This window comes from Lactobacillus sp. W8172, from assembly GCF_016102055.1.
Classification (GTDB): Bacteria; Bacillota; Bacilli; order Lactobacillales; family Lactobacillaceae; genus Lactobacillus; species Lactobacillus apis_A.
The window spans coordinates 115,344-173,014 of the sequence record NZ_JACFPG010000002.1 but is presented as its reverse complement, the minus strand read 5'-3'; the positions used below and the strand labels follow the sequence as shown (position 1 = coordinate 173,014).

Below are 57,671 nucleotides of genomic sequence, written 5' to 3'. Positions count from 1 at the left end.
ATTTTTGACGATTTTCTTACTAGTTTTTTTATGTTTAGACACTCTATCATATTCAGTTTTAGTATTAATAAAACCATATCAAGTGATTAAAGGAATAGGAAATTCACGCCCATTTTTATTAATTGGTTATGCGTTAAAGATACTATTGCTTGGGATAGTAGCACTTAATACTATATCTCTACATAATAGTCATCAGGCTTATGTAAGAGACACAAAAATAATTCAAGAAATCCATTCCAAGAATAATCGTTATTCACTTGGGCTTGTGTGGCAACTGTCAGACAAACAAGTAGATAGACGAGTAGCAAGACTGGTACATAAGCTGGTCGTGCAAACACCGAACGTAATAGTTGCGCAAAATTCACAGGAATATCTTCCACCTAGGCGCTCTATTCATCCTGACAATGGCAATGTAATTATTGCAAACGATAGTTTCATTAAGAACAGTGAACTTAAGTCTCAACGATTCAAGTTTGACAATAAGAAAGTTCTTTTACTAGTTCCGCGCAATCGCTTAGATCAGACCAAACACGCTAAAAAGCAGATGATAAGCTATCTTAAATTCAGGAACTCTCTCCCTAATTATTATCAAAAAAAATCAAATCATTTACCGTCCATTCAAGTTGTACCCATTGACAGCGGACAAAAAATATTTAATTACACAGTTGGATACGATGATATTACGACGGCAATCTCGATAGACCCAATAATCGTAGTTGCAAACAATAAGCTACTATCAGATGATTTTTATTTGGCTTCCGTTAGTCAATCAAAAACGGTATTTTCTGATCTCAAGTTACTTAAAAAAATGATCAAGAAGTTGGGATTAAGGCCGTATTTTTGGGGCATTACCAGTCAAAGGGCATTAACAGATAATTATCAGCGAAATGCTAATCGCCATTTACTGATGCTAACAATTACAATGATTTTATCTATTCTCCAGCTTAGCTTTGTTATTATGTTTGTTAGCTCAACTTTTCTACAAAGCCAGAGGCATAAGATGGCAATTTATCGAGCATTTGGTAAATCAAGTGCTAAATTATTGGTAGAATTTTTGGTTTTCAATCTGGGCTTTGACTTATTGACAATTAGCTTTATTTTAATAAAGCATAGTTACTTGAGCTTGATACCATTTGGTTTCGGCTACATTTTACTGGAAGCAGTTATTATTTTATTAACATACTATAGAGCCCAGCAAAATATATTAATCACACTTAATCATGGAAATTAGGAGCTGTAATTTGATTAAAATAAGGAATCTTACAAAAAAATTTAAAGAAAAACCCATTTTTGAAGATGTTAGCTGTACCTTAGAAACGGGGAAAAGCTATGCTATTGTGGGCAAAAGTGGGGCTGGGAAAACCACTTTTCTAAATATTTTGAGTGGCTTAGAAAAAGCTACCTCAGGTAAAGTGGAATTTAATGACTTGAATATTAACTCAAAAAATAGGAAAAAACTATATCGTGATTACTTTGGATTCGTTTTTCAAAATTTTGCTTTAATTGATACTGAGACAGTTAAACAAAATTTGCGCCTGGGACTAACTAATTCAAGGCTGTCTAAAACGGAAAAAGATAATAAAATGCGGGCAGCTTTGGCCCAAGTTGGACTTGGAAAAATGCAATTACAGCAAAAAATATACACTTTAAGTGGTGGTGAACAGCAAAGAGTGGCACTGGCGCGAATAATATTAAAAGAGCCTAAGGTGATCTTTGCTGATGAGCCAACTGGTTCGTTAGATGCTGAAAATAGTCAACTAGTACTAAGAACTTTGTTAACTAGCTTTGATTCAGATGCAACAGTCGTGATAGCAACACATGATCCAACGGTTTGGCAACAGTGTGACTATGTAATTGAAGTTGAGAATCAAAAAATAAAAATAACTAAACGTAAAACTAATTGAATATATCCCTAAAGATAAAATGCCAAAAATAACTAACTGAAAAAATGTCCAAACAAAAAGGTCTCATTATGATTATGAGATCTTTTTAATATCAGTTTTTAAAAACTGCTTCTTGTTAGACTACTTTTCAGCTTTTTGTTCATCTTCCGTTTCATCTGTTACTTTGGCAATTTTTTCCACCTTAATATTACTTGTAGCCTTAGCCTGAATTTCTTTGATTTTGCGTTTAGGTGCCTCTTTAAGGTTTTTAAAATTAACTACGATTTTTTGGTTAAGGTCGCTAACTGCAGTATCATCAACCTCATCATAGTCGATAATTGTCAACAGGGCAGAATTCTCGTAAATTTTTTCCACCTTACCTATAAATGGTTTGGTAAGTTCTTCTTCGGATTTTGCGCTAAGAATGTCATCTATTTTTACATCTGATTTTTTCATGATGAGTTTTACTTCCTCTCTTACCCATGTTTATTTATAATAGAAAGATATTATTATAAAAAGCAATTGTTTTCAAGTAAAGGAAGCCTGGATTTTGCGAAAATTAATTTTGATTGCCGGTCCGAGTGGAGCAGGTAAAACGACAATTTCGGATTATTTAACCAAGGAATTTGCTATTCCACGTGTTGTAACACATACTACAAGACCAATGCGTAAGGGAGAAAGTCCAGATAAATCTTATTATTTTGAAAGTGAAAGTAGCTTCAAAAAGCTTCACTTTTTTGAGCATGTTAAATATGGATCATATCAGTATGGCTCAAGTAAGGAAGCACTTGATGCTGCTTGGAAAAACCATCAAGTGGTTTCACTGATAGTTGATATCAAAGGAGCTGCTTCCTATATTAATGAGCTAAAAGAGCAAGTCTATTTTTTGTATATTACGACAAGCACTAAGGAAGAGTTACGTAAGCGTCTATTGGAACGTGGTGATACTCCAGAAAAAATCAATGAGCGTCTCAGTGGTAGTGAACTAAATGCCTTGCCAGAAGAACTAATGGCAGATGCGCACATCTTGATAAATGATGATTGGGCACAAACGCAGCAAAAATTGCGTGAAATTGTTACAAATTGTCAAGTTTTATAGTGAAAATTACATAAATACCGTCTTTCCTATAAATTTCTAAATGTTTTGTAGTTCGTTTGCAATGATCGTGTAACATTCAATAAGTATTATATAGACTGTTGAGAAAGAGATTAGATATTAGGAAAGAGATTAGTTTTGGAACACGGACATAGACAAAGTTTAGTTAAGTTAGTTGCTTTAGTAGCTATATTTTTTATAGGAATCATGACCGTCGGCAAGGTATCTGCAGCCACAGCAACCGAAGTTGAAGCAAGTACTGTTACGCAAAAGCGTAATTCAGTTGCCAAACTTGCTAAAAAACAAGTTGGTAAGGGCTATGTGTTTGGTGCAACAGGTCCTTATGCCTTTGATTGTTCAGGATTAGTTCAATATGTCTATAAGAGTTCAGGCGCAGCTATTTTACCAAGAACAACTTACTCACAAGTTACTTTGGGTAAAGCTGTTTCAATGAAAAAACTTAAAAAAGGCGACTTGCTTTTTTGGGGGTCTGCCGCTTCACCGTATCATGTTGGAATTTATGTTGGTGCAAATCAGTATGTCCACGCTGCTACACCTGCTCAAGGTGTGATAAAGCAGCCAATTAGCACTTACTTTTATCCGTCAGCTGCAAAGCGTGTCATTGAATAATTAGTTTCTGCCCATTTTGGCCTTTCTCATAAAATGATAACAACTCAAACCTCACAAATTTAGCTTTGTGAGGTTTTTTACGTCTTGGTATCATTTTTGTAATGGGTTTGTAACATAGCTGAAGTAAAATTGACTCCGTGAGACTAAATAAAGTAATTAGCATATTAAAATATTGAAAACAATACGGGGGCAATTTGATTGAAAGTTAAGAGCAATTTGGTAAAATTTACTACGGCTGCAGCTCTAACCATTACTGGTTTAGGAGCAGTAAATGCTGGTAATTCAAATTCCGCCACTAGGCATGTTCAAGCTGCAACTAATAAGGTGAAAATCAACTATGTTCCAGGCTATGGTGTTAATATTTGGGACGATTATAATAACCCAAGTTTCACTGGTGAACGAGTTCAGCACGGTGAAACAGTAGACATCTTAAGTACCGCAGTTGATGCTAAAAGAAAGACATGGTATCAAATTGGTGAAGGAAAATGGATTCAAGCCCGGTATGTTGTCGATGCTAATAAAAAGATTAAGCAACAGAGTGCTTCTAACACCGCAAACAGTGTGATTTCATCTTCGAAGCAAGTAAATAAGGTTGTTAATGCTGCAAACGCAGTAATTGGTAAGCCTTATACGTGGGGCGGGAACGGTCCTAACGGTTTTGATTGCTCTGGCCTGGCACAATATGTATATAGTAAAGCTGGACTTGACATTAGCCGTACAACTTATTCTCAAGTAAAAAAGGGTAAAACTGTTTCAATGAAGAACTTAAAACCAGGTGATTTGTTATTCTGGGGTTCAGCTTCCTCACCTTATCACGTTGGTATTTATGTTGGTGATAACCAATATGTTCATGCCGCAACCCCCGCTCAAGGTGTTGTAAAAGAAAGCATTAGCTCATACTTTTACCCTTCAGTTGCTAAACGTGTACTTAATTAGATTAACAGGCTAAACACTTAGATTTTAGGTCTAAGTGTTTTTTATTTTGTTCTTTTGATCGGTGCCGCTTGATAAATAAATTTAACCAGTTAAAATAAAAAGTGAGATACTAATTTATGACCACATAGAGCTACCAGAAGGAGATTGAATTTAATGAGACGTAATTTTTTAAAAATAGGTCTTGCGGCGGCGATGACACTGACTGGAGTCGCCACAATTGCACCACAGAAAATAGTGAATGCAGCTACTTTAAAAGCGCCAATTAAACGCGTCCAAATAGATTACTTACCAGGTAAGGATGTTAAAATATGGACAAATTATCAAAAAGGCCAGTTGATTAGCTTCCGCGCTAAAAACAATAGCAAATGGAATGTTGCTGAAACTGCCGTCGATAAAAAAGGTAAACTATGGTATAAAATTGGTGACAATGAATGGATTGAAGCCCGCTATACTAAAGATTTAGATGGTGAGGCCGTTGATTCTGACGGTCAGCCAGCTAAAAATCAGCCAAAAGATGTGGCTACTAATAAAAAGGATAAACTGAGCAAAAAGACTAAGAAACAAAAGCAACCTAAGCAAACAAATAAAGAGGTTACGCCAAAACCAACTAGTGTGACAAAGAAGCCTAAAAAACCTAGTCAAGCCCCAAAAAATCCTAGTTCATTGCCTGCGGCCACGGCACCAGCAGCCACTGGCAGTGCAGCACAGCGGCAACAAGCAGTTGTTAAATTGGCTAAGAGTCAGGTCGGCAAGGGTTATGTTTGGGGCGGAAATGGTCCGGATGCTTATGACTGTTCTGGATTGGTGCAATCAATCTATAGCAAAGTAGGTGGGGTACAATTGCCCCGCGTAACTACTGATCAAGTAAAAATGGGTACAACAGTTTCAATGGATCAGTTACAGCCTGGTGATTTGTTATATTGGGGCTCAGTTGATGCTCCATATCATATTGGGATTTACATTGGAAATAATCAGTATGTTCATGCTTCTACTCCTGATAAGGGTGTGGTTCTTGATACAATTAGTTCATACTTTTATCCTTGTGTTGCTAAACGTGTCATTCAATAAAAATAAAATAATAAAAGGTCACGCATTTGCGTGACCTTTTTGTGTTTTCTAAACAATATATTGATGGAACTGAGCCCGTTTTTCAGGAGCTAATCTGGCTGTTACATGGACTCCATCAGTTTTATATTCTTCCAAAATAATTTGTGCGTATTCATGTAGGTTAGCCAATGCTTTTCCATCAGCCAGTGGCACAACTAAATTAACTTTTCGGTAACTTGCAAAAACACGTTTAGTAATTAATTGGGCGAGCAGCTTAATCGATTCAGAATCAGTTGCTGAATATAAAATGCCGCTGCCCTCAATTTGCGGATAATTTCGATCGGTTTTATCGGCCTTGTTATATGCGGTAATCATTGGCACATCCTTAACGCCAATTTCGCTCAAAACATTCTGTGTGGTTCGAATCATTTGAATCATGTTTGAATCTGACGAATCAACAATGTTAATCAATAAATCAGCATCCTTAACTTCCTGTAAGGTTGCCTTAAAGGATTCAATTAGATTGTGTGGCAATTTAGAAATGAAGCCAACTGTATCAGAAAGAATAAAGCTGAAGTTATTACTTAGCTCAATTCGCCGTACGCTAGTATCCAGTGTTGCAAATAGCATGTCTTTAACAAAAACTTGCTTTTCGTCATTTTCTTTAGAAAATTCTTCCAGTAAGCCGTTCATCGTAGTTGATTTACCAGCATTTGTATAACCGACTAAAGCAACTTTGGGAATATGAGTCTGGTTGCGGCGTTTTGCTTTGATTTCTTCTTGCCCAGAAATAGCGCTAAGTTCTTTTTTAATTATCGTAATTTGCTTGCCGATTGTTCTTCGATTTAATTCCAATTTTGATTCACCAGCACCACGGTTGGCAAAACCACCGCCACGTTGCTGATCTAAATTATTTTCTGACGGGTGCAATCGCGGCAATTCATACTCTAACTGAGCTAACTGGACCTGCAGTTTAGCCTGTTTTGTACGAGCACGACTTGAAAAAATTTCTAGAATAAGTTCAGTGCGGTCAATAACACGTAATTTTGTCATTTTTTCTAAATTGCGAATCTGCACTGGGGATAACTCATCATTTAAAACAAGCACTTCAGCTTTTAAACCATGTGCCATATCTTTTATTTCATTGATTTTTCCCAGACCAAAATAAGTTCCTGCAACCACGTGCTCTAAGTTTTGTCTTGATTGTCCGACAACTTCCATATTGGCAGCTTGAGCCAAGTTAGCAAGCTCGGTCATATAGTAATCAAAATTCGAATCATCTAAATTAATGCCGGCGAGATAAGCTTTAACTTTACGAGGGGTATTATCAATCATTTGTTCCTCTTTCTACGTAAATCTTTAGTTTGTTTATTTAATATTCGCTGTTTTAATTTTAATAATCCACATGATTGCTATCTTCTTTCTTTAATTAGGTTAGTTTAATTGTAATACAAATGTTTGGGTTTACAAAGATGATAAATCTCGGTAATGAAAACCTAGATGCTTTAAGCTTACATCCAGGTTTTGGTATATATAAGTTAAGTTGTTTCGCCAACAGCCTTAGTTTTTAACTCTGGTTGCTTCATCAGGCACATAGGCAAGTAAGAACCAGTAGCGCTATTTTAAACGTTCACACAAAAAGTGAAGTTGACTTATTTTTCTACTTGGCACAAAAGAAAATAAGAGTATAATTTAACTCATTAAGGTACCTAACTAAATTTTGAAAATTGAGAGGATCTGTAAAAATGACACAAGCTTTGAGTTATCAGACTGACGAAAAAGTGCAAAAAAATAGATGGTGGATCTTAGTGGCAGTCGGGTTATTTACCTTTATGTCAACTTTAGATGGAACGATTGTTAATATCGCTTTACCAGTTATTAGTAAAAATTTGAACATTTCGATGAGTCAGTCCGAATGGGTTGTTTCATTATATTTAATTGTTGTTTGTAGTTTTATTCTATTCTTCGGTAAATTGAGTGATCTTCACGGAAAAATTAAAATCTTCCGTCTAGGTGCCATCTTCTTTATTGCTGGTTCACTTTTATCGGGATTTAGAGTTAATCTGGTATTTTTGTTAGTTTCACGTGCAATTCAGGCGTTTGGTGCCGCAATGACAATGGCAACTAATAATGGAATTATTACTGAAATTTTCCCATCAACTGAACGTGGGAAAGCGCTAGGAACAATTGGTTCATTTGTTGCCTTAGGTTCAATTGCTGGTCCTGGCTTGGGTGGCCTAATTTTGAGTCACTTGTCATGGTCATACATTTTCTGGTTGAATGTTCCTGTTGGCATTATTGCTGCAATTATTGGCGCAATCTTCCTACCAAAAGATATTACTTTTACCAATGCAGTATTGGATAAGAAGGGTTCATTTGGTTTTGCACTAGGGATGATTACTTTATTTGGTGGAATCTTCTTAGGCCAACAATTAGGTTTTACTTCTGTACCAGTTTTAACAATGTTAATAATTGGACTAATTAGTTTCATTTGGTTTGTCTATACTGAAAATCATACAACCAATCCATTATTACAATTCAATTTGTTCAAGAATCCAGACTTTTCAGTTAGTTTGTTGTGTGCATTGTTAATTTTTATTACAAACTTTTTCTTTAATGTGGTAACGCCATTCTATTTAGAAAATGCGTTACACTTGGCACCAAGTCAAGCTGGTATTATCTTAATGATTTTACCTGTAGTTCAATTATTTGCTGCTCCAGTTGCGGGTACACTTTCAGATAAAATTGGACCAAAATTGATTACTTTTATTGGTTTAGTATTATTACTAGTTAGTCAAATTGGATACTCGCTATGCAATTTGCACTCATCAATCTGGCTATTTATTATTAGTATCGCAATTATGGGACTTGGTAGTGGTATTTTCAGTTCACCAAACAACTCGTTAGTAATGAGTTCAGTAGAACAAAAGAATCTTGGGGTTGCTGGAAGTATTAACTCGCTTTCACGTAACCTCGGGATGGTAATTGGTATTTCAAGTGCAACAACAATCTTGTTTGCGGCAATGAGTCATGCAAAAGGAGCACGTGTGACTGAATACCTACCTAAGCAACCGGAAATTTTTATTTACGGTATGCATGTTGTATTTATTATTTCAATGATTATTTGTTTAATAACTGTTGTTTTAAGTGGCTGGCGTCTATTTAAAAAAGACGAAAAAGCAGCTAAGTGATCTATTATTAAAATAAAACTAAAAAACGTTATTGCATTGTTAGCAATAACGTTTTTCTTTGTACATTAAGCAAAAGAACATTGTGAAGGCCTTATTTAACAATGTTCTAATTGAGAAAAGCGGCCAATATAAAACAAAAGAATAAATAAAAATTTCATAATTTTTTCTTATTTCGCCGTTTTTGGGTATATGATGGTATTAAAGGAAAAGCTATGAACTACAACTAAACAATAGGGAGGTTGGGTAAATGGATCATCGAATTGTTACGTATCCAGCAATTTTTAAGCCACTAGAAAATGATGTATATGTGATTCACTTTCCAGATATCAAAGGTGGTATCACAGAAGGTGAAGGTCTTCGAGAAGCGATGAAGATGGCTGCTGATACTTTGGCAAGCAGACTGTACAATAAAGCAGATTTGCCGAAGTGCAGTAAAGCAAGTGAAATAGAGCTTCCTGATGATGGATCCTTTGTTGCACCAGTTTCCGCAGATTTGACAGAAGCATCTCACGATCGGATGAATTACGAGATATAACAAAAAAGCACCCCAGTTGCTTGAGGTGCTCTTTCTTATTAACTTGTTCCAAAAACTAATTATATTCTCGGGAACAATAGTATTATAGTATATTATAACGAAATTTGCTAATAATTTAGGCTGATTTTTTTAAAAAATCAGTTGATAAAGGTGATTGAGCGCTTGCAGTAAAAGCTTAACCGATCTTTTTAATATAACTGATATTAGTTTTGTAGTATAATCCTTGAACAATGAATTTCTCAGTTAAACTTAGCTAAAAGCGGGATTCTAAGCTCGAATTGACATTAGTGTCAGTTACATGCTATTTTCTATAAGGGAGAAAGTTTGGAGTAAGCTATGCAAACAATAGAAAGTTCTATTTTGCGTGCTGCTGTCGATGAAAAGGATGCAAAGTTAGTTAATTTTGTATCTCAACATGATCAAATTGATTATTTCAAAGATGGCGACATGCAAAAGAAATTAGGAGTTACCTTTTTAGGTGACGGCCAGGGTGAAAATTGGGCGAAGCTCTTACCTTGGACAGTTGTAGATAAAGGAGACTCGCGGGTCAGTTTGGCCTTAATTGATGATGGTGAAAGCTATAAAAAGTTTCCGTATCATTTTGAAGTGATTTTAACCTATATTCTTGAAGGCAACCGAATCGATATTAAGTATTATCTCAAAAATAATTCACATAAAGAAATGCCTTTCACAGTGATGTTCACATTGCCGATTATTGAGGGCTGGGTTAAAAATAGAAATGTGAATGAGATTGAGTTAAGTAATGATGAAGTTAAATTAAAACTTGCCTCATCAAGTTTTGACTTAGATGTTAAAGACCAGCAAGTTGTTGCTTTACTTGATAAAGCAACACTTGAAGGTGATAGTGATGAAGAATTCACGCTAACTTTGACGTTAAGCTAGATAATTAATGATTTTAATAAGATAATATAGACAAACCACAGATGGTTTGTTTTTTTGTTATAATGTGTTCATTGTATTTAAATTAGGTAAGTAAAAGAATATGGATCACAATCATAATCATCCGGACAAGAGCCGGGTAGAAATACATGTAAAAGATTACAACAAAAAGAAGAAATTGATAGCATGGCTATGTGGACTTATCTTTCTCATAGCTGCTGGTGTTGCTGCATACTCGTCTTACGTTTATTTTAAAACTAAGAATGCGGTAGACAATACCTATGATAATAATACGCATGTTCAAGTAAAAAACGGCGAATTTAATGGCAAGAAAAAGTTTGCTGTCTTACTAATGGGAACTGATACTGGAGCACTTGACCGTAAGGAAAAGATTGGCAATACTGATACGCTTATCATTGCAGTTGTTAATCCACAAAAAAAGCGCTACTCACTAGTGTCTGTTCCCCGCGATACAATGGCCCAAATGGTTGGTGCTGAGCAGTTCCAAGTCGAAAAAATCAATGCTGCCTATCCAATAGGTGGTGCTAAGATGGCAATGGACAGTGTCTCTGAACTTGTTAACGTACCGATTAAATATTATGCTCTAGTTAATATGAAAGGTATCATGCGTCTTATTCGCTATGTAGGTGGAATAAATGTCAGACCTACGCTTAGCTTTGAATATGGTGGTTATGTTTTCAAGAAAGGACAGCTGACTCATATGGGTGGCGGCGGTGCCCTTGCATATTCACGGATGCGCTACGACGATCCTGAGGGTGACTATGGCCGTCAGGAACGGCAAAGACAGGTCATTACGACGCTTATTAAAAAGGCCGTTTCATTAAACACATTGACACAGCTTGATTCGGTTCTAACTTCAATTTCTGGCAATGTTAAAACTAATTTACCATTTGATTCATTGAAGGAGATTGCCTTTAATTACCGCAGCTCGACTAAGAATGTTAAAAATGACTATCTTCATGGGCATAACGCAATGGTTGATGGTGCATCTTATCAAGTTCAGTCAACTGAAGAGCTTCAACGAATTTCTGACTATCTTCGGGCTGAATTAGGCTTAAGTCCCAAAAAGGTTGATAATAATGAAACTTACCAAAACAAGCGAAATAAGGAACTCGGCTTTGATTTCACTAATCTTGCAACGCAGGACTATAATATCTTTAGTGATTATGAAGGACAATAATAAAAGAAGGTGACGATTAATGACGAGACTGCTTGCCGTTTTAATCGGCTATGCATTCGGATGTATTTTATTTGCCATGCTAGTGGGTCGTTTCTGGCTACATCAAGACCCGACTAAAGTTGGATCTGGGAACCCGGGAACTGCTAACGTTGGTGCCGTTTTTGGTAAAAAATGGGGTATAATTACTTGCATTGGTGATATTTTAAAAACACTAATTTGCTTACTACTTGTACACTATTTTTTAGGAAAAAAGGTAATGTTGACCTATGCAGGTTTAGGGCTAATTTTAGGACACTGTTTTCCTTTTTGGGATTATTTTCGAGGTGGCAAAGGAGTAACAGTTGCTGTCATTTTAGCGGCTATTTATGATGTTAAAGCTGCGGCAGTAACGCTTTTAATTGCACTTATTTTGACTATTATTCTTAAAAACTTAACGGTTCCGCCGTTAGTTTTTATTTTATTATTTAGTCTATACGAATTGACTAAACTCAGAGAAGCTGGCATTGTATTATTAATTATTACCTTGATCATGACTTTTAAATTTAGATATGATTTACGGGACTTTTTTACTGGAAAAGGAAAAAAAGTAGATATTTTATACTCAATTAAGAAAAAGTTGGGTATAAAAATGCAGTGATTGATAGCATCATTTTTTAGTGAGGACAGATACTAGCAACATGAATAAAAATAAAAAATCGTTAAAAGTCGTGCAGGCGATTTGCATATTAGTAGCAACTCTCTTTATGTTAATTCAAATGTATAGTTTGAAGGGCGTTGCTGCGAGAGCGCATTACTCATTCGTGCGTTTTATGCCTAACATGATGCATAACGCAACAATGATGATTGTACCAATGGTTTTTGGTGCAGTTTATAGCAGGAAAAAGCAGAGTGTGAGTGAAAGCTTTAAGTACTGGCTGATGGCTTTTGTTACGCTAGTTGTTTATTACATCCTATTTTTCATTAAGGTACCTGCACGCTTTAATATGTGGCGTGTTTGGGGGGTGTTGTTCCCAATTATTACCAGTACCTCGGTTTTGTTTTCTGGCTTGTTTTTCAGTTTACTGGCACAACCACAGATTTATGACTTACAACATAAGCTGACTAAAAAGCAAAACTTACTAGTACTTAGCTTATTAAGTCTTCTTGGCTTTGCCTTGAGTGCCGGAAACTTATCCTTCCAATATTCACTCTATGGTTTATACCTTGTTTTGTTCTTTGCGTGGGGGATGTTTTTAGCTGGCGTTAAGGTAAAAGGTAAGCTCTTTGGTCTAGCTTTATTTAGCGGAATTGTTTCATTCTTTGTTGTTGTAATCGGTGTTTCTGGTTTTGATGCTGTCTATTGGTCACAAATCATTTCCGGCAACGGTGGTGGTGACTGGAACAGAGAATTTTTGAACAATCCATCTTCACCATTTATGCTCCTGATGGTCTTAGCAGCATTCTTATTGTTCAAAAAGGTTATTATGACCTTCAATGAGAAGCAAATGCGTTACTTTATCCCAGTAATCATGTTCATGGATGCGCCAATTTCGACTAGATTCATGAACGATTTCCGTTTCACTGGCTCATCTGTTGCTAACAAGCTAATCATGATTGTTGTCATGCTGCTTGCTGCTGCAATTTGGGATATGGTGCTTGAGCGGTATTTATTCAAATTTAAGCCAGTTACTAAGACTATTAAGTACTTAGATCATGAAACTAATTTAGCGAAAATTTGTGAGAAGGTCTGGGCAAAAGTTGTTAAATTCATTGTCACCAACAGGGTTAACCTTCTCACATGGGCTTGGTTCTATATTTTGAGTTTCGGTTCATTTTTAATTGAATCTGATAACTTAAGAATCCAAATCAGTACGGCAGCGACAATCAATGCAATTGTTTACTTACTTGGCACCAAGTTCTTTGCCATGATTTTAACAACAATCTTTCTTGATGCACTGTTTTCAATTTTCTACTTTGTGACTACACGTTATTGGACATCCAATGTGCTAGTCAGCCTAATTGGAATCGGTTGGGCCATTGCCAACAAGATTAAACTGCTTCTTCGTGGTGAACCAATTTACCCAACAGAAATCAGTGAGATTGTTAACTGGAAGACGCTTTTGCCAATGATTGGTAAAACAACAGTTATTGCTATTCTAGTTGCAATTGTAATCGTGATTGCGCTGGATATCTTTTTGGAAATCAAGTTTCCAATTAAGAAACGCGGCTCATGGAAAAAACGTGGTATTTGGGCACTATTGAGTTTAGCGCTATTCATGACACCATTTCGCTTTAACCATGATGGTGGAGTTATTTACCACATTAATCGTGGATTTGATAATAGACAACGGTTTAGAAACCCAGAACGTGATATCCAGGTTAACGGACCAGTTCTGAATTTCTTAAACTATATTGACTTGCAAATTATGGATCAGCCAGCGACAGGCTACTCTGCTTCGACTATCAAACAGTTGAATGATAAGTACGCTAAAGTTGCTAACAAGATCAATGAGAACAGAAAGAATAAACTTAGTGATCAAACGATTGTCTTTAACTTAAGTGAAAGTTTTGCTGATCCGAATACTTTTCCAACTATTAAGATAGAGCAGTCCGCACCAAATCCAGTTAAGTTTATTGAATCAATGAAGTCACGTTCTTCATACGGTACAATGCTTAGTGCCGGCTACGGTGGTGGTACGGCTAACATGGAATGGGAAACCTTGACTGGTTTGAACATGGGATTGTTTAAGTCTACTTTAACGCCATACGTTCAGGTTGTTCCTAACTATAACTTCTATCCAACAATCGGGATGAACTTTGATTATAAGTCAGCTATTCACCCATTTATTGGGACATACTACTCTAGACGTGAAGACTATCGTCGCTTTAAGTTTGATAAGTTTGTCTACACTGGTTCGAAGTATAAAGTTATTGATCAAAAGAAACTTGGCAAGAGTGGCTATAACTCCGACTTTACTACTTATGCTAATGGACTGCAGCAAATCAATTCGCGTAAAGACGGTCAGTTTATTAATCTAATTTCGATTCAGAACCACATGCCATACAACAATTGGTATCCACATAACGAATATATGGGTAAAATCTCGGGTGATTTATTCAATACGCCAGCAATTCGTGAGCAAATGGCGACATATGTTAAGGGAACGCAATACACTGATAAGGCAGTTAAACAATTTATTGGACAAATTGATAAGATCAAGAAGCCAATCACGCTAGTCTTCTACGGTGACCACTATCCAAGTATTATTTCACAGAGTTACACTGCCAAGTATCCAGTTGAGATGCACTCAACTCGTTACTTCATTTACTCGAATAAGTATGCTCGTGAACATGGTGCCAAAACGCATTTACCACGTAAAGCTAACAATTTCGTAAGTTCAAGTGACTTTATTGCGATGATGCTTGAGCAGACTGATTCAAAGGTTACACCATACCAAGCACTCCTTACTGAAGTTCATAAGAAATTGCCTGCAATTACAATTAACTTTAAGGGTGATAAGGGTTATGAATTAATTGGACGTAAGGGACAAGTAATTGAACCTCAGTACTTAACCAAGGAACAACAAGATCTCTTGGCTGATTACGAAACTATCCAATATGATATGACTGCTGGTAAAGCTTATGGTTTACAAATTAAGGGCTTCTATAAGTAGTATCTGGTATTGACTTATTAGAAAAAAATGAGTATTATTCATTTAGATATTTTAAGTAGCGCTTCAGTTCAGTGCTCAGAGAACTAGCGGTTGGTGTAAGCTAGGCAGGCTGAAGTTTCGCGAAATACACATCGGGTGGTTCCGCTAAAAACCGAACCTGAGGCGCTAACAAGCGCAAACGTGGGTGGTACCACGGCTAAAAAAGTAATTTAGTCGTCCCTGGATTTCTTAGGAAATCCGGGGACTTTTTTATTGGAGGAAAAAGATGGCAAACTTTGATATTTTAGAAGATTTAAAATGGCGTGGAGCAATTAACCAGCAGACAGATGCAGAAGGATTAGCTAAGTACTTAGAAGAACATGATGACTTAGCACTCTATTGTGGCACTGATCCAACTGGTGATTCACTTCACATTGGCCACCTAATCCCCTTTATGATTTTAAAGAGATTCCAATTAGCTGGTTACCATCCAGTAATTGTTATTGGTGGTGGTACTGGTACAATTGGGGACCCATCAGGTCGTAGTACCGAAAGAGTTTTACTTGATGCTGAAAAGCTTCATCAAAATGAAATTGCTTTGACTAAACAAATGGAGAAGCTGTTTGGTACTGATAACTTTGAAATTGTTAACAACGCAGAATGGCTAGACAAGCTAAGCTTAATCGACTTCTTACGTGATTACGGTAAACATTTCCAAGTAAACAACATGATTAACAAGGATGTTGTTGCCAGCCGCTTGGAAAATGGGATTTCATTTACTGAATTTTCATACCAGATTTTGCAAGCAATTGATTTTTACCAATTAAACAAAAACCACGGTGTACAGATGCAAATCGGTGGTAGTGATCAGTGGGGCAACATTACAGCAGGAATTGACCTTATTCATAAGTTGATGGGATCTGATCGTGAAGCATTTGGTTTAACTATTCCATTAATGCTTAAAGCTGATGGAACTAAATTTGGTAAATCAGCTGGTGGAGCAATTTGGCTTGATCCAGAAAAAACCAGTCCTTACGAGTTCTACCAATTCTGGATTAACCAAGACGATCGTGATGTAGTTAAGTACCTGAAGTACTTTACTTTCCTAAGTCATGAAGAAATTGATGAGTTAGCAGAACAAGTTAAGACTGAGCCATGGAAGAGAACAGCGCAAAAGACTTTAGCTAAGGAAGTAACCAAGTTTGTTCACGGTGAAGAGGGATTGGCTGAAGCAGAAATGATCACAGGCTCTCTATTCTCTGGTAATGTCAAAGACTTAACTGTTACGCAAATTGAGCAGGGATTAAAGAGCGCACCAACCGCAGAGTCAGGATCGGCTGCTAAGAATATTGTTGACTTTTTAGTTGATACCAAAATCGAATCGTCTAAGCGTCAAGCACGTGAAGATGTTGAAAACGGTGCAATTTACATTAATGGTGACCGTGAACAATCAGTTGATTTTGAAGTTGATCCAGCAAAAGCATTTGACGGTAAGTATGTAATTGTCCGTAAAGGAAAGAGAAAATATACTTTGGTTAATATCAAAGACTAGTTATATGAATAAAAGTCTGGTACATTATGTATCAGACTTTTTTTATAAAGTGAAAAAATCAGATGTTAAATAGTGGAAATTAAAAATAAGGTGGCTAAAAATGAGAGCACGAGTTGTCTTGTATAATCCGGAATTAAAAGCTATTTTATTAATTCACAGGCTGAAAAACGAGCGCGACTATTGGGTCATTCCTGGTGGCGGTGCAGAAAACCAGGAAACGCCAATTGAAACCGCAATTAGAGAAATCAATGAAGAACTGAAAATTAAGTTGTTACCCGAAAAACTTAAGCGATTGTTTGAAATTGACAATGAGGTTATCTTTTTAGCCCAAGCTGGGCAAATTAAAGTACCTCGAATTAGTGGGGAAGAAAAAGAACGCTCAAGCACTAAAAATATTTACGAGCCGGCTTGGGTTGGCTTAAAAGATCTCACTACAATTAATTTAATGCCACCAGAAATTGCTAAACAGCTTTTAGAATCTATCAAATAATATGATACTTTTAAGCAATATTTGACAAAATATCAGGCTATAATTCATAATCTATTTAAGGCAATAATTATTTATTGCTATAAATTACCCCGTTTTAGGAGGAAAAGAAATGTCTGAAATATTAGTTACTACTACGGAAAATATTCCTGGTAAAGAGTATGAGATTATTGGTGAAGTTTTTGGCTTAACCACTCAATCTAAAAATGCTTTTAAAGATTTTGGCGCTGGCTTAAAATCAATGGTGGGTGGAGAAATCCGTAGCTACACTAAGATGTTACAAACATCTCGTGAGCAAGCTCTTGAACGCTTACGTCAAGAAGCTGAAGAAAAAGGTGCCGATGCAATCGTGATGATGCGTTTTGACTCAGGTACAATTGGCGGTGACATGCAGTCAGTAGTTGCATACGGTACAGCAGTTAAGTTCGTACAGTAAATAATTAAATTTAGCATCCACTAACTAAGGTGGGTGCTTTTTTGTTAAAATTAATTTGCCGCTTTAGCTCAGGAGGTAGAGCACCGCCGTGGTAAGGAGGAGGTCCTCAGTTCAAATCTGGGAAGCGGCTTAAGACTAAAAAAGGAGTGATTAAAATGGAAATAACAAAGGTAATCGATTTTGTTCAAAAGCAATTAGAAGGTGAAAAGACAGGCCACGATTTTTATCATGGTCAGCGTGTGGCCCACTTAGCTAGCCAATTATATTTACAGGATAATCCTGATGCGCCTGCAGACAGCCGCATGGTGGCGATTATTCAGACAGCAGGGTATTTACACGATACGATTGATGAAAAGATCTGTGCGGATCCTGAGCAAGTTGTTGAGCAAATTAAGTACTTGCTACCACAGGCTGGCTTTAGTGAGCTTGAAGTAAAGGATATTCTGTTTACCATTCAGCATATGTCGTTTTCACAAAATATTGAACACCATTATCAATTACCAGTTTCTGGTGAATATGTTCAAGATGCTGATCGCATTGAGAGCTTGGGTGCAATGGGAATTGCGCGCGCGTTTACCTATGGCGGTGCTCACGGTAATGTGATTTATGATCCAAAGATTAAGCCTGAAAAACTGGTTAGCCACGATCAGTATCGTGAACACACTGAAACCACCATTAATCACTTCTATGAAAAACTGTTCCAACTAGAAGATTTAATGAATACTGATGGTGGCAAAAAAGAAGCACACAAGCGGACTGATTTCATGCGTGCTTTTGTTCAAGAATTTATGGACGAGTGGAATGTTTAACTAATTCTGGCGTTCGAATTGCAGTAACGCCTTCTTACGTTCAATTCCACCAGCGTATCCAGTCAATGAGCCGTCACTGCCAATTACGCGATGACATGGAACGATTAGTGTGATTGGGTTATGTCCAACTGCACCACCAACTGCGCGTGCTTTATTTGTTTTGACTGCTTGTTTTGCTTGTAGTTTGTCAGAGAGTTCACCGTAAGTGGTTGTTTCGCCATAAGGGATTTTTTGCAATTCATAATAAACTGCTTTTCTAAATGCTGTGACTTCTGGTCTAATTGGAATGGCAAAAGGGTCTGGCTTCAAACCAGCAAAGTAGTCATTGAGCCAGCGAAGAGTTAGCTTAAGTGGATTATTTTGAACATCATCTGCTTGATCCAACTGATAGTTTGCGCCGAAAAAATTCTGATCTGCAAACCATAAACCTAGTAAGGCTTCCTCATCACTAAGTAAGATCATGTCACCTAATTTAGATTGAAAACTGGCACGATGTAACACTTTAATCACTCCATACTAATAAATTATGAAAACCATGCGGTTTCACCGGATGGTTTTTATTTGCGCATTATATTATTCATTTTAGCGTGCACTAATTTATTTTAATAGCGAACAACTTAAAAGCTCATTTTTTCAAAAGCTACTTTTAATAAACATAACACAAGTAAAAAAGTTGAAAAAATTTTCCTTGTCATATACAAAGCTCGATGGTTTAAGAGCCAAGCGCTAATTTGACAAAATCAAAAAGGTTGTTACATCAACACTCTATGTTGTATTATGACTTTGACGTGAATACTAAATATTGATATTCTAATACTAGAAATTATATGGGGGTCATACATAACTATGAAGACTAAAATCAAGAAAATCCTATCCTTTGCTACCGTAACATTTGCGGCTGGTGTTGCACTTACTGCATGTTCCGGTAAAAAGCAGGGTGGAAGTGGTAACTCAACTGATAGCGCAAAGCACTCAATCGCGTTGATTACTGATACTGCGGGTGTTAATGATAATTCATTTAACCAATCCGCTTGGCGTGGCTTTAAGGCATACGGTAAAGACCATAACTTAAAGCGTGGTAAGAACGGCTATCAGTACTTCCAATCGAGTAGTGCAGCTGACTTTGAACCAAACTTTGACCAAGCTAGCAAAGCAGGATACCAAACAATTTTTGGTATTGGTTATAGTCTGAAAGATGCTGTTAGTGCAGCAGCTAAAAAGGACCCTAAGAAGAACTTTGTTATCGTTGATGAAGTAATCAAAGGTCAAAAGAACGTTGCTTCAGCTAACTTCAAGAGTGAGCAAGCTTCATACTTAGCCGGTGTTGCAGCAGCAACTCAAACTAAGACAGGTGTCATTGGTTTCATCGGTGGAGCTCACGGTAACATTATTGATTTGTTTGACGCAGGTTTTACTAAAGGTGTTAACGATCAAGCTAAGAAGTTAAATAAGAAGGTTACACTTCTAAATCAATATGTTGGTAACTTTACAAGTGCTGACAAGGAAAAAGCTATCGCACAATCAATGTACGCTAAAAAAGCTGACATTATCTTCCACGCTTCTGGTTTAGCTGGTAATGGTCTTTTCCAAGAAGCCAAAGCAATCAACCAAAACCGTCCTGCTGATAAGAAGGTTTGGGTTATCGGTGTTGATGTTGACCAATCATATTTAGGTAATTACAAGAGTAAGGATGGCAAGAAAGACAACTTTGTATTAACTTCAGTAATCACTGGTGTTAATGTTGCTACTCACGATATTGCAAACCGTGCATATAACGGTAAGTTCCCTGGCGGTAAAGAATTAGTTTACGGTTTGAAGACAAACGGTGTTTCCATTACACGCGGCCATATCGAAGACAAGGCTTGGAAATACTCACGTGACGCACGTCAACAAATTATTGACGGTGAAATCAAAGTTCCAATTCACCCTTCAAAATAGTTCGATTTTAGAATAACAAAAGTTTTTATATGCAAAGTCGAATAGATTCATCTTGTCTTTTTACGTATTTTATAATAAAGTAATAGATGAAAAGTTCGTATTTTTGTGGAGGATAAAAACTAACAATGGGTAAAAAACTTGCGAGACTTTTGTCATTAGGAACTGTGGCTGCTTCAATTACTTTATTAATGAGTGGTTGTTCTGGAAAGAAACAGAATTCAACCGGTGAAAGTAAAAAGAATAGCATCGCCTTAATTACTGATAGCAACGGCGTAAACGACCAATCTTTCAATCAAGCTGCCTGGGAAGGCTTTAAAGCTTATGGTAAAGAACAAGGTCTTAAAAAGGGAAGTGGCTATCAATACTTCCAGTCAAACAGCGCAACAGACTATACGCCTAACTTTAACCAAGCGGCTAAATCAGGCTACAAAACTATTTTTGGTATTGGCTACTTATTAAAAGATTCGGTTAGTGAAGCTGCTAAGAAAAATCCAAAGAAGAATTTTGTAATTGTCGATGATGTAATCACCGGACAAAAGAATGTTGCTTCGGTAACTTTTAAGAGTAACCAAGCGTCATACCTTGGTGGTGTAGCTGCTGCTTACTCAACTAAAACTAACAAGGTCGGTTTTGTTGGTGGGGCTAAGTCAACCATTATTGAAAGCTTTGAAAATGGCTTTAAACAAGGTGTTGCAGATGCCGCTAAGGCAATGCACAAGAAGATAACAGTTGATGCACAATATGTTGGTAACTTTACTTCGACAGATAAAGCGAAATCAATGGCACAATCGATGTACGCAAACAAGTGCGATATTATCTTCCAAGCTGCTGGTTCAGCTGGTAACGGTGTTTTCCAAGAAGCCAAAGCTCACAACCAAGCACATGCTGCTAGTCAAAAAGTTTGGGTAGTTGGTGTCGACGTTGACCAAGAAAACATGGGACAGTATAAAGACAAAGATGGCAAGAAAGACAACTTTACCTTAACTTCTGTTTTAAAGGGCTTGGATGTTGCCACTAAATCTTTAGCAGATGATGCAGTTAAGGGCAAGTTCCCTGGTGGCAAGCACCTTGTTTATTCTTTAAAGGGTAACGGCGTTTCAGTTACAAAGGGTAATTTATCACCAAAAGCTTGGAGTGCAGTTCAGAAATCTAGGGCTGATATCTTAGCTGGTAAAATTACTGTAGCCGGAGATTAATCGCAAATAATCAAGTAATAGGAAACTCTTTGTGTTTTAATATACAAAGAGTTTTTTATAGAAAGAAATATAAGCAAAATGGAAAATACGACGAATGTAATCGAGATGAAGCATATTGTCAAAGATTTTAATGGCTTTAAAGCAAACAATGACATTAATCTAACTTTGCGCAAAGGAGAAATCCTAGCTCTTCTTGGTGAAAATGGTGCTGGCAAGTCAACCTTGATGAGTATTTTGTCTGGTTTGCTAATGCCAACTTCTGGTGAAATTGATGTTCGTGGTCAAGAAGTTGAAATTAAAAATCCGACTGTTGCCAAGAACTTGGGAATTGGAATGGTTCACCAACACTTTATGTTGATGGAATCATTCACGGTTTTAGAAAATATTATTTTAGGTCATGAAACTACTAAGGGACCAAAGCTAGATTTTAAAAAGGCGCAACAACAGATTGAGGAGTTGTCGCAACGCTATAATTTGAACATTGATTCCAAAAAGAAGGTTAGTGAAATTACAGTTGCGCAGCAACAACGAGTAGAAATCCTTAAGGTGCTCTACCGTGGTGCTGATATCATGATTTTTGATGAACCAACTGCTGTTTTGACCCCGCAAGAAATTACGGAATTTATTCAAATTATTAAAGAGCTAGCTAAAGAAGGTAAGTCAATCATTCTGATTACGCATAAGCTTGAAGAAATCAAGCGTGCTGCAGATCGGGTTACGGTTATCCGTGCAGGTAAGAGTGTTGGTACTTTTGATGTTAGCGATGTAACTAATAACCGCTTGGCTGAATTAATGGTCGGCCGTCACGTTAACATGAAGCTGGACAAGCCTAGTGCTGAAGTAGGGAAAACTACACTTAAAGTTAGTGACCTTAAGGTTAAGAACAAGCAAGGTATTCTAGCATTAAAGGGCTTGTCATTTAACCTGCGTGCTGGTGAAATTTTGGGTGTTGCCGGGATTGACGGCAACGGACAAGACGAATTAGTACGAGCTTTGACGGGAATGCAACATGTTGATTCTGGCAAGATAAGCATTAATGATGAAGATATGACCAATCAAAAGGTACGAAAAATCACCGAAAAGGGTGTTTCGTACATTCCTTCTGATCGGCAAAAATATGGTTTAATTTTGCCATTTTCAATCTCGGATAATCTGGCGTTACAGAATTATTATCATCAACCGTATTCAAGCCACCATGTAATGCACTACGATTTAATTCATCAACATGCCGATGAGTTGATTAAAAAGTTCGATATTAGAACGACTGGTAGCAGTTTGCCAGTAAGTGACTTATCCGGTGGTAATCAACAAAAGGTAATTATTGCACGTGAATTAGATCTCGACGGTGATTTGATTATTGCCTTTCAGCCTACTCGTGGCCTTGATGTTGGTGCAATCGAATATATCCACCAGCAACTCTTGCTTGAACGTGCAAAAGGAAAAGCAATTTTGCTAATTTCTTATGAATTAGATGAAATTATGCAATTGTCTGATCGAATTATTGTTCTTCATGATGGCGACATTTCTGGTGAAGTTAAGCCGGAAGAAACAAGCGATGAAGAATTAGGCTTGTTAATGACTGGCATTAAGAAAGAAGGCAACGCTCTTGCTTAAAGTAACACCAAAAACGAAAAAAATCTTAGTACCACTAATTTCTATTTTTGCTGGTTTTCTAGTTGGTGCATTGATTATGTTGATCTGGAGCTATAATCCGTTTGAAGCATATTCATCAATGTTCTCTAGTGCTTTAGGCAACATGAATGGAATTGGTGAAACAATCCGTGAAGCGACGCCGCTTATTTTTACTGCAATTGGTTTTGCCATTGCTTCAAGTGCCGGCTTCTTTAATATTGGTTTGCCTGGTCAGGCACAAGCCGGTTGGTTAACCTCAATCTGGATCGTACTTGCTAATCCAAACATGCCAAAAGTTATCTTACTGCCATTAGCAGTTATTGCCGGTGCCCTTGCTGGTGCTGCTGTAGCTGGTGTTGCCGGTTGGCTGCGTGCACAATTTGGAACAAATGAAGTTATTACTACTATCATGCTGAACTACATTGTGCTCTATTCCTGCCAGTACTTGATGCAACAAGTTATGTCTAGCAAATTGAGAATTGATACCGACACAACTAAGACAATTACTGCTAACGGTAGTTTGAAAATTGATTGGTTAAGTTCAATGTTTGGCGATTCTAGAATTAACGCAGGTATTTTCTTAGCCTTAATTGGTGTTTTCATTTACTGGTACTTAATGAAAAAGACAACGACTGGTTTTGAGATTCGCTCAGTTGGTGCTAATCCATATGCGAGTCGCTATGCCGGAATGTCAACGAAAAAGAATATTATCTACTCAATGCTTCTTTCAGGTGGTTTTGCTGGCTTAGGTGGTGTTGTTCAGGGACTTGGAACCTACCAAAACTACTTTACCCAGACTACTAGTTTGGACATTGGTTGGGATGGTTTGTCTGTTGCGCTACTTGGTGGCGGAACTGCAATTGGTATCTTGCTGGCAGCCATTTTGTTCTCAATTTTGAAAATCGGTGGCCTAGGAATGCAAACAATAGCTGGTATTCCTTATGAAATAGTTTCGATTGTAATTGCGGCAATTATTTTCTTTGTGGCAATTCAATATGTCATTGGACTTTTATTTAAGGCTCGTAAAGTATCAGTTGAAGAGTCTGAACAAAAGACGGACGGCACTAGCCCTGCAAATACAACATCAACTGAAGGAGGACAAAGGTAATGAATTTAGTTGGAATATTATCTTTATTGGTTTCGTCAACTTTTGTTTACTCTACGCCACTAGTTTTTACAGCCCTAGGCGGAGTTTATAGTGAAAACTCTGGTATTACTAACGTCGGTCTTGAAGGTATCATGACGATGGGTGCTTTTTCTTCAGTTGTTTTCAATCTGACCTTTGCTTCAACTTTTGGTAAATTGACACCATGGTTAGGTTTATTAGTTGGCGGCGTTGTTGGCTTGCTATTTTCATTATTGCATGCCGTAGCAACGATTAATTTCCACGCTGATCACGTAATCAGTGGTACTGTGCTTAACTTAATGGCACCCCCATTAGGCGTCTTTTTAGTAAAAGCAATTTATGATAAAGGACAAACTGAAAATATCACTCAAAGCTTTGGTTACTTTAGTTTTCCTGGTCTTGCTGATATTCCAGTCATTGGACCAATTTTATTTAAAAACACTTCTGCTCCTGCTTGGGTAGCAATTATCGTTTCAATTATCCTTTGGTGGGTATTGTATAAAACGCGCTTTGGTTTGCGTTTACGTGCTTGTGGTGAAAACCCACAAGCAGCCGACACCATGGGTGTTAATGTCTATGGGATGCGCTATGCTGGTGTTCTGATTTCTGGCTTTTTAGGCGGAATTGGTGGTGCTGTTTTTGCTCAAGCAATTTCCGGTAACTTTTCAATTTCGACCATTGTAGGTCAAGGATTCATGGCTTTAGCAGCAATGATTTTTGGTAAATGGAACCCAATTGGTGCGATGCTTGCATCACTGTTCTTTGGTTTTGCTCAGAGTATCAGTATTATTGGTAATCAATTACCATTTTTCAACCATATTCCATCCGTTTACATGCAGATTGCACCATATGTAATCACGATTGTGATCCTAGTTCTGTTCTTTGGTAAGTCAGTTGCACCAGCTGCTGATGGTCAAAATTATATTAAGTCGAAATAAGGAGAAAAATGAAAGAATTCTATTTCAATCACGATGGTAATATCGATGATTTAGTATCATACCTATTGTTTTTACAAGCACCAGAAATTAAGTTGCTTGGTGTTGGTGCAATCGATGCCGACGGTTATGTTGACCCATCAGTTGAGGTCTGCCGTAAGTTAACCGATCGTTTTAATACACGCGGTGATAAACTAGAAGTTGCTAAGTCAAATTCACGTGCTGTTAACCAGTTTCCTGAAGCTTGGCGGACAGCATCGTACTCTTTCAATTCATTACCAATTTTAAATGAATCAGGAAAAATGGTTACCAAGGAAGCAGACCAACCTGCTCACTTAGACATGGTCACTAAGCTCGAAAATGCTACTGCGCCTGTAACTGTTGTTATGACAGGTCCATTGACTGACTTGGCTCGTGCCCTAGATGCTGCGCCTGAAATTGAATCAAAAATTGAAAAACTTTATTGGATGGGTGGCTCTCTTGATGGTCACGGAAATGTTGTTCAAGTTAATGCAGATGGCACACAAGAATGGAATGCATTCTGGGATCCATACGCTGTTGAGCGTGTACTAGCTTCAAATATTCCAATGGAAGTCATTGGCCTAGAAAGTAGTGAAGAACTACCGCTAACAAATGAATTGAAGATGCACTGGGCAGGTTTACGCAAGTATCCAGCTGTTGATTTAGCTGGTCAAGCTTATAGTCTTCTGGTTAATCCACCAATTCAAACAGCTCAACTATACTTTTGGGATATTTTAACTGTTATCAGTGCACTTTATCCTGAAGTTGTTTTAACAGCAGAAAAACGTAAGGTAAAAGTTATTACTAAGGGAACTGCTGCTGGCCGAATGGAAGAAGATCCAAATGGCCGTGAAATAACTTTAGTAACTAAAGCAGACAAAGATTTATTCTTCAAGAAGTTTGACGAATTACTTATGCGTGCAAAATAATAAACAAAAAGAGTGAAGTTCATAATTTTGAACTTCACTCTTTTATTTTGCCTATTTTTAGTTTAAGCGATTGAATCCCAAGCAGGAAGATCTGTAATTGGGCCTTCTGTCAAGGCAAGCTGTTCAGAAGTTAAGTACTTCTTGTGTACGACAACTTCGTAGACGTAGTCCTTGAACCAGTCATTATTCATAACGAAGAAGCCCTTGTCCCCGTTTTGTTCGCCCCATGAGTTTTCAACTTTCCATTGACGAATATGACCGTTATCTTCATCAACACCAACTAGCGTCATAGCGTGAGTAGCTGAACCAGCACCAGTACGCAATCTGTCAGCCTTAGACATTGTTAAATTAACGCCAAACAACTCGTTGAATTTGTATAGATTGTTATCAAGGTAACCTGCCTTACGGTCACTTTGTATACCAACATCATTACCAAACCAAACAGCTTCACCGTCTTTTAATTGGTTAACTGCGTAAGTTTCCAAAAACTCCATCGGCAAGTTTAGGAACTTGATTCGGCAGACACCTTCAACGTTGTCAGCGAATGGTAAGCCGTAGAGCTTGTTGTATTCATGATCAGGTGCATTTGTTAATACAACGTAGTCATCAAAGTCAACATCGCCCATGTACTTGTGCAAAAATTCGAGTGGAGTTAAGTCTTTATCTAAGTGATATTTCTTATCGTCATCACGATATTCCAAATCGAATTTCTTTGGTGGTTCACCAACGGCAATTGCTGTCATTTGGTAAACTTCGCCTAAAAATTGTTCACGTGCTTTTTCGACTTCTTCGTCTTTTCCTTCTTGCTTTAATTTACGCAAAACCAAAGCGTCTTTCTTCAACTTGTCACCCAAAGCCTTACCCAAGGCACTGGTATTATTAGCGTTGAAACTTTCCGGCATTGCATAGGAAGGTACAACACCATATTTTTCAATCAAAGCAGCCCCCATGTGGAAATGACCGCCATCTTGACCGGCCCCTTCTAAAATAGCTCTAACTGTCCGTGAGTTGAGGGGCTTGTCTGCTGTATCCAAGATGTTGTCATAAAAAATGTTTGCACGCTCGATTTTGTCCCAGAAGAAGTTATAACTTTGTGAGAAAGTAAAATTCTTACAGTTATGCTTTTTACCAAAGTTGTGGCGCAAAATATTTAATGTGGCGAATTCCCAGCAACGACCAGATTGACGCTGATTAGTAACATTTTCTGTGTCTAATTCTGTAGAGAAAACACGAGTTAGTTCACCTTGTACACGTTCATTGTAAGCAGCAGCTAACACACCACTTTTTTGGGTTGCACGTGCAACTACTTGATTTTTAGGGTTTTGATTAAAATTGTCCGTAAACTTTTCTAGTTCTTGGACAGTAACTTGATGTCCCATAGATAATTCTCCTTTTTTAATCTAATTTTAAATTACTTTCTATTCTAATCTAAAAGAAAAGTGGGTTCAATAGCTGAACCCACTTTAGAGAATTATTTGTATTGGCAACTTATCTAGAACTTCTTGCAATTAAAATATAAATAAGCTAATCAATTTGAATTGAATTATCACTTTGATCAGAACTTTGTTTTGGTAAAGTAATAGTCAATACACCATTATCATACTTTGCACTGATCTCACTTGCAACTACATTTGGTAATCTAAAGCTACGAGAAATGTGACCATCGATTCTTTCACGATGAATAAGGCTGTTGTCCTTGGACATATCTTTAAATGATTTTCTTGAGCCTGAAACGCTTAAAATACCATTATTGTAGCTTAGATTAATATTGCTCTTATCCATTCCTGGCATATCAACTTTAATCACATATTCTTTATCGTTTTCAATTACATCTGATTGCATTAATTTGGCAACATTAGTATCGTCAAAAAACTTTCTAGGAAGATCAAACCAATCATTCATTGCATCAAATAAGTCATTACGACGATTCATCATATCATTTGCCATAATTTAAAACTTCCTTTCAATTTTTTGTTTTCAATTTAGTTAAATATGTAAGTGAAGACTTTCATTTCTTCCTTACAATTAATATTATAGTACCATTATTCGAAAAGTGAACAATTTTTAGCACTTTTCTTCGTCGAGTGCTAAAAATCGAAGGAAAATGCTGATATATCAAGGAAAAAACTTGTGGAAAATTTTTATAAAAAAGTAAAAAAGGAGATAAAACTTTGGTTTATTATCAGAAAATGACGCCAACAGGCTACCAAAAAATTGAAGAGGAAATTGCTCGTTTAAAAAAGGACCGACCAAGACGAATCAAAATTTTGCAGGAGGCCCGATCACTTGGTGATTTATCGGAAAATACCGAGTATACAGAGGCTAAGAGAGACTTGGGGCACCTGCAAAGTCGTTTGCGCTACCTTGAAAAGCAATTGAAGTATGCTGAAGTAATTGAAAAGAACGATGATGGCAAAGTTGATTTAGGTAAAACAGTAACGCTTCGTTTTGATGATGATGAAGAAACAGAAAAGTATCAGATCGTTGGACGAATGGAAGCTGATATTGCCGAAGGCAAAATTTCCTTTGACTCACCTTTGGGCCAGGCGATAAATAAAAAAGAAGCTGGCGCAGTAGTAAATGTGGCAGCCCCTGCGGGTGAATACCAAGTGACAATTCTTGCAGTCGAATAAAAAATTCTTGCTTAACCAAACTCTTGTTTGTATAATTTATAATACAAACAAGAGTTCGGAGTGGAAGTGGTGAAAAATGTATGATTATCGTTATGAACCTCATAATGTAGTGTTTATGATTGATAATAAATCGTTTTTTGCTAGCTGCGAAGCAATTGAATTAGGTCTTAATCCAATGAAGGCGGTATTGGCAGTTGCGTCTCATCAGCAAGATGAGGAAAGTTACGGTTCTGGCTTAATCATGGCTGCTTCGCCCTTAGCTAAGGCAAAATATGGTCTAAATAATGTAATGCGGGTTCGTGATGTTCCTAACAAAAAAGAGGCACCTGACTTAATTTTGGTGCCTCCGCATATGAACTTATATATTAAGCGCAGTACGCAGATACTTGAAATCTTTCGTCAATTTGCGGCTGATGAAGATATTCATCCCTATTCCATTGATGAAAGCATGATTGACATGACAAAATCGTGGCATCTATTTGGCGATGATCCATATTTAGTTGCACGTAAGATACAGCTTGAGATAAAAAATAAACTTGGTTTCTATACCACATGTGGAATAGGGGAAAATCCCTTATTGGCTAAATTATCAATGGATATCTCAGCTAAGCATCGTCACTCAATGATTGACTATTGGCACTACATTGATGTTCCAGATACTATCTGGCAGATTAAAGACATGGAAGAAGTCTGTGGCATTGGCAAACGCACAGCAAAGCATTTGCGCCGGCTTAACATTAATAATATGTATGAACTAGCACATTCAGATCCTGCAATTCTAAAAAAAGAGTTTGGCGTAATGGGCGAGCAGTTATTTGCAATGAGTTGGGGTGTTGACCGAAGCATTATTAGAGAACGTTATTTTCCCAAAATGAAAAACTATGGCAATTCGCAAATTTTGACCAGAGATTATACTGATCAGCGTGAAATAGAGATTGTCTTGCGTGAAATTAGTGAACAAGTGGCAGCTCGGATTAGATCACATAGAGTGCAGACGGGATGCATTAGCTTAATGGTGAACTTTTCAAAATATCGGCTTAAGGGCAAACGGAAAGGCTTTAACGTTCAGCAAAAAGTTTGTCCAACTAATGATAATGATGCAATTGCAGCAGAAGTGCTTGCCCTTTTTCGCAAAAACTGGCATGGAGAAAGGGTTCGTGCCTTAGGCGTGAGTTGTGGCGACTTGCATCCCGATAATTACCAACAATTAACCTTTTTTGTGCAACCAAGTCAACAGATTAAAAAGAAAAAAATTGATCAAACAGTTGATCAAATAAGACAAAAATATGGTTTTACAAGCTTAGTCAAGGCGTCAAGCCTGCTTCATGGTGCAACCGCAATTAAGCGTAGTAGCTTAGTTGGTGGCCATAATGGCGGTAATGCTTACGACTAGTGCTTAGTCTTTCTTAATTGAAAAATGGTGCTGGTGTTTCATAAAGTAGTCTTTTTTTGCTATAATATGGAATTTGTAGGGTACACAAAGAGATAGGGGTAATTGATAGTGAATACACCAGCATCAAGACAGGGTAACCTAATACGCTATATTTTCTATTTAATTGGTTATTTGATGGTTGCCGGCGCGTTCAAACTGGTTACGATGAATTCACCAATTCACATCTGGGATTTGATTTTGTTTATAACCATTTCTTTGATGGTGTTGCTATTTTTCATTTACCGGTTTAATCGTGAGCAACGCTTTTTCGATAGAAGCTATTCTGGTTCCTGGCTTAATAACTTTGGCTTAATTATTGCTTCAACAATTGTTATAACAGTTTTACGCATTTTTGTTTCGTGGTTGCAATCAACTGGAAAATTAAAAATGTATCATTTTCAGATTGCTTATTTGCATCATGAATCGACTTTAGCCTATTGGTTTCTCTTATTGGCGTTGGGTGTGGTTATACCAGTTTTACAGGAATTCTTGATTACTGGGTTCTTGTTCAATTACGCTTTTCGCAAAAACACAGTAATGACAGCAGTTTTGGGTATTATTGTTTCAGGCGTTTTGTTTAGTTTGCTAAACTGGCAAGATTCAATTGCGCTTTTGCTAGTTAATGCGCTTTTTGGCGCAATATTTGCATGGTCGTATCTGCATACCCAGACAATTTGGATGCCAATCTACTTGGCGGTCCTAAATAGCGTAATTCTAATTATTATGACTTAAGCAAAATAGCATAAAACAAAAAGGCAACGATGATTAATCGTTGCCTTTTTCTTGTTAAGCGGATAGCGTGAATCGAACCCGCATCTTCAGCTTGGGAAGCTAACGTTCTACCATTAAACTATACCCGCATTACTCAAATAGTTTACCATGTTTCTTTTTTGAAACCAAGCACAGATTTGGTAATTAGCTTATGAAGAAGTTGAGGTTATTTTAAAAAGATACTTACTGCCGTTGAGGAAGCTTGGCACTTGTAAACTGAAAGTGACTACGATCAACTAGGGATGAAAAGTCCTGAAAGAGCCACTGACGCAATTCGCTAGGTTTGATCACTAGCGGCATCCGATCGTGCACTTTGGCATATTCTGCTGACGGTTGTGTGGTAACCATTGAAAAATGGTCTTTTTGATAGATGCCTGCAATCAACGTTAATGGTTCATTGGCAGTTTGGAAATAATAGCGCTCATGATATTCATGGTTGTTAGAAGCAACATAAGTTTCACGACTGGATTCAAAAAACTGGCTGGCAATAATGATGCACCGATATTTAGCAAAGGAAGAATCCCACATTGACTTCTTTTGCTCAAAAAACCGTTCAACGCGCGCGTTAAAAAGCACCTTTTGGTGGTCAAATGGACTAGGGTAACCCCAAATTTTTGCCTGGAGTTGAAGCTGATCATTTTGGTATAGCAACACTGAAGCGGCCCCTTTTGGAAAAACTGCCTGATTTTGTGGTAAGTTCTTATCGGGTTCAATTAATGGTAGGTTTAAGTCATTTGCTAAGTATTTTTTAATATCTGCTAAGGTAGGCAGCTGAAATTGATTGCACATTTTATCCTCCATGTTTAATCATTGCTTGATTTTTGGTAGAATTAACTATAATTATTACATTAAAACAAATTTTAAGTTTTCAGAAAGGTAAAAACCATGGCTAAAAAAGTTATTTTGACGGGTGACCGTCCAACCGGAAAGCTCCACGTTGGACATTACATCGGTTCCTTAAAAAATCGGGTAATGCTACAAAATTCAGGGGAGTATCAGCCTTATATCATGATTGCTGATACACAAGCATTAACTGATAATGCCCGCGATCCCGAAAAAATCCGTAATAGTCTCATTCAAGTTGCATTGGATTATTTGGCTGTTGGCATTGACCCTGAAAAATCAACTATTTTTGTGCAATCCCAAATTTCTGCTCTATTTGAATTGACAGCATATTATATGGATCTTGTGACTGTGGGTCGCTTGGAGCGTAATCCAACAGTTAAGGCTGAAATTAAGCAAAAGAACTTTAATGATTCCATTCCGGTTGGCTTTCTGAACTACCCAGTTTCGCAGGCAGCCGATATTACGGCGTTCAAGGCAACACTAGTGCCAGTTGGTGATGACCAAGAGCCAATGCTTGAGCAGGCACGTGAAATTGTTCGCACCTTTAACCGCGTTTATGACTGCAATGTTTTGGTTGAACCAGAAGGTTACTTTCCTGAAAAAGGTCAGGGTCGTTTACCAGGACTTGATGGTAACGCCAAAATGTCAAAATCTTTAGGTAATGCGATTTATCTATCAGATGATTCTGAAACTGTTCAGAAAAAGGTCATGTCAATGTACACTGACCCTAATCACATTCATGTTGAAGATCCAGGCAAGGTTGAAGGCAACACTGTTTTCACTTACCTCGACATTTTCGATCCTGATAAGAATAAGGTAGCGCAATTAAAGGAAGATTACCAAAAAGGCGGCTTGGGTGACGTCAAAATTAAGCGCTACTTAAACGAAGTGCTTGAAAACGAATTGGCACCAATTCGCCAGCGCAGAGCAGAATATGAACAAAAGCAAGATGAAGTTTATGAAATGCTAATCGAAGGCTCGGAAAAAGCCAACCAGGTTGCAAATCAAACCTTAAGTGAGGTAAGGGATGCAATTGGTCTGAACTATTTTAAGAGGTAAAAAAGATGCGTGATCGGATTCCTTGGAAGCAATATTTTATGATGCAGGCGTTGGTGATTGCCCAACGTTCCACCTGTGATCGTGCGCTTGTTGGTAGTGTTCTGGTTAAGGATAACCGGATAATTGGTACGGGCTATAATGGCTCTGTTACGAATGAACCACACTGCGATGATGCTGGCCACCAGCTGGTCGATGGGCACTGCGTCCGCACCATTCACTCCGAAATGAACTCGCTTATTCAGTGTGCCCGTAATGGTGTTTCAACTGATGGTACGGAGATCTATGTCACGCATTTTCCATGCTATAATTGTGCCAAGGCGCTGGTTCAAGCTGGAGTTAAGAAGATTAATTATTATTTTGACTATCACGACAGTCCGTTAACAATTGCACTGTTTAAAGATTGTGGGGTTCCTTATGAGCAAATTAAAATCGACCGAAATTACGTGGAGCAATTGGCACGTAAATTGGAAGATGCTGAAAACTAAGCTAGTAGCAGTTATTGCATTAATCAGTCTTTTTCTGACAACGACCGCTTTTTCAAATCCAGATTTACACGATAACTGTAATTTGGTAGAAAAAGAAACTAGCAAGTTAATTAAGGAGAAAAACAACCGCTATTTACAAACTAGTGAGCAACCTAAAATTATTGTGAAAACGGTCAACCGGGTTGATCATTTAACACCTAAGAAACTAAGCAAATATAAGCGTACTGTTTTTATTGTTGTGGGTTATAAGGACAAAAAGAAAAATGTTCAGATCTATTCCAGCAAGGATTTGCATAGTGCCTTTACTGCTGACATTAGGGGCAACATTATTCGATCACAATCTGATCAGCTTCGTAGCAACAATAAAAAAGAGTTTAATAAGGGTCTGCGGTTTGTTTTTAGGGCTTGCGCCACAACAATTGATCAGCGTTACCAATATGCACTAGATAAATATGATTTATCAAATGATGAACGTACGCAGCTCACGCATCCGCGCCGTCTGGCATTACCGATTGCCTTGGCATTAGTACTCGTAATCGGTGGGTTATTATATTTCTTCAAAACTAATATGCAACTAAAGAAATAAATTAAATAACTTGACTTAGCGCAGTTTGATATATTACACTCAATATGAAAATTAAATAGCAACAAATAAACTGTTAGGTGAGACTCCTACGTGAACATATGCTATCGCCCGGAAACATCCAGAGATGCCAACGAGTCAAATAGTTTCCGTCGACATAAGGCGGCAACCAGATAGCTAGCTCTAAGCTTACGTCACGTAGTGTTAAAACTGAACGACGAGTATTAATGATACCTTGTTTTAAAGGGGTCGCCAGCGGTATGTAGGCGGCCCCTTTTTAGTTTGTTTGAGTTCTTTGAAAAAAGGAGTGAGAATGATGCTGAGAAAACCAAATGAGGCAACCAGCAACAAGGATTTAGAACTGGTGAAGGCAATTGCCAAAGAAAGCAGGTCTGAAACTTTAGCTAGATTACATGCAAGTAGTGAAGGCTTATCCACTGAGCAAGCAGAAAAAAATCGTGAGGAGTATGGCGCAAATACAATTGAGTCCACCCAACACAATTCAAAATTGCGCTTTTTGGTAGAAGCCTTTATTACACCGTTTACACTGGTAATATTAGTTTTAGCTGCTTTGTCACTATGTACAGATTATATTTTTGTACCAGCAGGTGAAAAAGACTTAACTACCGTTTTAATCATGTTAATCATGGTATTTATTTCTGGAGTAACTAGTTTTATTCAAAATGTTAGGTCATCAAACGCAGTCGATTCGCTGCTCAAGATGGTTTCTGTAACAACAGACATTATCAGAGACGGTAAGGACCAAGAAATTGATACCAGCGAAGTGGTCGTTGGCGATATCATCAGACTGGCTGCAGGCGACATGGTTCCTGCAGATATGCGTCTTTTAAATAGTAAAGACTTGTTCTGTTCATCCAGTTCACTAAACGGTGAATCGAATCCAGTAGAAAAGATTGCGACTAAGAAACCAAAAATTGGTGCCGATCGAGATTACCTCGACTACCCTAATGTTCTTTACGAAGGGACCACAATTGTTTCTGGTTCCGGACTAGGCGTGGTTTTTGCCACCGGTGAACGGACCATGTTTGGTAAGTTAGCCCACGATATTTCACACAATGATGTCAAAAACACAGCTTTTGATGTCGGCATCAAAAATGTTTCTAAGCTGTTGATTATCATGACGGCAATTATTGCACCACTTGTTTTCATTATTAACGGCTTAACAAAGGGTGACTGGGTTAGTGCATTAATCTTTTCAATTGCAACTGCTGTTGGCTTAACACCGGAAATGTTACCGGTAATTGTTACAACCAATTTGGTTAAGGGTTCAATCGAAATGTCTAAAAAAGGCACGATTGTTAAGAAGATGAACTCGATCCAGAACTTTGGCTCAGCTGATATTCTGTGTACTGATAAGACCGGTACATTAACTCAAGATAAAGTGGTTTTAGAGCGTCACTATGACCTCAACCTGCACGAAAACCAACATATTTTGGAGTTAGGCTACCTGAATTCATACTATCAGACAGGAATGAAAAACTTGATTGATAAGGCAATTATTGAAGCTGCCGGTGATGAACTAGACATTAATGAAATTCAACGTGACTACAACAAAATTGACGAAATTCCGTTCGACTTTTCTAGAAGAAGAATGAGCGTGGTTGTGGAAAATTCTGACCGTGAGCACGGTGAACACCTTTTGGTAACTAAGGGTGCATCCGAGGAAATGATGGCTGTTTCGACTAAGATTGAGGTTGACGGACAGATTTTGCCACTCACTGATGAACGCAAGAAAAAGGTAATGGACAAAGTCAATGATATGAACGATGACGGTTTGCGGGTTATCATGATGGCATACAAGCGTAATCCAGCACCCGTTGGTGAATTCTCTGTTAAAGATGAGAGTGATTTGATTCTATGCGGCTTCCTTGCCTTTCTTGATCCACCAAAGGAAAGTGCTAAGGCTGCCCTTGCACGACTCAAGGATGATGGAATTACCGTTAAAATTCTAACGGGCGATAATGAAGCTGTTACCAGAACAGTTGGACTACAAGTTGGCTTGAACGTTGACACCGTCTATTCTGGTGCAGACTTAGAAGGCAAGAGTCCAGAAGAACTGGCAAAAATGGTGGAAGAGTGCAATATTTTTGTTAAGTTATCTCCAGAAGACAAAACCAACATTATAAACTTATTGAAAGACAACGGTCACACGGTTGGCTACATGGGGGATGGAATCAACGATGCCCCTGCAATGAAAGCCGCAGACGTTTCAATCTCAGTTGATACAGCAGTTGATATTGCTAAGGAATCAGCTGACATTATCTTATTACACAAAGATCTGAACGTACTAGAAACAGGCGTTAGAATTGGGCGTAAGGTCTTTGGTAACACTATGAAGTATATTAAGATTACCTTATCATCCAACTTTGGTAATATCTTGTCGATTATGGTTGCCTCTTCATTTTTACCATTCTTACCAATGTTGCCATTACAACTGTTAGCACTAGATTTACTGTATGGAACTAGCTGTCTATCGCTGCCGTTTGATGATATGTCTGATGAATTCTTGCGCGAGCCGCGTACGTGGTCAACGAAAAAGCTGCCAAAATTCATGTTCTACTTCGGACCAACTTCATCCGTTTTTGATATTTTGACGTTTGCACTGCTGTACTTCGTCATTTGTCCACATTTAGTTGGTGGCAGCTTTACTGCAATTGGGCCAGCTAAACAGGCAGCGTTTATCGCATTGTTCCACACTGGCTGGTTTATTGAATCACTTTGGACACAAGAAATGGTTATTCATGCTTTGCGTGATCCACGCTTACCATTTATTGGCCAGCACGCATCGCCAAGCGTTACTTTGTCTACTTTTGGCGCAGGGGTAATTGGAACATTGATTCCATTTTCCTTCCTTGCACAAAAACTAGGCTTTGGACCAATGCCAATTTCCTTTATCTGGATTGTTTTAGTGATTTTAGTTCTCTATATCTTGTTGACGATGATTGTAAAACACTTCTACATGAAAGATGAAAAATTCTTAATTTAAATAGGTAAATCTTTATAATATATCTTAAAAAAGGGAACTCCGTGAGGAATTCTCTTTTTTATTGATGTAGTATAATATAATGAAATTAAACGAATCTTAAGGAGAACAGAATATGGCTGATAAAAAAACTTTTTATATTACAACCCCAATTTACTATCCGTCCGGCCGCTTAACCATTGGTAATGCATACACAACAATTGCTGCCGATGTAATGGCGCGTTACAAGCGTAGCCAAGGCTATGACACTTTCTTTTTAACTGGTACTGACGAACACGGCTTAAAGATTGAACAAAAAGCAGAAAAGCAAGGAATTAAGCCACAAGAGTTTGTTGATAACATGGTTGTAACATACAAAAAGCTATGGAAGAGCCTAGATATTTCATACGATAAGTTTATTAGAACTACCGATGAAGAGCACGTTAAGGGTGTCCAGAAAATTTTTGAGCAACTATTAAAACAAGGTGATATCTATCTTGGCGAATACACTGGCTGGTATTCAGTTGAAGACGAAGAATATTTCACTGAATCCCAACTTGCAGAAGTTTATAAGGACGATGAAGGCAATGTGATTGGTGGTAAGGCACCATCAGGTCATGAGGTTCGACTAGTTAAGGAACCATCCTACTTCTTTAAGATGAGTAAGTATGCTGATCGACTTTACCAATACTACCAAGATCATCCTGAATTTATTTTGCCTCATTCTCGTGAAAAAGAAATGGTTAATAACTTCATTAAACCTGGTCTTGAAGATTTATCAGTTACTCGGACTACCGTCTCCTGGGGAATTCCAGTGCCAAGTGATCCTAAGCACGTTGTTTACGTGTGGATTGATGCATTGTCTAACTATATTACTGCACTAGGTTATGGTTCAGATGATGACTTGCTCTTTAAGAAATACTGGCCTGCAGATGTCCACTTAGTAGGTAAGGAAATTGTTCGTTTCCACACAATTTACTGGCCAATTATGTTGATGGCACTAGACTTACCGTTACCTAAGCACGTTATTGGTCACGGTTGGGTACTAATGAAGGACGGTAAAATGTCCAAATCTAAGGGTAATGCAGTTTATCCTGAATCCATCATAAATCGCTATGGTGTAGATGCTTTACGTTACTACTTAATGCGTGCATTGCCATTTGGTTCTGACGGAGTCTTTACACCAGAAGACTTTGTTGAACGTGTTAACTACGATTTAGCAAATGATTTAGGCAACTTGCTTAACCGGACAGTTTCAATGATTAACCAATATCAAACTGGTGAAGTGGCTCCAGTTGCTAAAGATCAAGATGAGTTCGGCCAAGATCTTGCTAGCGTTGCCGCTGAAGCAATTGCTAATTATCAAAAAGATATGGATAAACTTTACTTTACCCAAGCAATTGAAGATATTTGGAAACTAGTTAGCCGCGCAAATAAATACATTGATGAAACTACTCCTTGGGAATTAAATAAGGAAGGTAAAAAAGAGGACTTGTCGCGAGTAATGTCCAACTTAGCTGAAAGTTTAAGAACTATTGCCTTATTGATTGCACCAATTATGACTAGAACTCCCGTTGAAATGTTTAGACAATTGGGACTTGATTGGGATAATTCTGAGCAAAAGCAACTTGGTTTTGGCGATTTTGCTTGGAATGTCAAAGTTATCAGTGATCCTAAGCCAATTTATCCACGTTTGAAACCAGAAGACGAAATTAAGTACATTAAGGATGAAATGGCTAAGGCAAAACCAAAAAAGGAAAGCCGCAGTGAGCAAGTAAAAGATAAAGAAATCTCAATTGATGATTTTGATAAGGTCAAAATTAGGGTTGGAAAGATTCTTTCGGTTGAGCCTGTCCAGGGATCAAGTAAACTATTAAAATTCCAACTTGATTTTGGTAATGGTGATGAACGTCAAATCCTGAGTGGTATTCGGAAGTATTATCCAAATGCTAGTGAATTACTGGATAAAAAAGTTTTGGCAGTTACTAACCTGAAACCACGTAAAATGCTTGGTCAATTAAGTCAAGGAATGCTTTTATCAAGTGAAAAAGGTGGCACAGTTAAGTTAGCAATTGTTGGCGACGAACATGAAATTGGGGCCGAATTAGGTTAATGGAATTAATTGATAATCATACGCACTTGCAAGATGGGCCTTTCCAGGGTAAAGAAGAATTTTATCTTGATCGCGCACGCCAATTGGGTGTTAATAAGATGATTTGTGTTGGTCAAGATCCAGAGTTTAATCGGGGCGCAATTGAACTTAGTCAACGTTTTGAGCAGGTTTATGCAATGGTCGGGTACTGTCCTGATGTTGCTAAAGATTACGACCAAAAGGCTGAAGATGAGTTAATTGAACAACTGCAAATACCTGGTGTTGTTGCAGTTGGAGAAATCGGCCTTGATTATTACTGGGATGAATCTCCGCGTGAACAGCAGCGCGAAGTATTTGCACGCCAGATTGAGGTTGCACATGAATTGAAAATGCCCGTAGACATTCACACAAGGGATGCCTTTGCAGATTGTTATGACATTTTGAAGAACAGTAATCTAGAATACGGGGCAGTTTTGCATAGTTTTAACGGTGATGTTTCTTGGCTTGAAAAGTTTTTAGATTTAAACGTCTGCTTTTCATATTCTGGTGTTGTTTCTTTCACCAAAGCAACGGAGGTTCATGAGGCCGCAAAGAAGACACCAATGGACCGGTTATTAGTTGAAACGGATGCACCATTTTTAACACCTAAGCCATATCGCGGTAAGCAAAATGAACCTGGCAATGTTTATTACGTTGCAAGAGCAATTGCTGAATTGAAAGACATTCCGTTAGAAGAAGTTGCCAAGGCAACTTATGAAAATACGATGAGGGTATATGGTCTTAACTAAAAAACAATTTAATGCCGTTGTAGTGGTAGAAGGTAAAGATGATACAATTCGCCTAAAACAGTTTTTTCCTGGCATCGAAACAATTGAAACCAATGGCTCTGATGTGCCACCGGTGGTCTTGACTGAGTTAAAAGAATTATCAAAGAAACGTGAAATAATTGTCTTAACCGACCCAGATCTTAATGGTGAGAGAATCCGCAGATTAGTTACTGAGGCGGTCCCTAGTGCTAAGCAGGCCTTTATTACACGCAAAGAAGGCGATCCTCATAAAAAAGGAAAGGGCAATTCACTGGGAGTTGAGCATGCCTCAAAGCAGGCACTTGTTAGGGCTTTGAGCGACTTACATGAACAGCAGGCTCCTTCTAGTGATATTAGCAAGCAAGCTTACCAAAAACTGGGTTTATCAAGCGGACCCAATTCGGGTAAATTACGTGAGCAAGTAGGAATTAGCTTGCGTATCGGCTATGGCAACGCAAAGCAGTTTTACAACCGGTTATGCACATTTGGTATTACGCTTAAGCAACTTGAGCAGGCCGTTAAGGAGGCAAAAAATGAATAACGAAATTCCAATTGGTTCCGCGGTTCGGACTCAAGCAATTATTAATCGCTACTTTGTTAAGGCGAAGAAGAACCTAGGACAAAACTTTTTAGTTGATCTAGATGCAATTAAGGGGATTGTTCAGGCAGCTGGAATTCAACCTGGTAATCAGGTGATTGAAATTGGACCAGGGATTGGTTCGTTAACGGAGCAGCTCTTGCTTGCAGGTGCAAAGGTCTTTGCCTACGAAGTTGATGAGAGTTTACCAGAAATTTTATATAATGAACTCCCTGCTAAAATAGATGGCGTCCGACTTGATGACCGCTTTAAATTAATGATGAAGGACATTTTAAAGGCAGACTTTCCGGCAGATTTTGAAGATTTTCTTGATGTAAATAAACCAATTAAGGTTGTAGCCAATTTACCATACTATATTACAACTCCAATTATTTTCTTTTTGAATCAAGCAAACTTAAATTTCACTAGTTTAACTTTAATGATGCAAGAAGAAGTTGCCGAGCGGCTAGACGCTCAGCCAAATAGTAAAGCTTATGGTCCTTTGACAATCGCGGTTCAAACGCAAATGACAGTCAAACTTGCGCTAAACGTAAAAAGCAGTTCATTTATTCCGCGCCCTAAGGTTGACTCAAGTGTAGTTGTTTTGACTCCTTTGACAGAACAGATGGATGTTGGTGATCCGAAACACTTTAATTGGGTAGTGAAAATGTGTTTCAGTCAAAGGCGTAAAACTTTAAATAATAATTTAAAGAATTTAGTACCAGATCCTGATCAACGAAAGCAGTTGATAGATTCTTTAGGAGTGGATCCACGTATTAGACCGGAACAGCTCACAATCAAGCAGTTCATCCAGATTGCAGCCGCGATTTCACCGCAAAAATCATGAAAAGCTTCTGGGCTAGCACTTAAAAAGAATTGAAAAAATGATAATATTGTAGTAAAATAGAGCTCCAAAGGAGTTGTTAACAGTGCCAACATCTATTACTACTATTAAGCAGAAATTAGATTCACATTTGGGTGATTCTTTGACTGTGGTTGCAAGAGCAGGACGTAAGAAAGTTACCAAAAGACGCGGGGTCTTGAAGGAAACATTCCCAGCTGTTTTCGTTGTTGATTTGGATCAGGACCAAAATAACTTTGAACATGTTTCATATAGCTACACGGATTTGTTAACCAAAAATATCACATTAAAATTTGATGATGCGGCTGAATAAGCTAGATTAAAAATAAAAAGATCATACTTTTTGGCATTAACATTTTGTAAAATGTTAGTGTCTTTTTTTGTCGTTCAGTGTATAGTAGAAGCAGGCAAAAGACAAACATTAGAGAGGGGATTTTATGAAACGTTCAGAGAGATTAGTTGATATGACTAAATATTTAATGGAACGCCCACATGACTTGATACCATTACCATTTTTTGCTAAACGTTATGGAGCTGCTAAGTCATCTATTTCAGAAGATTTGGCAATTTTAAAACATACTTTAGCTAATAATCAGGATGGTATCTTAGAAACTGTTGCGGGTGCTTCAGGAGGTGTCCGTTACGTTCCTTTTTGGGGTAAAAAACATGCGCAAAATTATTTAACTGATTTAGCTGCAAGAATTGAGGACCCGGATCGGATATTAGCGGGCGGCTTTGTTTATCTTTCTGATATTTTAGGAAATCCGCAAGACCTTGAAAAAATTGGTAAGCTGATTGCCACACGTTATGCATATTCTAAAATTGACGTGGTAATGACAATTGAAACTAAGGGTATTTCACTAGCTCAAGCTGTTGCGCGCTATTTAAACGTACCATTTATTATTGCACGCAAACGTTCAAAGGTGACGGAAGGCGCAACGGTTTCTGTTAATTACATCTCTTCTTCGCTTGATCGTGTGTCTAAGATGGAATTACCTACAAGGGTTTTAAATGAACACTCTAATGTTTTGTTAGTAGACGACTTTATGATGGCCGGTGGTACTTTGACCGGTATGCAGCAACTAGTTAGAGAATTCGATAGCAATATTGCTGGTATCTGCGTTTTATGTGAAGCTGATTTTGAAGATGAAAAGCTAATTGAAGGTCACCTTTCATTAGTTAAAATTAAGCGTGTAGACGGTAAAAAGAAAGTCATTATTGCTGAGCCAGGAACCATAGTCGAACATACCGATTATGATCGCTTTTAGTTTGAAATAATAAAAGTGGGCAAAATCCAAAATTAGAAGAGGCTAAAAAATAATGAAAAAATTTGTTATTGTCCTTGCAGCTGGCAAGGGTACAAGAATGAAATCTAAGCTATACAAGGTTTTACATCAGGTTTGTGGTAAAACAATGGTTGAACACGTTGTTGAAGCTGCACAGGGAATCGAACCAGACAAAATTGTGACTGTTGTTGGCACAGGTGCAGAAGATGTTGAAAAGGTCTTAGCTGGAAAATCAGAATTTGCACTGCAGAAAAAGCAGCTGGGAACAGGTGACGCCGTTTTAACTGCCGAAAAGGAGTTAGCAGGAAAAGATGGTGCCACGCTAGTTATTACTGGTGATACACCACTGTTTACCAGTGAGACCTTTAAAAAGTTGTTTGACTACCATCAAACTAAGGGCAATGCAGCTACTGTTTTAACTGCGCAAGCACCTAGCCCATACGGCTACGGTAGAATTATCCGTGATGATCAAGATAACGTCTTAAGAATTGTTGAACAAAAAGACGGTAGTCCTGAAGAACTAAAGATCAAAGAAATCAACACAGGTGTTTTTTGCTTTGATAATAAGTTGTTGTTTGAAGCCCTGAAACATGTTAATAATCAAAATGCACAAGGTGAATATTATCTGACTGACGTATTGGAAATTTTGCGCAATGAAGGTCAACGAATTGGCGCATATCGCATGCGTGATTTTAGTGAGAGTATTGGTGTTAACGATCGTGTTGCGCTCGCGCAAGCAAGCAAAATCATGCAAAAGCGGATTAATGAAAAGCACATGTGTAATGGCGTAACCTTTATTGATCCTGATACAGCTTACATTGATTCAGACGTGAAAATTGGTTCGGATACAGTTATTGAAAGCAATGCTATTATTAAGGGCAAGACAGAAATTGGCAGTAATTGCTTAATTACCTCTGGCTCACGGATTGTTGATTCAACCATTGGCGACCATGTAACAGTTACTTCATCAACAATTGAGAACTCACAAATGTTTGAGAATACTGATATTGGACCAAACTCACATCTGCGGCCTAATTCAATCATCAAGAAGGGTGCTCATATCGGTAACTTTGTTGAAATTAAGAATTCTGAAATCGGCGAAAACTCAAAGGTTGGACATTTGACTTACGTTGGGGATGCAACTTTAGGTAAAGATATTAATGTCGGCTGTGGTACCATTTTTGCTAATTATGATGGTATTAAAAAGGATCATATTAATGTCGGCGATCGTGCTTTCATTGGCTCAGGAGCTACTTTAATTGCACCAGTAAATATTTCAGATCACGCATTTGTTGCTGCTGACTCAACTATTACCAAGGATGTAAACAAATATGATATGGCAATCGCACGTGGACGTCAGGTGAATAAGCCTGACTATTGGCACAAACTACCATTATCAAAAGATGAAAATTGGGAATAAATCTGTCTTTCAGAATTAAAATTTAGAAAACAACACAACTGTAATTAAATAGTATTAAGAAAAGGTAAGATATTACCATCTTAATTGGTTTAATTGCATTTTTGGTATACAATAAATATCATTGAAATAGTTTTTTAATGAGGTGTAATAGATAAATGAAACTAAGTCATAAATTAATGGTGGTATCAGCAGCTGCATTTATTGGTGTTAGTCCAGTATTGAGTGCGAGTCAAACTGCAGTAGTGCAAGCAGCTCATAAATCAACAGCAAAGAAGACTTCTTCTACCAAGAAAAATGCTTCAAAAAAAGGCACAATTAAATTAAGTCACAATTCTTACGTATATGATAAGGATGGCAAGCGTCTAAAGACTTATATGGGCAGTGAGAAAAACACGACCATTGGTAAAGGCTATACCTTAAAATACGCATCTAAAGTAACTATTGGTGGTATTGAATTTTACGATATTGGTGGTGGTGCTTTCGTTAAGGCAGCTAATGTTGGCTACGTTGATGGTAAAAAGGTTACTAAAGCTAACGCAATCACTGCTACTGCAAGTGCTAAGATTAAGCACAATGCTTACATTTACGATGCTAAGGGTAAGACTGACAAGAAGAAGATCAAGAAGGGCCAAACTGTTACCTTTGATCAAGCAATTTACATTGGTAAAAAGCTTTACTATCGCATCAGTGGTCAAACTAACCAATTTATCAAGGCAGCTAACGTTGGCAAATTAGCCGGCGCAACTCTGAAACCAGTTAATGAAAGTATTACACCAAGTGATAATCAAAATGACCCTACAGTAATTACTTTGAATCATAATGCATATATCTACGACGACCAGGGGAATGCAAGTAAGACTTTACTTAAGAAGGGTCAGCAAATTCAAGTTGATAAGCTCCAGTATATTGATGGCAAATTGTACTACCGCATTAGTGATAGTAAATATCCTGGTGAAAACCAATGGGTTAAGAAGAGCAATGTTGGTGTAATCACTGGTAAGCAATTAAAACCTGCAAATGAGAAGCCAACAGATGATCAAGATGCCACTTTTGCTACTATTGCACGTGATACTAATGTTTATGATGAAAAAGGCATTGCACAACCAACAAAGACCTTTGCTAAGGGACATGTTGCCCGTGTAAATGAACTACGCTATATTTGGGTTCAGTCTGAAAATAAAGCCGTTTTATTCTATAAGTTACAAAGTGATAAAAACGGCTTTATTAAGGAAGACGATGTTAATATTATAAGTGGGCATAAGCTTACGCCAGTTAACACACCAGAAATTGCTAAAAACCAGGCTATTACTGCTACTGATGCGGATAAAAAATCATTACAAGATGCTTTAGGTGAAGCAGCAGCAGTTAAGGCAAGCGATGCATATAAATTATCAGCCAAGGCGTTACGTGCTTCCTACGATGCAGCTATTGATACTGGTATACAAGTTAATACTGCAATTTCAACTGTTGCACAAGTAAATGATACTCTGAGCAAAATAACTACTGCTAAAAACGCTCTTAACGGCAAAAAAATTCCAGTTAATGATTTAAATAACTTAACTATTACTGAAGCTGATCAAATTGTTCAACTTGCTGCTACAGCAAATGGCGTGGACAAGTCAGCAATTCAATTTAGTAATAACAACACTATTTTAACAATCACCGGTGCAAATGGTTTCCAACAAACTTTGAACATTACTGATTACGCAACTGCAAACAAATAGTTAATGCATTTATATCAAATGCCACCAAGTAATTGGTGGCATTTTTTTGCTTACGATGCAAATTCACCTTTTAGTGTAATTGATTTTAATTAAGCTAGCTACATATCAGACTAAAAGAGTGTTATTTATTTTTATTTCTTCGCTAGTAGTCTAGTTTTAAAAGCTAGACTGTAGTGTTATACCAGATAAAACTATACGCTATTCCTATTAAAATACTATTATTTAATGAGCTTTTTTCACTTTTTCTAAAGCGATTTCATTTAATATGGTATAATACAAGTGTAGTTAAAAATAGTAGGAGGAAATTAAAATGAATGCTTTAATTAACTGGTTAAATAAGCATGTCGTTCCCGTTGCAGCAAAGATAGGTTCGGTTCGCTGGCTTGTAGCCTTGCGTGATGCTTTCATTTCTATCATGCCATTGATTATGGCAGGTTCTGTAGCTAATGTTATTAATGCGTTAGTAAGAGATCTACCAAATCAATTCGGCTGGACTGGCTTTGTAAACTCAATGCAATGGCTAATTGCCATTAATGCTTTAGTCTGGACAGGTACAACAGCTGTTCTAGGTTTGCTATTTGCATTTACATTTGGTTACCAAATGTGTGTTCAATACAAAGTTGAACCAATTGCTGGTGGTTTAGTTACCTTAGGTACTTTTATCATGGGACTGCCACAGAGCTTCTCACTTGATTTAAAAGCTGCTTTAACAAAGGGAGATGTTAAAGCTATCACTGACGCTGGTGCAGCTGTAGCTGGTAAAAACGTTAGTGCATGGGGTTACTTCAACTTTAACAAGTACTTTGGTGCTTACGGTTTCTTCACAGTAATGATTATGGGCGGTATTGCTATTGCCGTGTACATCATGTTGATGAAGAAACATATTACAATCAAGATGCCTGCTAGTGTTCCACCAGCAGTTTCTAACGCATTTACTGGTATTATTCCTGCTGTTGCAGGTTTATATGTTGTTGGTATTATTAACTATCTATTCCAACTCAACAACACAACTGTTATTGACTTTATCTCAAAGACAATTCAAGAGCCTTTGATGAAAGTCAGTCAAGGTTACTGGTCAGTACTATTGATTACTTTCTTGGTTCAATTATTCTGGTTCTTCGGTATTCACGGTACCAACGTCCTTGCACCTGTTACCGAAAGCATCTGGACTACTGCGTTGATTGCTAACGTTAATGCCTACCACAACGGTAAAACATTACCTTACATGTGGACAAGAACAGATTTTGATCTTTATGTTTGGATTGGTGGTGCAGGTTCCACCTTACTATTGCTATTAGCAATCTTGATTTTCTCAAAACGTGAAGATCAACGTGCTGTTGCAAAAGTTTCATTAGTTCCTGGTATCTTCAACATTAACGAACCTGTAATGTTTGGTATGCCTGTTGTTTTGAATCCAATCTACTTCATTCCATTTGTTCTTGCACCATTAGTTATGGTTTCAATTTCATATGCTGCTTTGAAGTTTGGCTTGGTTAACCCAGTTAGAGCACAAATAACTTGGGCAATGCCACCATTCCTCAACGCATTTTTAGGAACAATGGATTGGCGTTCAATTGTGTTACAGGCTGTTAACATGGTTATAGGTTTCTTTATCTATGTACCATTCGTTATCGCTGCTAACAATATGAAACCTGAAGCAGAATAGTCCTAGTTTAAGGAGTAATAAAAATTATGAAGCAATTAGGTATATCACTTTATCCAGAGCAAAGTACTTTTGAACAAGATCAAAAGTATATGGATTTGGCTCATAAATATGGTTATAAGCGCATTTTTACATCGCTATTGCAGTTAAAGAACGATGATGGTGAAGATTTATTAGCTAAGTTGAAAAAAGATGTTGCTTATGCAAATAAGCTAGGCTTTACGACTGTTGTTGATATTAATCCAGGCTTATTCAAGGAATTAAACATTGACTACAATAATTTAGTCTTTTTCCATGACTTAGGCGTTTGGGGCCTGCGCTTAGACGAAGGCTTCAGCGGGATGGAAGAAGCAGCAATGACTCATAATCCATACGGATTAAAGATTGAGCTTAATATGAGTCGTGGTACGAATTACCTTGATAGCATTATGTCTTATGATCCAGAGCCTGATAACTTAATTGGGTGTCATAATTTCTATCCACAGGAATATACTGGTTTGAGTGAAGACATTTTTATGGAATATTCACTTAAATATCGTGAGTATGGTTTACACACCGCTGCATTTATTTCTTCAAAGAATGCGCAATTTGGTCCATGGCCTGTTCATGAAGGCTTACCAACAATGGAAAGTGATCGTCAAAGAAACATTGCTAGCCAAGTGACACACTTACGCTTAAGCAAAATGATTGATGACATTATCATTGGTAATGCGTTTGCTAGTGAGGAAGAACTTGCCGCAGCTGCTGAAGCCTTCAATAGTCCATTTCCAGTTTTAGGAATTGATTTTGAAGAAGGTGTTCTACCAATTGAACAAACAATTTGTTTAAAAGATAAACATCTATACCGTGGTGACGCTTCTGAATACTTATTACGTGACACAATGCCACGTGTGGTTTATTCCGATGAGGACATTCCTGCTCATAATAATGAAAAGTCTACCTTTGATTTTGGCGATGTTGTAGTTGTAAATGACAAGTATCCTCGCTATAAGGGCGAGTTACAAATTGTTTTAACTCCATTTAAAAATGATGGTAGGCGTAATCTGGTTGGCCACTTGAGAGAGGATGATCTTGATTTACTTGATCTAGTGGAACCATGGAGTACATTTGTACTTGAAGAAAATAACTAAAACTAGTTTTCTGCAAAAGAAAAGGCTATAGGTAAAACCTATAGCCTTTTTATTTTGATATCGCTTTCAAAAAATAGTATAATAGAAATAACAGTTTTTAGTGAAGGAAAGAGAAAAATGCTTGGATTTTCAATTTATCTGGATCATGACCTAACAGCCGCTGATTATAACTACTTATTGGCAATGCGTAATGCTGGTTTAACGACAATTTTTACTTCTCTAAATATTCCTGAAGATGATGATAAACTAGTTTTAAAGCGCTTGGGGGAATTAACTAAGTGGTGTAGTAATCTGGATATAGATTTAATTGCGGATGTTTCTAAGGCTGACTTAGAGAAATTAGATGTAGCAATTACCGATATTGATCAGGTTAAAAAGTTGCATTTAACAGGGTTAAGAATAGATTCAGGAGTTGATTACAGCACAATTGCAAAGTTATCAAAAGAGATGCCGATAGCACTAAATGCAAGCACGATTGAAAAAGATGATGTTACTGCATTGCGAAGTTATTGTGCTGACTTTACCCATTTACAAGCTTGGCATAATTATTATCCACGGCCAGAGACTGGTTTATCCACAAATTGGTTAGCTGCCAAAAATGCTTGGCTGCATGAAATGAACTTGCAGACGATGGCTTTTGTTGCGGGAGATGCAAAAAAGCGAGGACCAATTAATGAGGGCTTGCCGACAGTAGAACAGCAACGAAAAGAAAATCCATTGGCAGCGATGCTTGAATTGAAAGAGTTTGGCTGTGATCATGTTTTTATCGGTGATGCAGACTTATCTCAGGCATCGCTGCGAAGCTTTAAAAACTACATTAAAGAGAATGCAATTACGTTGCGAATAAACAAAGATGTACCAGAACTATTTAGTTGCGAATGGCACAATCGAAGGGATTGTGCAGAAAAAGTTATTCGTTTAGCTGAAGGACGTGAACGGCAGCTTTTTGGAACAACTCCTAATAGCGAAGTTCTGGCACGTCCTAAAGGAACGATTACCTGTGATAATAGCTTATATATGCGCTATCAAGGTGAGTTACAAATCACAAAATGTGATTTGCCAGCTGATAAACGGGTTAACATTTTAGCGCAGGTGATACAGGAAGATTTGCCATTATTAAATCAAATAGAAGCGGGTAAAAAGCTACTCTTTACATCGGATGAGTAATTTATCTTACAGCGAGTAATAAAGTTTAGGTTGAATATCAACAATATAGCGTTATAATAAAAACGGTTTCAAAGAAATATTTTTAGTTGAGAGGATAATTATGTCAGCCGATAATTTATTGTTAGTAGTTGATGTTCAGGAACAAGCGATGGACTTTTCGAGCAAGAAGAAAAAGTTGCTTGAACGGATTAACCGTGTCATTAAAAAGTTTGAGGAAAATAATGATCCAGTTATTTACGTTAAGCAGGAAAACCTTGGTGACTTTTCTTCTAAGCTGAAGGTCGAGAGCTCGGCACCAGTTTTCACTAAGAACGAACCAAGTCCATTTACACAAACAAACTTTGCTCAGAAGGTACATGATCTTAATCCTAAAAATGTTGTGGTGGAGGGTTAATGAATCATACCTGTGTTCAGGCAACAGTAAAGAGTGCATTGAGTCGCGACTACTCAGTTACATTAATTTCAGACGGATATGATTCTTCTATTAAACCAGTGACTAATCATTATAATCACTTACTAACTAAATTAGGTGCTCATCGGTTAACAACGGATGAATTTTTATTAGTTCAATAATTTATGTGAACCGCGGATATACTGAAAAAGTATCTCCGTGGTTTTTACTATTAAAAAATCAAGATAAATCAAAAGGACTAATTATGATTTTTTATCAGAATTAGTCCTAAGATTAAAGCAATTTGTTTTATTTTCCGTTCATTGTTGGATTTGTTAAAAGTTTGTTAGCTCTCTTCTTCAGCTAATAAACTTTTTTCGTATACTTTCATGAATGGATAATACATCAAACCATCAATAATAATTAATGCCACGACTAAGATTGGAGCACGCCAGTCCATTGTTGATAAAAATGCTCCAATTGGTGCAGGCATTTGCCATGAAAGAATTGCAAAGGTCTTCTTTACTAATCCGAATGACATTGATAAGTAACTTAAAATAGCGTTGACTACAGATGTGAAAACGAAAGGAATGAAAAAGATTGGGTTAAGCATTAATGGTGTACCAAATATCATAGGTTCGGAAATTCCGAATAGTGCCGGAATTAGACCAACGCGTCCAACCGTTTTTAATTGTTTAGACTTTGAAAATGACATTATAATCGCCAAAGCTAATACGGAGCCACAACCACCAATAATTACAAAATAAACCCAAAATGGAGTAGTAAAAATTCTAGGGAGTGCTTTACCCGCTAATTTGGCGCTGGCATTAATAGAAAGATTACCATCACGAATTGGCCCAAGTATACCTGCAAGTGCAGCATCATGAATACCAAAAAACCAAAATAGCTGAACTAAAATAGTTAAGAAAATTGTTGCTGGTAAACTGTCAGCAACTTTAAAACTTGGTGATAGGAAGTTATAAATTGCTTTAACTGCTGTAGTGTGATTAGCTTGGCAAATCACAAAAATAATTGCATCTACTGCAAGAATTACTAATGCTGGTACGAATGAAGCAAAACTTTCTGATAATGCTGATGGGACACCCTTCGGCATTTTTATTCGCCCAAAGTTGTGCTTCCGCATCGCATGATATGACTCTGTTGTAAGAATAGCAATTAAAATAGCAATAATAATACCTCGGCCATCCCAGTAACTGATATCTGCAATATTACCAGTGAAGCCCAGTTTTTTAGGGTCAAAAACTAGCATGAAAAAGCCGGCTAGTGAAAACATGATGGGTGAAAGAGGATTTTCATTGTAATGTTGACATAAAAAATAAGTAATACCGACACAAATAAAAACAGACATTGCACTCATCGAAACAGAGCTTAGCCAACTGAGAATTAAAGCATTATTTTGTGCAAAATGAGCCCAAGCTATTAGAAAACCGTTGCTATGTGAAGTAACAGGGGGTGCAGCCCCGATAATAACAAAAATAGAGCCGAATAATGTAATAGGTAGCAGAGTCATAAAGGTGTCTCTGATAGCGGCTAAATGACGTTGATTAGCCATTTTATTAGCAAATGGTGTAATGTATTTATCCATCCAAGAGGTAATTTTATTGGTTTCCATGTTCAATCTCCTACTTTAGTACTTTTTACGTTTAATTAATTTGCCATTTGAATCTATAACTTCCTTGTACCAAAAGTATGAAGCCTTCGGTTTACGTTTTAATGTTGCAAAGTCTATTGCTACCAAGCCGTAGCGCTTTTCAACACCATTCATCCATGAATAAAGATCAAATGGAGACCAAGTAAAATAACCTCTGATGTCAGCTCCCTTATCTTGTGCATTCATCAGCGCATTTATATGATCATTCATAAAAGAAATGCGATAATCGTCCTTAACCTGATTCATATCAATATTTTCATGAACTCCAACACCGTTTTCAGTTACGAAAATTGGCAAGTGATATTTTTCATACGCACGAACTAATCCATCTTCTAGTCCTTTAGGATATATTTCAGTGTCCCATTCTGTATATTCACTATTAGGATCCATCACTTGCTCAAACCAATTTTTTATCCTCATTTGTGTTGAGCCTTTTTTACCAGAATGGTTAAACACCATTTTGGTTTCTCCAGACGTATATGGTTTTACAAGTGTACGTGCGTAATAATTTAAGCCCAAAAAATCAACTGTATTTTCAGAGATTGTTTTTAAGAGTTCAGGCTTCATAAAAGATATATCATTAGTTTCACCAAGTTTAGCTACTAAATCGATTGGAAATTGGCCAAGCGCAGCTGTATCCAAAATCCAATTATTTGCATAATTATCAGCATTACGCATAGCCACTTTAGTTTCGATGGTTTCATCTACACCATCAATTGGCGAGTAACTGTGAACGATGCCTATTTTTCCTGGAAAGTTTCCTTGACGAAATTTTTGAATAGCCAAGGCATTAGCGTACATCACGTTAAAACCACAAAGCATTGTGTGTTGAAGGTTGTGTTCAGCAGGTGGATAATTGCCAATTAAATAGCCGTTAACGGTAAACCACTTTGGCTCATTAAAGGTAGTCCAAAATTTAACTCGATCACCAAAGGATTTAAAGCAGACTTCAGCATAATGTGCAAAGGCACGACTAGTGTCAAGATTAAGCCAGCCACCAATTTCCTGCCAATATTGAGGTAAGTCCCAATGATAAAGTGTGATAAAGGGAGTTATTCCATTTTCAAGGCAGCAATTGATCAATCTGTTATAAAACTCAATCCCCTTAGGATTAATATCACCTTCACGGTTTTTAATAATTCTCGGCCAAGACAAAGAAAAACGGTATGCGTTTTGACCACCATCTTTCATCATTTTGATATCTTCTTCAAAATCATGATAATGATCGCTTGCAATATCACCGTTTTCTAAATTATTTTCATGCAAATAATGATCCCACATGGATTCAGCCTTGTCGTCGACGTTCCAAGCACCTTCACACTGATAAGATGCGGTTGCGCCACCCCACAAGAAATTTTTAATCATATCTATTCCTTTCATAAAAAAACAAAAAAGGTCTTTTTCTAGTAATACATAGAAAAAGACCAAAAAGCACCAACGTGATTGCTATCTTTATCTATAGTACGTAATTTACGGTTAACGTGTAGAAACTGCCGACCATATCTCGGCAATATACAGATAATATTTATTTACATTTTGAATTCTAGCAAAGTAAAAAAGTTTCTTCAAATGGCTTTCTTACCTAGAAAAAAGATTTTTACTATACAAAGTAAGTTATGAAAGGAAAATTACATAGCAAGCGCGAAATGAAAAAATTTTCCAATCACTCCAATCACAATGTATAAAAAAGAACTTTTTAATTAAGTAAATATACATTTACTTAAAACTTGGGCAATTTCCTCACATTCTAGCATTCGGGGCTTGAATGTCGTTCGCTAAAGTTGAATAATAGTATAGGAAAAAGCTTTTTCGGACAACTTTTGGTAAAATAATAAGTTGTTAACATTTTAATACGGAGGAAATTATGTCTTATAAAGACAATATGATGTTGTTTGCCCTCAATTCGAATTTACCGCTAGCACAAAAAATTGCGGACCGCGTTGGGATTCCACTTAGTGAATCCAGTGTACAACGCTTTAGCGATGGGGAAATTCAAATTAATATAGACGAATCTGTTCGTGGTAAGGACGTATATTTAATTCAATCAACGAGCGTACCAGTCAATGATAATTTGATGGAATTGTTGATTATGATTGATGCTGTTCGCCGCGCAAGTGCACAGACGATAAATATTGTAATTCCATATTATGGCTATGCTCGTCAGGATCGCAAGACTCGTCCACGTGAACCAATTACAGCCAAATTAGTTGCTGATATGTTGCAAGAAGCAGGTGCCACTAGACTATTATCACTAGATTTACATGCACCTCAAATTCAAGGCTTCTTCGATATACCTGTAGATAATTTAATGGGTGCACCATTACTTGCAGATTACTTCTTAAGAAATAATCTGGAAAAGGATGCAGTTGTAGTTTCACCAGATCATGGTGGTGTTACTCGTGCTAGAAAGCTTGCAGAATTCCTAGGCACTTCAATTGCGATTGTTGATAAGCGTCGACCACGTGCTAATGTTGCCGAGGTAATGAACATCATTGGTGACGTTAAAGGTAAGCGAGCAATCATTATTGATGATATGATCGACACTGCTGGAACTATCACATTAGCTGCACAAGCATTGATTGATGCGGGTGCAACTGAAGTTTATGCCAGTGCTACACATGCTGTTTTATCTGGTCCAGCCATTAAACGTTTAAATGATTCTCCGATTAAAAGCTTGGTATTAACAGATTCAATTAACCAGCCTGCAGAGAAGAAGTTGGATAAGACTTCACTTGTTTCAGTGGGACCGTTAATTGGGGATGCAATTAAGTGTATTCAAAAGAATGAACCACTTAGTCCTTTGTTTAATACCAGATATGAAAAAGATAAGCATTAAAATTTAAAATGACACGTAATAAAACCCTGAAACCAAACTGATTTCAGGGTTTTTCTATGTACTAAATTATCTTACTAATAAAATATGTGTCACTTAGTTGGAAAAAATGACCACTTAATTGAATCATATTGAATTTAAAATAAAATTAGACTTTAATAAGAAATATGGATTAAGGAGGCTTGAGACCATTGACACTAAAGCAATTATTAAAGACTAGCATACCAAGAACAATTTTAATTTTATTAGTTTTCTTGGCTTATGCATTAAGTGGTACTGCAACAACATATTTTTTCAAATACATAACTAATGATCTTAGTAATGGAAACTGGAGCGGGTTTGCTTTTTGGATAGTTTTAGAACTTATCATTTCAATTTTTACTATTCTTCTACTACCACTAGGAACATTTTTGTTTAACAAGCAGATTCAAGAATATTTGCACGAAATTCGCGCCAAAATAATGAAACACTATTATGCCGCCGAACCAACTAAGGTTGCAGATATGCAGAATCAATTGGGAAATAATCTCAAAGTTTTGTCCGACGATTATGCGACACCATGGATAAAAATCTGGATTAATTTATTAAGCATCATTATGGCAATAGGAACACTATTAACATTGCATTGGTCATTAATTTTGATTGTGACCGTAGTAACGATTATTGTTCTTTGCTTACCTCAAATCATGACCAAAAAATTGTCCAGTTCAACTGCTAAAGCAGCTCAGAAGAATGCGCAATTTTTAAATACAATTGAGAACTGGTTTTCTGGTCTAGGAGAATTACGACGTTATGGTGCTGGTGGCCGTTTAGCCAAAGCGCTTGGTCAAGATAATCAGAAACTTACAGATGCCAATGTAAATAGTAATAAAATGAAGTCTATTGCAATTGCAATTAATGGCGTGGGCAACTCAATCGGTCAAGTGGGAACAGGTCTCTGGGCTGGTCTACTATTTTTCAGACATATAATATCTCTGGGTGACTGGGCCATCGCTGGTAGTTTTGCTTCAACTATTTTTAATGGCTTATGGGAAATCATTAGTGCAATTACCCAAATTCGTTCAACAAAGGAATTGCGTGCTGATGTTACTAAACTCATTCAGCCGTTACCTGAAAGAAAGCCTAAGGCTGCAGTATATGGTTTAAAATGTCGCAACCTAGAGGTTCAATATCAAAATGGTGAAATAATCACTTATCCCGATTTCACTATTAATCAAGGCGATAAAGTTCTACTAACAGGTGATTCTGGCACTGGAAAGTCAACACTTTTCAAGGTTCTGTTGGGTAAAATTGAGCCCCAAAACGGTGAGGTCTATTTTATTGATCAAGCTGGTAACAAATTGCTACCTAAGCAAGCTGAATTAGGTTATGTGGCTCAAGACGCTACGCTTTTCCCAGATACGGTTGCTAATAATATTACGATGTTTAACCAAAAACTAAGTTCTAGATTAAGTGGAGCCGTTCAAAATGTACAGCTGGCTTCAGACATAGCAAACTTTCCACAACAAATTGACACTAATGTTGATTTAGATCAAGGAAACTTATCTGGGGGGCAAAGACAGAAAGTTGTTTTAGCAAGGGCTGAAATACATGACAAACCATTTCTTTTATTGGATGAGGCAACAAGTGCAGTTGATAGCAAGACAACTAATAAAATCATTAGTGAACTGTTGCAAACAGATAAAACAGTCTTGCTAATTGCACATAATTTTAGTCCTGATTTAATGGAAAAATTTGATTATCAAATCTGCTTAAAAGCAAAGAAAAAGGAGGTCAAGTAATGACTATTAAAGGTTTTTTTAAGCAAAACCCATTACGCTTTGTAGTGATAATGGTAGTGCTAATTAGCTTTTATGCACTTATGATTGTTAACTCATTAATTGTAATCATTGAAACTACAGCAATTCAGCAAGGTAATTTTAGAACTTTCATGGTTATGGTTCTTGCCAGTTTTGTATTCATCCTGATCGATTATTTATTGCAAGGACTGCTACGTTACCTTCAATCTAAACAAGAGGAACAATATAAAGCTGCTATTCGTCAAAAAACAATTGACCATTTTTATAAAGATCAAAAGGAGCACCCTGTAGCCCAGGTCCAGAATGGATTAACTAATGACTTAGTTCAAAGCCAAGAAAATTACTTAGAACCCTTTTTCAATTTGCTCGGTGGTGTAGCAATTATCGTGTCTGTTGTTGCGTTATTAATTTCATTACACTGGAGTTTACTTCTAGCGGTCACTTTGATGGTGATTATTTCGTTAGCTGTGCCTAAATTGCTTGAAAAACCGTTACAGCAGGCAACAACTCACATTTCTGAAAGTAATCAAAAGTATTTGGATTGCTTAGACAAGTGGCTTAGTGGCTTAGAAGAAATACAACGCTATTTTGCCGGTGAAAAATTATTTGCGATAACAGATAAGGCAGCCAAAGACTTGGAGGATGCAAATGTTAAACAAAATGGGGTCATGCAACTGCTGTCTATTGTTAATGGGTTAATTTCAGTTTGCTTTTCAACAATCTTATTTTTATTAGCTGGCTACTTATTTCAGCAAAAACTAGTTGCTTTTGGTGTTATTATCGGTGTTGGAAACTGTCAATATTATCTAAGAATGGGCGTTGAAGAAATCGTTAATTCATACGGCCAGATGAAGGGTGCCCAATCTTTAAATAAAAAAATTGCTGAGGAAACTGAAAGTGTTGAACAGCCTAAACTAGAACAAGTCTCAGTACCTGCGGAACTGAGTGTTCGTGACCTTAGCCTACAATTTCCAAATGGTGAGAGTCTAAAATTCCCTGATATTGATATTAAAGCAGGCGAAAAAATACTATTAACTGGGGATTCAGGTGCAGGTAAATCAACTTTATTTAAACTTATTCTAGAACAGCTTAAGCCGACTACGGGAAAAATTGTTTTCAAGAATAAAAATGGCGCGCCAATTAATCCTGATATGGAGAAAATTGGTTATATCCCTCAAGATCCTGTTCTCTTTCCAGCAAGTATCGCTGACAATATGACGATGTTTGCTGACAAACTAAAAAATGCTTTACCTTCGCTTGTAGAAAAAGTTCAGCTTGATGGAGATATTGCTAAGTTTGACCAAGGACTGAATCAGCAAATCGATTTGAATAAGTTAAATATTTC

General features: G+C 37.3%; 53 protein-coding genes, 2 tRNA genes and 2 riboswitches (2 of these 57 cut by a window edge). Of the genes, 46 read left to right on the top strand and 9 right to left on the bottom strand.

From position 1 onward, the window contains the following. Positions 1-1,231 carry the 3' portion of a hypothetical protein gene (locus H3R21_RS04380; protein ID WP_198183280.1) on the top strand. Its footprint begins 779 nt before the window's first position, so only the last 1,231 of its 2,010 coding nucleotides appear in the window; its start codon lies off the left edge, out of view; it ends in the stop codon at positions 1,229-1,231. Positions 1,232-1,241: 10 nt separating this feature from the next. Next, positions 1,242-1,904: a putative bacteriocin export ABC transporter gene (locus H3R21_RS04375; protein ID WP_198183278.1), complete on the top strand. Its 663-nt coding sequence runs from the start codon at positions 1,242-1,244 to the stop codon at positions 1,902-1,904. 120 nt (positions 1,905-2,024) lie between these two features. Here the strand turns inward: H3R21_RS04375 and H3R21_RS04370 are convergent, their stop codons facing one another. After that, positions 2,025-2,339 (bottom strand): DUF2187 domain-containing protein, encoded by a 315-nt coding sequence (locus H3R21_RS04370; RefSeq protein ID WP_198183276.1) that lies wholly within the window; start codon positions 2,337-2,339, stop codon positions 2,025-2,027. A gap of 94 nt (positions 2,340-2,433) precedes the next feature. Here H3R21_RS04370 and H3R21_RS04365 point away from each other — a divergent pair, with 94 nt between their 5' ends. The 4 genes from H3R21_RS04365 to H3R21_RS04350 all read left to right on the top strand — a co-directional run bounded on the left by H3R21_RS04365 (position 2,434) and on the right by H3R21_RS04350 (position 5,613). After that, complete coding sequence (locus tag H3R21_RS04365) at positions 2,434-2,982, top strand: guanylate kinase (protein ID WP_198183274.1); 549 nt, start codon at positions 2,434-2,436, stop codon at positions 2,980-2,982. Between the two features lie 204 nt (positions 2,983-3,186). Then, positions 3,187-3,609: a C40 family peptidase gene (locus H3R21_RS04360; RefSeq protein WP_082089570.1), complete on the top strand. Its 423-nt coding sequence runs from the start codon at positions 3,187-3,189 to the stop codon at positions 3,607-3,609. A 198-nt stretch (positions 3,610-3,807) separates the two neighbouring features. Then, positions 3,808-4,545 (top strand): C40 family peptidase, encoded by a 738-nt coding sequence (locus H3R21_RS04355; RefSeq protein ID WP_198183272.1) that lies wholly within the window; start codon positions 3,808-3,810, stop codon positions 4,543-4,545. A 153-nt stretch (positions 4,546-4,698) separates the two neighbouring features. Next, positions 4,699-5,613, top strand: a complete 915-nt coding sequence (locus H3R21_RS04350; RefSeq protein ID WP_198183270.1) for a C40 family peptidase — start codon at positions 4,699-4,701, stop codon at positions 5,611-5,613. 48 nt (positions 5,614-5,661) lie between these two features. Here the strand turns inward: H3R21_RS04350 and hflX are convergent, their stop codons facing one another. Further along, entirely contained in the window at positions 5,662-6,927 is a 1,266-nt protein-coding gene (hflX, locus tag H3R21_RS04345) for a GTPase HflX (protein ID WP_198183268.1), read from the bottom strand. Positions 6,928-7,337: 410 nt separating this feature from the next. Between hflX and H3R21_RS04340 the strand changes: the two genes are divergently transcribed. The 11 genes from H3R21_RS04340 (at position 7,338) to H3R21_RS04290 (ending at position 18,335) form a co-directional block, all read left to right on the top strand. Then, positions 7,338-8,783, top strand: a complete 1,446-nt coding sequence (locus H3R21_RS04340; protein WP_198183266.1) for an MFS transporter — start codon at positions 7,338-7,340, stop codon at positions 8,781-8,783. Positions 8,784-9,030: 247 nt separating this feature from the next. After that, positions 9,031-9,318: a type II toxin-antitoxin system HicB family antitoxin gene (locus H3R21_RS04335; protein WP_046307762.1), complete on the top strand. Its 288-nt coding sequence runs from the start codon at positions 9,031-9,033 to the stop codon at positions 9,316-9,318. A gap of 336 nt (positions 9,319-9,654) precedes the next feature. Next, positions 9,655-10,221 (top strand): aldose epimerase, encoded by a 567-nt coding sequence (locus H3R21_RS04330; protein ID WP_046307760.1) that lies wholly within the window; start codon positions 9,655-9,657, stop codon positions 10,219-10,221. A 100-nt stretch (positions 10,222-10,321) separates the two neighbouring features. Next, positions 10,322-11,419, top strand: coding sequence for an LCP family protein (locus H3R21_RS04325; RefSeq protein WP_046307758.1), 1,098 nt, complete (start codon positions 10,322-10,324; stop codon positions 11,417-11,419). A gap of 19 nt (positions 11,420-11,438) precedes the next feature. Next, a complete protein-coding gene (locus tag H3R21_RS04320; RefSeq protein WP_198183264.1) occupies positions 11,439-12,056 on the top strand; it encodes a glycerol-3-phosphate acyltransferase in 618 nt (205 codons plus the stop codon). A 40-nt stretch (positions 12,057-12,096) separates the two neighbouring features. Next, positions 12,097-15,072, top strand: a complete 2,976-nt coding sequence (locus tag H3R21_RS04315; protein WP_198183263.1) for an LTA synthase family protein — start codon at positions 12,097-12,099, stop codon at positions 15,070-15,072. Positions 15,073-15,337: 265 nt separating this feature from the next. Next, positions 15,338-16,603, top strand: coding sequence for a tyrosine--tRNA ligase (tyrS, locus tag H3R21_RS04310; RefSeq protein ID WP_198183261.1), 1,266 nt, complete (start codon positions 15,338-15,340; stop codon positions 16,601-16,603). A 100-nt stretch (positions 16,604-16,703) separates the two neighbouring features. Continuing rightward, the gene (locus tag H3R21_RS04305; RefSeq protein WP_198183259.1) at positions 16,704-17,093 is read left to right on the top strand and encodes an NUDIX domain-containing protein; all 390 of its coding nucleotides are present in this window, start codon (positions 16,704-16,706) and stop codon (positions 17,091-17,093) included. A gap of 109 nt (positions 17,094-17,202) precedes the next feature. Then, positions 17,203-17,526 (top strand): heavy metal-binding domain-containing protein, encoded by a 324-nt coding sequence (locus H3R21_RS04300; RefSeq protein WP_046307748.1) that lies wholly within the window; start codon positions 17,203-17,205, stop codon positions 17,524-17,526. 57 nt (positions 17,527-17,583) lie between these two features. Beyond that, positions 17,584-17,656 (top strand) — tRNA-Thr (locus H3R21_RS04295). A gap of 25 nt (positions 17,657-17,681) precedes the next feature. Beyond that, positions 17,682-18,335, top strand: a complete 654-nt coding sequence (locus H3R21_RS04290; protein ID WP_198183257.1) for an HD domain-containing protein — start codon at positions 17,682-17,684, stop codon at positions 18,333-18,335. On the opposite strand, the gene H3R21_RS04285 is transcribed toward H3R21_RS04290, so the two are convergent. Beyond that, the gene (locus H3R21_RS04285; RefSeq protein WP_370628085.1) at positions 18,336-18,836 is read right to left on the bottom strand and encodes a methylated-DNA--[protein]-cysteine S-methyltransferase; all 501 of its coding nucleotides are present in this window, start codon (positions 18,834-18,836) and stop codon (positions 18,336-18,338) included. It abuts the gene before it with no gap. Positions 18,837-19,181: 345 nt separating this feature from the next. Between H3R21_RS04285 and H3R21_RS04280 the strand changes: the two genes are divergently transcribed. From H3R21_RS04280 to H3R21_RS04255, 6 genes are all read left to right on the top strand, one after another. Next, positions 19,182-20,273 (top strand): BMP family protein, encoded by a 1,092-nt coding sequence (locus H3R21_RS04280; protein WP_046307744.1) that lies wholly within the window; start codon positions 19,182-19,184, stop codon positions 20,271-20,273. A gap of 125 nt (positions 20,274-20,398) precedes the next feature. Then, positions 20,399-21,469 carry a BMP family protein gene (locus tag H3R21_RS04275; protein WP_198183255.1) on the top strand — a complete coding sequence of 357 codons (1,071 nt, stop codon included), beginning with the start codon at positions 20,399-20,401 and terminating at the stop codon, positions 21,467-21,469. 78 nt (positions 21,470-21,547) lie between these two features. After that, positions 21,548-23,083, top strand: coding sequence for an ABC transporter ATP-binding protein (locus H3R21_RS04270; protein ID WP_198183253.1), 1,536 nt, complete (start codon positions 21,548-21,550; stop codon positions 23,081-23,083). Further along, positions 23,076-24,209, top strand: coding sequence for an ABC transporter permease (locus H3R21_RS04265; protein WP_198183251.1), 1,134 nt, complete (start codon positions 23,076-23,078; stop codon positions 24,207-24,209). Before H3R21_RS04270 ends, H3R21_RS04265 begins: the two co-directional genes overlap by 8 nt. Beyond that, positions 24,209-25,165, top strand: a complete 957-nt coding sequence (locus tag H3R21_RS04260; protein ID WP_046307737.1) for an ABC transporter permease — start codon at positions 24,209-24,211, stop codon at positions 25,163-25,165. The genes H3R21_RS04265 and H3R21_RS04260 overlap by 1 nt, the downstream gene beginning before the upstream one ends. Before the next feature lie 8 nt (positions 25,166-25,173). Beyond that, a complete protein-coding gene (locus H3R21_RS04255) occupies positions 25,174-26,112 on the top strand; it encodes a nucleoside hydrolase (RefSeq protein ID WP_109715837.1) in 939 nt (312 codons plus the stop codon). Positions 26,113-26,174: 62 nt separating this feature from the next. Here H3R21_RS04255 and H3R21_RS04250 read toward each other — a convergent pair whose 3' ends face one another. After that, positions 26,175-27,491, bottom strand: coding sequence for a C1 family peptidase (locus tag H3R21_RS04250; protein WP_198183249.1), 1,317 nt, complete (start codon positions 27,489-27,491; stop codon positions 26,175-26,177). A gap of 145 nt (positions 27,492-27,636) precedes the next feature. Continuing rightward, on the bottom strand, positions 27,637-28,059 hold the full coding sequence (locus tag H3R21_RS04245) for an Hsp20/alpha crystallin family protein (protein ID WP_046307732.1): 423 nt from the start codon (positions 28,057-28,059) through the stop codon (positions 27,637-27,639). A 224-nt stretch (positions 28,060-28,283) separates the two neighbouring features. Here H3R21_RS04245 and greA point away from each other — a divergent pair, with 224 nt between their 5' ends. The 3 genes from greA to H3R21_RS04230 all read left to right on the top strand — a co-directional run bounded on the left by greA (position 28,284) and on the right by H3R21_RS04230 (position 30,909). Next, positions 28,284-28,745 carry a transcription elongation factor GreA gene (greA, locus tag H3R21_RS04240; RefSeq protein ID WP_046308155.1) on the top strand — a complete coding sequence of 154 codons (462 nt, stop codon included), beginning with the start codon at positions 28,284-28,286 and terminating at the stop codon, positions 28,743-28,745. A gap of 76 nt (positions 28,746-28,821) precedes the next feature. Beyond that, positions 28,822-30,138 carry a nucleotidyltransferase gene (locus H3R21_RS04235; RefSeq protein ID WP_198183247.1) on the top strand — a complete coding sequence of 439 codons (1,317 nt, stop codon included), beginning with the start codon at positions 28,822-28,824 and terminating at the stop codon, positions 30,136-30,138. A gap of 108 nt (positions 30,139-30,246) precedes the next feature. Further along, positions 30,247-30,909: a CPBP family intramembrane glutamic endopeptidase gene (locus H3R21_RS04230; RefSeq protein WP_198183245.1), complete on the top strand. Its 663-nt coding sequence runs from the start codon at positions 30,247-30,249 to the stop codon at positions 30,907-30,909. Between the two features lie 57 nt (positions 30,910-30,966). Here H3R21_RS04230 and H3R21_RS04225 read toward each other — a convergent pair. After that, positions 30,967-31,037: transfer RNA gene (locus H3R21_RS04225), tRNA-Gly, on the bottom strand. A 94-nt stretch (positions 31,038-31,131) separates the two neighbouring features. Continuing rightward, entirely contained in the window at positions 31,132-31,737 is a 606-nt protein-coding gene (locus tag H3R21_RS04220; RefSeq protein WP_198183243.1) for an SOS response-associated peptidase family protein, read from the bottom strand. 96 nt (positions 31,738-31,833) lie between these two features. On the opposite strand from H3R21_RS04220, the gene trpS reads away from it, so the two are divergent. The 17 genes from trpS (at position 31,834) to H3R21_RS04135 (ending at position 50,204) form a co-directional block, all read left to right on the top strand. Continuing rightward, positions 31,834-32,853, top strand: coding sequence for a tryptophan--tRNA ligase (trpS, locus tag H3R21_RS04215; protein WP_198183241.1), 1,020 nt, complete (start codon positions 31,834-31,836; stop codon positions 32,851-32,853). Between the two features lie 5 nt (positions 32,854-32,858). Next, positions 32,859-33,338, top strand: a complete 480-nt coding sequence (locus H3R21_RS04210) for a deaminase (RefSeq protein ID WP_198183239.1) — start codon at positions 32,859-32,861, stop codon at positions 33,336-33,338. Further along, positions 33,268-33,924 (top strand): TPM domain-containing protein, encoded by a 657-nt coding sequence (locus tag H3R21_RS04205; RefSeq protein WP_370567500.1) that lies wholly within the window; start codon positions 33,268-33,270, stop codon positions 33,922-33,924. The genes H3R21_RS04210 and H3R21_RS04205 overlap by 71 nt, the downstream gene beginning before the upstream one ends. 62 nt (positions 33,925-33,986) lie before the next feature. Then, positions 33,987-34,151: riboswitch (M-box (ykoK) riboswitch) on the top strand. Positions 34,152-34,237: 86 nt separating this feature from the next. Beyond that, positions 34,238-36,928 carry a magnesium-translocating P-type ATPase gene (mgtA, locus tag H3R21_RS04200; protein WP_198183237.1) on the top strand — a complete coding sequence of 897 codons (2,691 nt, stop codon included), beginning with the start codon at positions 34,238-34,240 and terminating at the stop codon, positions 36,926-36,928. Positions 36,929-37,040: 112 nt separating this feature from the next. Continuing rightward, positions 37,041-39,017 carry a methionine--tRNA ligase gene (metG, locus tag H3R21_RS04195; protein WP_198183235.1) on the top strand — a complete coding sequence of 659 codons (1,977 nt, stop codon included), beginning with the start codon at positions 37,041-37,043 and terminating at the stop codon, positions 39,015-39,017. Further along, positions 39,017-39,784: a TatD family hydrolase gene (locus H3R21_RS04190; protein ID WP_109715828.1), complete on the top strand. Its 768-nt coding sequence runs from the start codon at positions 39,017-39,019 to the stop codon at positions 39,782-39,784. The genes metG and H3R21_RS04190 overlap by 1 nt, the downstream gene beginning before the upstream one ends. After that, positions 39,771-40,343 (top strand): ribonuclease M5, encoded by a 573-nt coding sequence (gene rnmV, locus H3R21_RS04185; protein WP_198183233.1) that lies wholly within the window; start codon positions 39,771-39,773, stop codon positions 40,341-40,343. The genes H3R21_RS04190 and rnmV overlap by 14 nt, the downstream gene beginning before the upstream one ends. Then, positions 40,336-41,226 (top strand): 16S rRNA (adenine(1518)-N(6)/adenine(1519)-N(6))-dimethyltransferase RsmA, encoded by an 891-nt coding sequence (gene rsmA / locus H3R21_RS04180; RefSeq protein ID WP_198183231.1) that lies wholly within the window; start codon positions 40,336-40,338, stop codon positions 41,224-41,226. Before rnmV ends, rsmA begins: the two co-directional genes overlap by 8 nt. Before the next feature lie 82 nt (positions 41,227-41,308). Further along, positions 41,309-41,554: a Veg family protein gene (locus tag H3R21_RS04175; protein ID WP_046307712.1), complete on the top strand. Its 246-nt coding sequence runs from the start codon at positions 41,309-41,311 to the stop codon at positions 41,552-41,554. Between the two features lie 124 nt (positions 41,555-41,678). Further along, positions 41,679-42,509: a pur operon repressor gene (gene purR / locus H3R21_RS04170; protein ID WP_198183229.1), complete on the top strand. Its 831-nt coding sequence runs from the start codon at positions 41,679-41,681 to the stop codon at positions 42,507-42,509. A 52-nt stretch (positions 42,510-42,561) separates the two neighbouring features. After that, positions 42,562-43,947 (top strand): bifunctional UDP-N-acetylglucosamine diphosphorylase/glucosamine-1-phosphate N-acetyltransferase GlmU, encoded by a 1,386-nt coding sequence (glmU, locus tag H3R21_RS04165; protein ID WP_198183227.1) that lies wholly within the window; start codon positions 42,562-42,564, stop codon positions 43,945-43,947. Positions 43,948-44,102: 155 nt separating this feature from the next. Then, positions 44,103-45,671 (top strand): SLAP domain-containing protein, encoded by a 1,569-nt coding sequence (locus H3R21_RS04160; protein WP_198183225.1) that lies wholly within the window; start codon positions 44,103-44,105, stop codon positions 45,669-45,671. A gap of 310 nt (positions 45,672-45,981) precedes the next feature. Further along, complete coding sequence (locus tag H3R21_RS04155; protein ID WP_074425821.1) at positions 45,982-47,337, top strand: PTS sugar transporter subunit IIC; 1,356 nt, start codon at positions 45,982-45,984, stop codon at positions 47,335-47,337. Positions 47,338-47,363: 26 nt separating this feature from the next. Next, positions 47,364-48,464: a DUF871 domain-containing protein gene (locus H3R21_RS04150; protein ID WP_198183223.1), complete on the top strand. Its 1,101-nt coding sequence runs from the start codon at positions 47,364-47,366 to the stop codon at positions 48,462-48,464. 117 nt (positions 48,465-48,581) lie between these two features. Then, a complete protein-coding gene (locus H3R21_RS04145; protein WP_198183221.1) occupies positions 48,582-49,631 on the top strand; it encodes a MupG family TIM beta-alpha barrel fold protein in 1,050 nt (349 codons plus the stop codon). Between the two features lie 100 nt (positions 49,632-49,731). Next, positions 49,732-50,025: an isochorismatase family protein gene (locus H3R21_RS04140; protein WP_198183219.1), complete on the top strand. Its 294-nt coding sequence runs from the start codon at positions 49,732-49,734 to the stop codon at positions 50,023-50,025. Beyond that, positions 50,025-50,204: an isochorismatase family protein gene (locus tag H3R21_RS04135; protein WP_198183217.1), complete on the top strand. Its 180-nt coding sequence runs from the start codon at positions 50,025-50,027 to the stop codon at positions 50,202-50,204. The genes H3R21_RS04140 and H3R21_RS04135 overlap by 1 nt, the downstream gene beginning before the upstream one ends. Before the next feature lie 164 nt (positions 50,205-50,368). On the opposite strand, the gene H3R21_RS04130 is transcribed toward H3R21_RS04135, so the two are convergent. Next, the gene (locus H3R21_RS04130; RefSeq protein ID WP_198183215.1) at positions 50,369-51,655 is read right to left on the bottom strand and encodes a PTS sugar transporter subunit IIC; all 1,287 of its coding nucleotides are present in this window, start codon (positions 51,653-51,655) and stop codon (positions 50,369-50,371) included. A gap of 15 nt (positions 51,656-51,670) precedes the next feature. Beyond that, positions 51,671-53,059: a glycoside hydrolase family 1 protein gene (locus H3R21_RS04125; RefSeq protein ID WP_198183213.1), complete on the bottom strand. Its 1,389-nt coding sequence runs from the start codon at positions 53,057-53,059 to the stop codon at positions 51,671-51,673. A 74-nt stretch (positions 53,060-53,133) separates the two neighbouring features. Then, a riboswitch (purine riboswitch) is annotated at positions 53,134-53,232 on the bottom strand. Between the two features lie 326 nt (positions 53,233-53,558). Here H3R21_RS04125 and H3R21_RS04120 point away from each other — a divergent pair. The 3 genes from H3R21_RS04120 to H3R21_RS04110 form a co-directional block, all read left to right on the top strand. Continuing rightward, positions 53,559-54,530 (top strand): ribose-phosphate diphosphokinase, encoded by a 972-nt coding sequence (locus H3R21_RS04120; protein ID WP_046307695.1) that lies wholly within the window; start codon positions 53,559-53,561, stop codon positions 54,528-54,530. 188 nt (positions 54,531-54,718) lie between these two features. Then, on the top strand, positions 54,719-56,308 hold the full coding sequence (locus tag H3R21_RS04115) for an ABC transporter ATP-binding protein (protein ID WP_198183211.1): 1,590 nt from the start codon (positions 54,719-54,721) through the stop codon (positions 56,306-56,308). Next, positions 56,308-57,671 carry the 5' portion of an ABC transporter ATP-binding protein gene (locus tag H3R21_RS04110; protein WP_198183209.1) on the top strand. Its footprint extends 229 nt past the window's final position, so 1,364 of the gene's 1,593 nt are visible here — the first part of the coding sequence; it begins with the start codon at positions 56,308-56,310; the stop codon falls past the right edge of the window. Before H3R21_RS04115 ends, H3R21_RS04110 begins: the two co-directional genes overlap by 1 nt.

Excerpts from the sequence above, each read along its gene's own strand:
- H3R21_RS04370 (WP_198183276.1), bottom strand. The coding sequence starts at position 2,339 with ATGAAAAAATCAGATGTAAAAATAGATGACATTCTTAGCGCAAAATCC.
- H3R21_RS04360 (WP_082089570.1), top strand. The coding sequence starts at position 3,187 with ATGACCGTCGGCAAGGTATCTGCAGCCACAGCAACCGAAGTTGAAGCA.
- H3R21_RS04350 (WP_198183270.1), top strand. The coding sequence starts at position 4,699 with ATGAGACGTAATTTTTTAAAAATAGGTCTTGCGGCGGCGATGACACTG.
- hflX (WP_198183268.1), bottom strand. The coding sequence starts at position 6,927 with ATGATTGATAATACCCCTCGTAAAGTTAAAGCTTATCTCGCCGGCATT.
- H3R21_RS04340 (WP_198183266.1), top strand. The coding sequence starts at position 7,338 with ATGACACAAGCTTTGAGTTATCAGACTGACGAAAAAGTGCAAAAAAAT.
- H3R21_RS04335 (WP_046307762.1), top strand. The coding sequence starts at position 9,031 with ATGGATCATCGAATTGTTACGTATCCAGCAATTTTTAAGCCACTAGAA.
- H3R21_RS04330 (WP_046307760.1), top strand. The coding sequence starts at position 9,655 with ATGCAAACAATAGAAAGTTCTATTTTGCGTGCTGCTGTCGATGAAAAG.
- H3R21_RS04325 (WP_046307758.1), top strand. The coding sequence starts at position 10,322 with ATGGATCACAATCATAATCATCCGGACAAGAGCCGGGTAGAAATACAT.
- H3R21_RS04320 (WP_198183264.1), top strand. The coding sequence starts at position 11,439 with ATGACGAGACTGCTTGCCGTTTTAATCGGCTATGCATTCGGATGTATT.
- H3R21_RS04315 (WP_198183263.1), top strand. The coding sequence starts at position 12,097 with ATGAATAAAAATAAAAAATCGTTAAAAGTCGTGCAGGCGATTTGCATA.
- tyrS (WP_198183261.1), top strand. The coding sequence starts at position 15,338 with ATGGCAAACTTTGATATTTTAGAAGATTTAAAATGGCGTGGAGCAATT.
- H3R21_RS04305 (WP_198183259.1), top strand. The coding sequence starts at position 16,704 with ATGAGAGCACGAGTTGTCTTGTATAATCCGGAATTAAAAGCTATTTTA.
- H3R21_RS04300 (WP_046307748.1), top strand. The coding sequence starts at position 17,203 with ATGTCTGAAATATTAGTTACTACTACGGAAAATATTCCTGGTAAAGAG.
- H3R21_RS04290 (WP_198183257.1), top strand. The coding sequence starts at position 17,682 with ATGGAAATAACAAAGGTAATCGATTTTGTTCAAAAGCAATTAGAAGGT.
- H3R21_RS04280 (WP_046307744.1), top strand. The coding sequence starts at position 19,182 with ATGAAGACTAAAATCAAGAAAATCCTATCCTTTGCTACCGTAACATTT.
- H3R21_RS04275 (WP_198183255.1), top strand. The coding sequence starts at position 20,399 with ATGGGTAAAAAACTTGCGAGACTTTTGTCATTAGGAACTGTGGCTGCT.
- H3R21_RS04270 (WP_198183253.1), top strand. The coding sequence starts at position 21,548 with ATGGAAAATACGACGAATGTAATCGAGATGAAGCATATTGTCAAAGAT.
- H3R21_RS04260 (WP_046307737.1), top strand. The coding sequence starts at position 24,209 with ATGAATTTAGTTGGAATATTATCTTTATTGGTTTCGTCAACTTTTGTT.
- H3R21_RS04255 (WP_109715837.1), top strand. The coding sequence starts at position 25,174 with ATGAAAGAATTCTATTTCAATCACGATGGTAATATCGATGATTTAGTA.
- H3R21_RS04250 (WP_198183249.1), bottom strand. The coding sequence starts at position 27,491 with ATGGGACATCAAGTTACTGTCCAAGAACTAGAAAAGTTTACGGACAAT.
- H3R21_RS04245 (WP_046307732.1), bottom strand. The coding sequence starts at position 28,059 with ATGGCAAATGATATGATGAATCGTCGTAATGACTTATTTGATGCAATG.
- H3R21_RS04235 (WP_198183247.1), top strand. The coding sequence starts at position 28,822 with ATGTATGATTATCGTTATGAACCTCATAATGTAGTGTTTATGATTGAT.
- H3R21_RS04220 (WP_198183243.1), bottom strand. The coding sequence starts at position 31,737 with ATGTGCAATCAATTTCAGCTGCCTACCTTAGCAGATATTAAAAAATAC.
- trpS (WP_198183241.1), top strand. The coding sequence starts at position 31,834 with ATGGCTAAAAAAGTTATTTTGACGGGTGACCGTCCAACCGGAAAGCTC.
- H3R21_RS04210 (WP_198183239.1), top strand. The coding sequence starts at position 32,859 with ATGCGTGATCGGATTCCTTGGAAGCAATATTTTATGATGCAGGCGTTG.
- H3R21_RS04205 (WP_370567500.1), top strand. The coding sequence starts at position 33,268 with ATGAGCAAATTAAAATCGACCGAAATTACGTGGAGCAATTGGCACGTA.
- mgtA (WP_198183237.1), top strand. The coding sequence starts at position 34,238 with ATGCTGAGAAAACCAAATGAGGCAACCAGCAACAAGGATTTAGAACTG.
- metG (WP_198183235.1), top strand. The coding sequence starts at position 37,041 with ATGGCTGATAAAAAAACTTTTTATATTACAACCCCAATTTACTATCCG.
- H3R21_RS04190 (WP_109715828.1), top strand. The coding sequence starts at position 39,017 with ATGGAATTAATTGATAATCATACGCACTTGCAAGATGGGCCTTTCCAG.
- rnmV (WP_198183233.1), top strand. The coding sequence starts at position 39,771 with ATGGTCTTAACTAAAAAACAATTTAATGCCGTTGTAGTGGTAGAAGGT.
- rsmA (WP_198183231.1), top strand. The coding sequence starts at position 40,336 with ATGAATAACGAAATTCCAATTGGTTCCGCGGTTCGGACTCAAGCAATT.
- purR (WP_198183229.1), top strand. The coding sequence starts at position 41,679 with ATGAAACGTTCAGAGAGATTAGTTGATATGACTAAATATTTAATGGAA.
- glmU (WP_198183227.1), top strand. The coding sequence starts at position 42,562 with ATGAAAAAATTTGTTATTGTCCTTGCAGCTGGCAAGGGTACAAGAATG.
- H3R21_RS04160 (WP_198183225.1), top strand. The coding sequence starts at position 44,103 with ATGAAACTAAGTCATAAATTAATGGTGGTATCAGCAGCTGCATTTATT.
- H3R21_RS04155 (WP_074425821.1), top strand. The coding sequence starts at position 45,982 with ATGAATGCTTTAATTAACTGGTTAAATAAGCATGTCGTTCCCGTTGCA.
- H3R21_RS04150 (WP_198183223.1), top strand. The coding sequence starts at position 47,364 with ATGAAGCAATTAGGTATATCACTTTATCCAGAGCAAAGTACTTTTGAA.
- H3R21_RS04145 (WP_198183221.1), top strand. The coding sequence starts at position 48,582 with ATGCTTGGATTTTCAATTTATCTGGATCATGACCTAACAGCCGCTGAT.
- H3R21_RS04140 (WP_198183219.1), top strand. The coding sequence starts at position 49,732 with ATGTCAGCCGATAATTTATTGTTAGTAGTTGATGTTCAGGAACAAGCG.
- H3R21_RS04135 (WP_198183217.1), top strand. The coding sequence starts at position 50,025 with ATGAATCATACCTGTGTTCAGGCAACAGTAAAGAGTGCATTGAGTCGC.
- H3R21_RS04130 (WP_198183215.1), bottom strand. The coding sequence starts at position 51,655 with ATGGAAACCAATAAAATTACCTCTTGGATGGATAAATACATTACACCA.
- H3R21_RS04125 (WP_198183213.1), bottom strand. The coding sequence starts at position 53,059 with ATGATTAAAAATTTCTTGTGGGGTGGCGCAACCGCATCTTATCAGTGT.
- H3R21_RS04120 (WP_046307695.1), top strand. The coding sequence starts at position 53,559 with ATGTCTTATAAAGACAATATGATGTTGTTTGCCCTCAATTCGAATTTA.